Genomic DNA, 55,250 nt, shown 5'->3' on the forward strand with positions numbered 1-55,250 from the left:
CCTCACGCCGGGTGACTGGCTCGCGGTCACCCCGCCCCGGGTCCCCGAGCTGCGGTCGGTACAGGAGTACGTCGGCTCCACCCAACCGGTACTGATGGACTGGGCGGTGGGCCTGGCATTCCCGTGCCAGCAGCCGATGCTGCACGCCAACGGTGTCACCGAAGTGCCGAAGTTCCGGATCACCCCGGACTACACCGCCAAGAAGCAGGACACCGACACCTGGGAGGACGGCCGCAACGGTGGCCTGCTCGGCATTACCGACCTTTTGCTGCGCGCCCAGGTGATGTCGACGTACCTGTCCCATGACTGGGGCCGCGACTGGGGCTCGCTGCGCAGGTTCGACAGCATCGTGGAGGCCCAGCCCGCGCAAATCGACCTGGCCACGGGCACCCGGAGTGGACTGTGGAAGCCAGGCCCGATCCGAATCAAGCCGTAGATCCGCCCCTGTGACGTTTGCTGTGACAGAATCCGCTGATGGCTGACGACGCGGCGATCATCGACCCCTTGATGCACGGCCTCCGGGCAAAGGGACTCAAGAAGGGATCGGTGTCCCTCGTCGGCGCGGTCGCGATCGGTTTGGCGGCCACCGCACCGGCCTATTCGCTGACCGGCGCGCTGGGGCACGGCGCGGCCGAGTCCGGTTACCAACTGCCGATCGTCTTCGTGCTCGCCGTCATCCCGATGTACTTCGTGGCGCTGGCCTACAAGCACCTCACCGACGCCGCCCCAGATGCCGGCACCGTGTTCACCTGGGGGTCGAAAGCCATCAGCACGCACATCGGCTGGATGGGCGGCTTCGCGCTGATGCTGTCGAGCATCCTGGCCGGCGTGGGCGCCGCCGGGATCCTGACCAACGCCGCCGCGGTATTGCTCGGGATGGACGAATCGCCGGTGTGGTTCGACCTGATCGTGGCCACCGCGTTCATCCTGATGACAACCTGGCTGGTAGCCCGCGGCGCCGAGGAATCCTCGCGCACCACTCTCATCCTGACGATCGTTCAGTACGGCGGGTTGGCCCTGTTCGCGGTCATCATGCTGATCGCGGTCTTCCGCGGGCAGCAGAGCCCGACCGCGGTGTCGGTCTCCTGGGAATGGTTCAACCCGTTCGCCATCCGCGACTTCAGCGGCCTACTGGGCGGCTTCCTGGTGGCGATCTTCATCTTCTGGGGTTTCGACGCCTCGCTGGCGATGTCCGAGGAGACGTCGGGGACCTCGGCGCAGGCCGGCCGCAGTGGGGTGACCGCGATCCTGATCACCGTCGCCACCTACGTGATCTTCAGCGTGGCGGCACTGGCCTACGCGGGGATCGACGAAAGCAGCGCGACGAGCCTGACCAACCCGGACAACATCGACGACGTCTTCACCACGCTGGCCGGGCAGTCGATAGGCGAGCGGGGCGCTCTGGTCGCGGCACTGGTGGTCGGGCTGTCGGCGTTCTCGGCGACGATGTCCACCGTCATGCCGACGGCTCGCGGGTTGCTGTCGATGGCGACCTACAAGGCGCTGCCGAGCCGGTTCGCCTCGGTCGACGCCGTCAGCCAGTCCCCCAAGTACGCGACCTGGGTGATCGGGCTGACCAGCCTGGCGATCTATTGCACCCTGGACCTGATCAGCGACAGTGTCGTCGAGGATTCGGTGTACAGCGTCGGGATCGCCATCATGGCCTACTACTCCGTGGTGGCGATCTCCTCGGTGGTCTACTTCTGGCGCACCGCTTTTCGCTCCTGGCGCACCGCCATGGGACAGGTGGTACTGCCCGCCATCGGGGCGCTGATCCTGATTCCGGTGGGCATCGTCGAGGCCTACCAGATGGCTGATCCCGATACCGGGTCGGGAGGATCGATCCTGGGCATCGGCACCGCGTTCGTGGTCGGAGTGCTCGGGTTGGCCGTCGGCGCGGTGCTCATGATCGTGTGGAACCTGCGGTCCCCGGCCTTCTTCCGCGGTCAGACGCTGCCGAAAGAGCGCACCTAACGCCCTGGTCGTCAAAGGCGTTGAATGAGAACTGTTTTCACTCTGTTACCGAATGCTCAGTCCGCGCCCACTCGCCGCACAGCGCGCACAAATCAGAGCTTCATAGCGTTGCTACTGGACGAACTTCCCGCATCGCGGGATTGCCCAAGCAACGAAACGGAGATGACGATGAACCTCAAACGCCTGGTGTACGCCTCGACAGCGGCGGTCGGCGTGGGCGCTGCCGGACTGTTCGGCCTCGGTATCGGCACCGCGAGCGCCGATCCTGGCCAGCCGTGCGGTGGGCCGAATGCTCCGACGTGCCAGCAGGGTCCGAACAACGGACCCGGCAATGGTCCGAACAACGGTCCGGGCAACGGTCCCGGCGGCTGGCAGCAGCGCGGCATCGACCAGGGCCGCCAAGACCACCAGCCGTTCGACTACAACGGCCAGCAGGTCCAGCCGATGCCGGCCGGTAACGGCCAGGGCTGGGGCTTCTGGTTCCTGGGCCAGTGGATCCCGCTGTGATGAGCGCGATTAGGGATGGGCTGCCGCGGACTGCGAATCGCTGAGTAACTGCTCGGGCTGCAGTGACCATACGGTGGTCTGGGCCCCGGGGTTGGCGTGCGCGCAGTAGGCGGGCGCACCGGCCTCGCTGACCGCGGCCGCTCCCATCACCGCGCAGTTGGCGCCGATCACCACGACGGGAAGGTCCATCCGGCCGGCGACCGCCGGCGGTGGCGGCGAGGCATGCGGCACCTCGGCGGTGGCGGTGGTGCGCACGTCGCGGTGCCCGAACAGCAGCGACAGCCCGGCGGCCGCACCCGCCACGACGACAACGGCGCCCAGGATCGCCGGAATCAACAACCGTCGGCGGCGCGACGACCCGGACTCCGGCTTGGCATGACGGGCGCCTGCCGTCTTCTTCGACCGCCCCGCGGCCGGCGCGGCCGTCGTCACCCCGACCGCGCCACACTGACGTTCAGCCGATCCCAGTCCACGCTCCAAATCCCGCGCGAAGTCGACACAACGCGGGTAGCGGTCGCCGGCATCCTTGGCCAGTGCCTTAGCGAAAATCGGCGCCAGTCCGGCCAATTCGGGCCGCTTCGACCCGATAGCGGGCGGCTCGGAGCTCAGGTGCTGGCTGATCACGATCGCCGGATTGGTGTGCTGGAACGGCGGCATGCCGGTCAACAGGTGATACGCGGTCGCAGCCAGTGCGTACTGATCGGCGTGACCGTCGATGTCCTCGCCCTTGAGTTGCTCGGGCGCGGCGTACGCCACCGTGCCGACGGTCATGTTGGTTCCGGTCAGCCCGCTGGCCTGGCCCATCCACCGGGCGATCCCGAAGTCCGCCAGCATGACCCGCTCGTCTCCCGAGCCGGGAACGCCGAGCAGGATGTTGGCCGGTTTGATGTCGCGATGCAGCAGGCCGCGGCCGTGGGCGTAGTCGAGCGCCTGGGCTACCCCGGTGATGATCCGCACCACCTCGTCGGGCGGCATCCCGTACGGGTACCGCTCGGCGAGCAGATGGGAGGCGTCGGTGCCGTCGATGTACTCCATCGCGATCCACAGTTTGTCCTCGAACTCACCGCGGTCGTAGATAGTGACGATGTGCGGGTGCGACAGGGTGGCCACCATGTCGGCCTCGAGCCCGAACCGCTGGCGGTATTCGTCATCGCTGCTGACGGCGGAGCCCAGCACTTTGAGCGCGTCATACCGGGGCAGCCGGGGATGCTGAACGAGGTAGACCTCGCCCATTCCGCCCGCCCCGAGCGTCCTCAAGATGGTGTAACCAGCAACAACCTGGCCGTCGGCTAACGGCATTGGGGCATCTTAAGGCGCGAAGGTGTCGTTTATCGAACCGGAGCGCCAGGGGCCGGGCGATCGTAGACGACGCGGCTGCCCAGCACGATGTCCTGCACTGAGCGCCGCTGACGGTCCACCCCCACCCAGAGCAGACCGATCGGAAAGAGCACGCAGGCCACCGCCCGCAACAGCGCGACAGCAACCCGCAGCGGTTCGGCCCGCCGGCCCGTGACCCGGACTCCGAGCAAGACCGCGCCCACCGTGCGACCCGACAGCGTCCAGCACACCGTCAGATACAGCACGGCGACCACGAACGTCACCGCGGAGGAGAAGATCACGGTGAGGGCCGGGAACCGGAAGCCCGCCGGGTTGAGCATCAACGTGGTCAGGACCAACCCCAGATAGAGGGCGCCCATCGTGACGATGACGACCACCATGTCGACCAGCGCCGCCAGGCCCCGCGACACGATCCCCGCATTGTCCACTCAGGTCCCCGGATTCCCCGGCTGCCGACCCAGCATGCGGTCGACGAACCCGGCGACGACGTCGTCGGCGCGGGCGGTCTGGGTGCGCACGTCGGTCATCACCTCGGCGGTGACCGTGCCGGTGGACTCGCGGATGATCGCGGGCAAGTCGACTCCGTCGATCACCGTCTGCGCCAAGCCGATCAGGTCGATTCGGGCGATGATCGCGTCGATGTCGACGTCGGCGACGATCGCGTCGATGTCGACGCGATCACGCACCAGGGCGGTCAAATCGATCTGGTCGAGGACCAGCTCGGTGATCCGGGACAGCGCCGCGACGCCGGTCCGGGTGGCTTCCACCCGGGCGGACCGCAGCCATCCTCCGACCACCGGCAGCCGTTCCCAGAGCACTACGGCATCGTAGTCAGGCCCCGGGCCCTCAGTTCATGTTCCAGGGTTCGCCGTAGGTGGTGACGCTGTCGCCGGCCTTGGAGATCAGCCGGGCGAACGGGCGCAGCAGCACGCCGCCGGCCGCACCGGTCACGGTGCCGTGGGCGTTGGCCACCGCCACCGAGCCGTTGGGGCCCGAGACGTCGACGGAGAAGGTGGCGACTTCCTGGATGCCGGGGCCGTTGCCCAGGTCGGCGCTGATCGAGACACCCGGGAACAGGTTCGGGGTGATCACCGAGCCCAGCGGGTTGAAGCCCGTGGGGGAGATGTCGGCGTCGTCGAGCAGGATGTTGGGCGTGGTGTAGCTGAAGTTGATGCCCACACCCAGCGACCACGGGAAGCCGACCTGGTAGCCCAGCTCCAACGTGCCCGCGAACTCATCGGCACCCGGGCCGACGACGCTGTAGACGGCCTTGCCGGAGTGGAACCACTCCCGGGTCAGCCGGTTGCGGTCCAGGGGGAACACGCCGTTGAGGAAGGTGTCCCACTGCTGAATCGTCATCGTGCGGCCACCGCCGTCAACCAGACTCAGCTCATTGTCCAAACCCGCGTGCGAAGTACCCGATCCGACGAACAACGCCGCGACCGCAGCGATCATCGTCACCAGCACTCGACCGATTAGCTTCATGTTCTCCCTAGGTGCGTCATTCCTGACAATTGCCTGTGAGCATTAGTACCCGGCAGGGTGCCACATCGGCAATCGCGTCGGTAGACCTCCCGCGCCACGGTGCCACGGCACACGGCGTCGGCGACTCTCGACGAAAAGCGGTGTCAGCTGGCCGTTTACCGCGCGCCAGCGGCCACCCACGCAGCTGTGAGAACACTCACGGTTCGCCGTTGACCCCAAGAATCGCCGCGATCCGATCCGGCGGACCGCTACCCGGCCTTCTTGAGAAGGGCCAGCGCGGCGACGCTGAGCCGAGCGAGTTCATCGGTCTCCGCCGGGGTCAGCGCCGTCGCGATGATCTCCCGCATCCGCCGGTTGGTCTGCTCCTCAACGTCGACGTAGCGCCCCTTCTTATCAGCGTCGACCTCGACGTAGGGCGGCTGCCAGCCCATGAAGGCCGCATACTCGGGCCCCTTGCTGATCAGATGCGCCTCGACCGGGCTGAGACCGGAAATCGTCAGGGCATTGAAGTGCACGGCGGCCCGTAGCTCGCGCAGCACGAACATCACCTGGAATGCACGGGCGGCGGCGTCCCCGGCCAGCGGCATGGCCCGCCAGCCCGCGTAGAGCGGCAGGCCAGGTTCCGGGGCGGCGGCGATGATCTTCTCACCGATCTCGGCGATGCGGTCGAGGCCGTCGGCGTCGGCCAGGAATCTGCGACCGAAGTCGGCGACCTGCTCCCAGTAGAGCTGTGCGCTGTTCGGCGCGTCACGCACGGCGACGCCGGCTTCCCAGCAGGCCCGCACCACGTTCGGCTCGAACACGGCGAACACCGCGTTGATCGTGGTGCTGGTGGCCTGGCCCAGCACCCCACCGCGGCCGGCGAAGTACGCGGCGAACGGATCCGGATAGCCAGCCTCGAGACTCTTGGCCACGGTGTCCGGGCTGAGCATGAAAATCGAGACCGCTTCGCCCATCGCGGCTCCAGCGGTGCGGACCGCGTCGGTATCGGTATCTCTCATCGTCTACTCCTCAGGTGCGCCGGGCTGAGTTTACGGACACGCCGTCCACCGGCGAGCCGAATTGGGGCGACCGCTCGCACACCGCGAATTCGTAGCGCTGCCATAGCGGCCACTTACCTCCGCGACGTTGACTGATGTCATGACATCACCGGCGGCACTACCCACCAGCAACAGTCTCGTCGTTCTCGTCCTCGATGCCGGCACCGAGAGCGGGTTCCGGCTCGCTCGGGCCTTGCTCGCTGCCGGCTGCCGGGTGGCGGCCACTGATCTGCACGCGGGTCATCTGGTGCGAATCGGCCACGGCTACACGAGCGACCGTTTGCTTCTGCTGGCCGCCGACACCACCGACGCCGATCAGCTCGAACGCGTCGTCAGCCGTGCACACGAGCACTTCGGTCAGCTCGACTGCGCCGTACAGTCCGGCCTCGCCGCTGGCGGAGCCGGGCCCCTACCCTTGCCGTACATGTCCGCAGCATGAGCCAAGGAGACGACACCGGTGCGCCGATTCTGGTCGATACTCGGCTGTCTCGTTGTCCTGGTCCCGTTGGCAACGGGCTGCGGATCCCACCGCGGCGCGCCCGTTTCCCAAGTGCCGCAGGCACTGACACCGCCGATGGGGTGGAACTCGTGGAATTCCGGCATCCCGCTGTCCGAGCGGACCGTCGAGGACACGATCGATGCGATGGTGCGCTCCGGGATGCGCGACGCCGGGTACCGGTATGTCGATCTCGACGCGGGCTGGGCCGCCACCGGCCGCGACGCCGACGGCGATCTGCGGGCAGACCCTGCCCGGTTCCCCGCCGGTATCCCGGCGGTGGCCCGCTACGCGCACGACCGCGGGATGTTGCTCGGTCTGTATGCCAGCCCGAGCTACCAGCTATGTGGGCTGGGGCCGGCGAACGCCAGCGAGGGCCACGAATCCGCCGACGCCGCGACGTTCGCCCGGTGGGGCGTCGACTACCTCAAGTACGACTGGTGTAGCACCGATTCCGACCGGGCGCACGAAGTCCGGAGCTTCACAGCGATGCGGAATGCGTTGCGCGCCACGGGCAGGCCGATCTTCTACAGCATCAACCCCAACACCTCGGGTGATCCCGGCGCCGGATCGGACTACGACTGGTCCTCGATCGCCGACATGTCACGCAACACCATCGACCTGGTTCCGCTGTGGCACAACACTTTCAGTGCGAATCAGGCCGTCCTCGGCGTTCGGGAGCAGGTCGGCGCGGCAGTCCCGCTGGCGGGCCGCAGCCGGCCCGGGTACTTCAACGACCCCGACATGCTGGTCGCCGGCATCTCCTGGCCCGCCTTTGTGGCCAGCCACCCGGGGATGGTCGAGATGCTGGCGGGTCAGGACAGACCCAGCATGACCGGCGACGAACAACGATCCCACATCTCACTGTGGGCGATGATGTCGGCACCCTTGTTGGCCGGCAACGACATTCGTTCGATGTCGCAGGACACCCGCGAGATCCTCACCAATCGCGACATCATCGCCATCGACCAGGATCGGCTCGTCCGCCAAGCTCGTCCGTTGGCCCAGGATCCACGGGTCATGGCCAAGCCGCTCGCCGATGGGGCGGTCGCGGTAGCAATGGTCAATCCGGATCCGCAGCCGGTGGCGATCGCCACCACCACCGCGTCGGTCGGCCTGCCCGCCGCGGCCTGTTACCGCGTGCGGGATCTGTGGGCCCACACCGCGAGCACCACCTCCGGCGATCTGCGGGCCGGGCAGGTCGCCCCGCACGCGACCGTGGTGCTGCGGGTCGAACCGAACTGCTAGCCGGTTGACACCGGGCCGACGGTCACCGGAATGCCATTCAGCGCACCGTTTCCGGACGGTTCGTCGAGGAACGTCGGCGGAGACAGGATGTTGGTGTTGACCCCGGGTGAGCCGTTGGCCACCGACATCCTGGTGCCGGGCTTGCCATGTCCCCAGCCGTGCGGCATCGACACCACCCCGGGTTTGATGGCGTCGGTCACCTCCACCGGCACCTCGATGCGTCCGGCCGATGACCGGACGGTGACGGTGTCCCCGTTGCCGACCCCGCGGCTGGCCGCGTCGTCGGGGTGCATGAGCAGTGTGCACCGGTCACGGCCCTTCATCAGGGCCGAAACATTGTGCAGCCACGAGTTATTCGACCGCAGATGCCGCCGGCTCACCAGCACCAGATCGTCGGGCTCACGGTCCAGGCGGCGGGCCAACCGGGGGATGTCGTCGAGCAGGTACGGCGGGGCGAGCCGGATCTTCTTGTCCGGGGTGTTCAGGATCTCCGGGACCTGCGCCACCATCGGCCCGAAATTGACGCCGTTAGGCCGCCGTTTCAATTTATCCAGGGTCAGCCCGTCGGGGTTCTCGCCGTAGCGGTCGCCGAACGGACCGGTGCGCAACGTCAGATCCAGGATGCGTTCGGGACCGCCGTCCTCGTAGTGGCTGCGGATCTGGGCACCGTCGAGTCCCTGGGTGAAACACAGGTAGTCGAAAAAGCCGTCGTCGATCGCGGCGACGTCGACGTCCTGCGCCGGAGTACCCGCACACAGCCCGGTGAGCCGGATCAGGATCTCCCACTCCTGCGGCCGGTCCGGGTCTTCCGGGGCGAACACCGGGGCCGAGTAGTTGGCGACGCTGTTGATCGCGAACGCCAGGATCAGGTCGTCGTGATGGGGCTGCTCCAACGGCGACAACCCGGGCAGGATGACGTCGGCGTGCCGGGTGGTCTCGTTGAGCCACAGGTCCACCGAGATCATCGCGTCGAGCTGGGGCAGCAGCCGGTCGAGGCGGTCACCGCCCGGCGTGGACAACACCGGGTTGCCGGCCACCGTGATGAGGGCCCGGATCTGACCCTCGCCCGGGGTCTCGATCTCCTCGGCCAGGCATGACACCGGGACCTGACCCAGGACCTCCTTGGCACCGCGAACCCGGGTCTGCCAGCGGCCGAATTCGGGCAGCCCGCCCTCCAGGCCCGGCTGCGGCTGGGCGGTGACCGTCCACACCGCCGGGCGCGGGAACATCGCCCCGCCCGGGTTGTCGAAGTGGCCGGTGAGGATGTTGACGACGTCGACCAGCCAGCTGGCCAGGCTGCCGAACTCCTGGTTGCACAAGCCGATTCGGCCGTAGACCACGGCGTTCTCGGTCTCGGCGAGCTGACGGGCCAACGTCTTGATCCGCTCGGCGTCGATGCCGGTGACCGGGGCGACACGCTCGGGGGTCCATTCGGCAGCAGCCTCGCGCAAGGTGTCGACACCGTCGACGTGGTCGGCCAACCGGCCCAGCCGCACCAGGCCTTCGTCGAACAGGGTGTGGACGACCGCCAGCAGCAGCGCCGCGTCGGTGCCCGGGGTGATCGGTAGCCATTCGTCGGCCTTGGCGGCGGTCGCGGTGCGCACCGGGTCGATGACGATGACGGTGTCGATGCGTCCGATGATGCCCATGACGTCGGGCGCGGCCAGCAGTGAGCCCTGCGAGGCCGCCGGGTTGGCCCCCATCACCACCAGCAGGTCGGTGCGCTCGATGTCGGGCACCGGAAAGCCCCACCAGTTGCCGTACATCAGGTGTGAGGACAGGTTCTTGGGCCACTGGTCGACGGTGCCTGGCGAGTAGCTGACCGGGATGCCGGACATGCCCAGCAGCACGCCGGTGTAGCGACCCAGGGAGAACGAGTGCGCCAGCGGGTTGCCGGTGTAGCAGGTCAGCGCCCCGATGCCGTGCTCGGCGAGGACCGGGGCCAGCAGCTCGGTGCAGCGCCGGAACGCCGCCTCCCAGCTGACCTCCTGCCACTGGCCGTCGACCTTGATCATCGGGGTGCGGATGCGATCCGGGTCGTGGTGGATGCCGCCCAGCGACGCCCCCTTGGGGCACAGGTGCCCGCGACTCCAGACGTCGTGGGGATTGCCGCGGATGCCGGTGACGCGGCCACCGGACACGTCGATCTCCAAGCCGCACATGGCTTCACACAGCGGGCAGGTGTAGACGTGGCGGCCATCCTGTCCGGTGGCGGCCAGGGCGACGGGCTCGGTGGTCACCGGCCCACGGTATGTCGGCGACGCATCGAGCTACCGATGTTTCGTCAACTTTGACACACCCGGTGAACGCGGCGGCGAATTACACAGGTGTGAGTAACCCTGGGGATAACCAGGAAGCCCCGGGTCAGCGATCCCTAGATCGGGATCAGGCCGTGCTTACGCTGCACACGCAGGATCTGCTTGTTCCGCAACAGCCGCATGGCACTGCGCAACTGCAGCCGGGTCTGGTGCGGCTCGATCACCGCGTCGACGTAGCCGCGTTCGGCGGCCACGTACGGGGTCGCCATGTCGCGGTTGTAGCCCTCGATGAACTGCCGCCGGATCTCTTGCACCTCGGGGGCGTTCGGGTCGGGGAAGCGCTTGACGATCAGCTGCGCGGCACCTTCGGCGCCGATGACGGCGATGCGGGCCGTCGGCCACAGGAAGTTGAAGTCCGCGGTCAGCTGCTTGGAGCCCATCACGGCGTAGGCGCCGCCGTAGGACTTGCGGATCGTGATGGTCACCTTCGGCACGTCGGCCTCGACGACGGCATACAGGAAGCGGCCGCCGCGCTTGATGATGCCGTTCTTCTCCTGCTCGACACCGGGCAGGAAGCCGGGGGTGTCGACGACGAACACCAGTGGCACGTTGAACGAGTCGCAGAACCGCACGAACCGGGCCGCCTTGTCGGAGGCCTCGTTGTCGATGGCGCCGGACATGTGCATCGGCTGGTTGGCAATCACCCCGACCGGACGGCCGTCGACCCGGGCGAATCCGGTGATGATCGCCTGACCGGCCTGCGCGGCGACCTCGAGGAAGTCGCCGTCGTCGAAGATCCGCAGCAGGATCTCGTGCATGTCGTAAGCGACGTTGTCGGCGTCGGGAACCAGGCTGTCGAGCTCCAGGTCATGCGGAGTGATCTCGGGCTCCAGGCCCGGGTTCACCACCGGCGCGTCGTCGAAGGAGTTGGCCGGCAGGAAATCCAGGTAATCGCGAACGTATTGAAAAGCGTCCTTCTCGCTGTCCACGACCTGGTGGATGTTGCCGTACTTGGCCTGCGCGTCGGCGCCGCCGAGTTCGTCGAGGCTGACCTCTTCGCCGGTGACGTCCTTGATGACGTCGGGGCCGGTGACGAACATGTAGCCCTGGTCGCGCACGGCGACGATGAGGTCGGTCTGGATCGGCGAGTACACCGCACCGCCGGCGCACTTACCCAGGATGATCGAGATTTGCGGGACCAGCCCGCTCAGCAGCTCGTGCCGGCGACCCAGCTCGGCGTACCAGGCCAGCGACGTGGCCAGGTCTTGGATGCGGGCGCCGCCGGAGTCGTTGATCCCAATGATCGGGCAGCCAACCATGGCCACCCACTCCATCAGGCGAGAAACCTTGCGGCCGAACATCTCTCCGACCGAACCGCCGAACACGGTCTGGTCATGGCTGAACACGCCGACCGGGCGGCCGTTGATGGTGCCGTGGCCGGTGACCACACCGTCGCCGAACAGCGCGTTCGGGTCGCCCGGGGTCCGGGCCAGCGCGCCAATCTCCAGGAAGCTGCCGGGATCGAGCAGCGCCTGGATGCGCGCCCGCGGACTGGGGATACCGCGCTTGTCGCGCTTGGCTGCGGCCTTCTCGCCACCCGGCTCCTTGGCCAACTCCAGCTTCTCGCGGAGTTCGGCGAGCTTTTCGGCTGTCGTACTGGCGGTCACTTGGCCTGCTCCTCGGCTGTCTGGTTAATCGCTTCGCTCTGGATACGGCCGATGGCCTGACTCATGTGGGCACCGACCTTCGCGATGTAGGGCTCGTCGATCGCCTGGATGTGCTCGCCCCCGATCGGCACGACCTCCAGGTCGGCGACGAACTCGCCCCAGCCGCCGTCGGGCTGACGGACGGCGTAGCGCGGCTCGAACATGATGGCGTCGTCGTGGTAGCGGTCGGCCATGTACAGCGTGACGTGCCCGTCGTAGTTCTCGATGTTGGCGGTGTCGAGGGCCCGGTTGTCCAGGTAGGAGGTCCGCTGGTGCTCGATGATCCCACCCGGAATATCGACACCCGCATCCTTGACCGCGTCAAGGACGAACCGCACCTGGCCCTCGTCGTCGAGTTCTTCGAGCTGCTCATACGGGATCTCGGGGATCTCGACGTTGAAGGTGCGCTGGGCGAACAAGGCGTAGCGGTCCCAGCGGGCGCGGATCTCCTCCTTGGTCTGCGGCACCTCCTCGCCGGCGCGCACGGTGTCGATGAGCCCGACGAAGCGGACGTCGCAGCCGTTGCGCTTGAGCCCGACCGCGCAGGCGTAGGCCAGCGCTCCGCCCAGTGACCAGCCCGCCAGGATGTAGGGGCCCTTGCCGTTGATCTCCATGAGCTTGGGCACGTATTCGGCGGCCCGCTCCTCGATGGAGCCCTCGACCCGCTCCAGGCCGTACACCGGGGTGTCCTGGGGAAGGCGCTTGAGCAGCGGCTCATAGACCACCGTTGACCCGCCGGCCGGGTGGAACACAAACACCGGCACCTGGGTGGAGCCCGCTTTGGGGGCCCGCAGCGTGCGGACGAAGCCTTCCAGCTCGCCGGCCTCGAGGAACTCCCGAACCGTGGTGGCCAGTTCTTCGATCGTCGTTGCTGCGGTGACCTTCTCGACGGTGATCGTGGCTTCGGCGCGTTCGGAGAGCCGCTCGGCGATCTTGGTCGCCGTCGCCTCGTCGACGGCCGGCAGCGGGTTGAAGATGCCGCCCGGCGACTTGCCGGTGACGATCGCCCAGGTCGCGAACGTGACCCGCTCGGCCGCGTCGCGCGGGGGCACATCGGCGCCCAGCGCCTCGGTGACGGCCTCCTGGGTGAGGACCTTGGCAGCCGCTGCGGCAGCAGCAGATTTGGCCGGGGCGGCAGCAGATTTGGCCGGGCCCGACGGATCGGTCGGCGGCGGTGGGATGTTCGCCTCCGGCTCCGTCGCGAGCGGATGGCCGGCCTCGGCCAGCCTGGCCTCGAGTTCGGCGACAGTGCTCGCCCCGCCCATCAACTCGGCCTGCTCGGCGGCGATCTCCTCGGCGGTCTTGCCCTTCTGCGCCTCGGCCAGATCCTCGACCTCGTCGCGGTGCTCGATCGCGTACTCGATGAGTTTCTCGACGGCGTAGAGGTTGGCGTCGCGCACCGCGGTCAGCTGGATCGGCGGCAGGTCGAAGTCGTACTCGACGCGGTTCTTGATCCGCACCGCCATCAGCGAGTCCAGGCCGAGTTCGATCAGCGGCACCTCCCACGGGAGGTCTTCGGGCTCGTAACCCATTGCGCCGCCGACGATCGCGGCGAGCCGGTCGTGCACCGTCTCGCCCGAGTCGGGTGACCACTTGGCGAACCCGGCGGCCAGGCCGGCGCCCGCGGTCAGGTTGTCGGACAGGATCTGTGCGTCGTCAGCGGGTTCCTCGGCGGCGGCTTGCACCGCCGGCGCGGTCACCGCCACACCGGTGGCCACCGCGGCAGGCAGGGCCGACACCGCACCCGAGCGGGTGACGATGGCGTCATAGACGAGGGTGAACGACTCGTCGATGCGGGCGTGCACCTGAACCGAAGCGCCGCCGGGGTGACGGGTCAGCGTGGTCACCAGCCGCGCCCCGTCGCCGGGCACCGCACGCTGTTCGGATGCGGTCAGCGCCGCATCCGGAAGCACCTGCACCGCAGCCGCTTTCACCAGGGCGGCCAGATCGGTTTGACCCTGGCCGGCATACTCCCAGACGTGCTTGCCGTCCGGGGTGGCCACATGGGTGCCGGGGATCATCGTGGAGCCGTCGGCGGAGAACTGCGCGTTGAGCCAGTGCTCCTTGCGCTTGAACCGGGTCGGCGGGATGTCGGCATAGTCGCCGGCCGCAAACAGCGTCCGGAAGTCCAGGTTGTGGCCGTGGACGTAGAGCTGGGCCATCGCCGCGACCATCGACTCGACCTCGTCCTGCTTGCGGGCCAAGGTGGCGATCAACTGCGCGTCGTGCAGCCCGGCCGAGGCCGTCGTCAACCCAACCTGCATGAGCGCCACCGGGTTCGGCGCCAGCTCTAGGAAGGTGGTGTGCCCGTTGTCGACGGCATTGCGGATGCCCTGGGTGAAGTAGACGCTGTGGCGCAGCCCCTTCTTCCAGTAGTCGACATTGTGGATCGGCTCGCCGCCCGGGCGGATGTGGCTACCCTCGTGCACCGTCGAGAAGTACCCGGTGTGCAGCGGAAGCGCCTCGATGCCTTGCAGTTCCGCGGCCAGCTCACCCAGCAGCGGATCCATCTGGGTGGTGTGGCTGGCACCCTTGGTCTGGAACTTGCGAGCGAACTTGCCTTCGGCCTCGGCGCGTTCGATGATCGCGTCGACCTGTGCGGGCGGTCCACCGATCACCGTCTGGGTCGGCGCCGCGTAGACGCACACCTCCAGGTCCGGGTAGTCGGAGAACACCGTCTTGATCTCCTCGGCGGAGTACTCCACCAACGCCATCAGCCGGATGTAGTCCCCGAACAGCATGGCCTCGCCCTCGCCCATCAGCCGCGAACGCGAGCAGATGGTGCGGGTGGCGTCGGCCAGCGACAGGCCGCCGGAGAAGTAGGCCGCCGCCGCCTCGCCCAGCGATTGGCCGATCAGCGCAGCGGGTTTGGCGCCGTGGTGCTTGAGCAGCTCGCCGAGGGCGACCTGGATCGCGAAGATCGTGACCTGCGTGGTCTCGATGCCGTAGTCCTGCGAGTCGTCGAGGATCAGCTCGACGATCGAATAGCCGAGTTCGTCCTGGATCAGCGAGTCGACCTTGTTGATCCACTCGGCGAACACCTCGTTGCGCAGATACAGGCTCTTGCCCATCTTGCGGTGCTGGGCACCGAATCCGGCCAGCACCCACACCGGGCCGTTGGTCACCGGTCCGTCGGCGCTGTACACCAGCGGGCTCTGCTTGCCGTCGGCGATCGCACGCAGGCCCTTGACCGCCTCGTCGTGGTCGTGGGCCATCACGACCGCGCGTGAGCGGCCGTGATTGCGCCGCGACAGCGAACGCCCGATGGACTCCAGCGACGTCGCCCGCCCCTCGGGGCTGTCGATCCAGTCCGCCAGTTCGGCCGCAGTGGCTCGCTTGCGTGAGGTCAGGAACCCCGAAACTGCCAGCGGCACAACCGGAACCGGCTGCTCGGCCGCTTCGAGTTCGGCGCGGGCGGCCGCCAGCAGCTCCAGCGCCTCGTCGGTCAGACCGGGCAGCTCCGGTTCCCGTTCGTCGCTGTCGTAGCGATGCTGGCCCAGTTCCTCGGCCTCGTCATCGTCGACGAATTCGCCGTACTCGTCCATCCGCACTCCGCCGACGTACACGGCGTCGGCCTCGGATGTCGCCGGCTCGTCGGCGGGCGTCCCGGCCGCGGGTTCGGGCTCGACCAGGTCCGAGGGCAGCACCTCACGCAGCACCAGGTGCGCGTTGGCGCCACCGAAGCCGAAGCCCGACACCCCGGCGATCGCGTGGCCGCTGTAGCGCGGCCAGTCGGCGCCGGTGTCGACCACCTTCAGGTGGATCCCGTCGAAGTCGATGTAGGGGTTGGGGCCGGCGTAGTTGATCGACGCCGGAATCTTGTTGCGGCTCAACGACAGTGCCACCTTGGCCAGGCTCGCCGCACCGGCGGCCGACTCGAGGTGGCCGACATTGGACTTGACCGCGCCCAGCAGCGCGGGCCGGTCAGCCGAACGGCCCCGGCCGATCACGCGACCCAGCGCGTCGGCCTCGATCGGGTCACCGAGGATGGTGCCGGTGCCGTGCGCCTCGATGTAGTCGACATCACGCGGGTTGACACCGGCATCCTTGTACGCCTTGCGCAGCACGTCGGCCTGCGCATCCGGGTTCGGTGCCAGCAGGCCGTTGGACCGGCCGTCGTGATTGACCGCGCCACCGGCGATGACGGCCAGGATCTCGTCGCCGTCACGGCGCGCGTCCTCGAGCCGCTTGAGCACCAGCATGCCGCCACCCTCGGAGCGGGCGTAGCCGTCCGCATCGGAGGAGAACGACTTGATCCGGCCGTCGGCGGCCAGCACGCCGCCGACCTCGTCAAAGCCCAGCGTGACCGCCGGGGTCACCAGCGCGTTAACACCACCGGCGACGACGACGTCGGCCTCGCCGGTGCGCAGCGCCTGCATGCCCTGGTGCACCGCGACCAGCGAGCTGGAGCAGGCGGTGTCGATGGCCATCGACGGGCCGCGGAAGTCGTAGAAGTACGACACCCGGTTGGCGATGATCGAGCTCGCCGTTCCGGTGATGGCGTAGGGATGCGCGGTGCGCGGGTCCATCATCGCCATGAAGCTGTAGTCGTTGGTCGACGTGCCGACGAAGACGCCGACATTGTCGCCGCGCAGGCTCGAGGCCGGGATGCGGGCGTTCTCCAATGCCTCCCAGGTCAATTCGAGCGCCATCCGCTGCTGCGGGTCGATGTTGTCGGCTTCCATCTTGGACAGCGCGAAGAATTCGGCGTCGAAGCCCTTGATGTCCTTGAGGTACCCGCCGCGGGTGCGCGCCTGCGCGATCCGCTCGGCCAGCCGCGGCTCGGCCATGAACTCCGCCCACCGACCCTCGGGCAGGTCGGTGATCGCGTCGCGCCCTTCGAGCAGGGCCTGCCACATCTCGTCGGGGGTGTTCATATCGCCCGGGAAGCGGGTCGACACACCCACGATGGCAATGTTGGCCACCCCCTCGTCGACCTGGCGCGACCAGTCGTCGTCGCCGAGGTCCTCGAGTTCGGGCTCACCCTCGATGATCACCGTCGCCAGCGATTCGATGGTCGGGTTGCGGAACACCACCGTCGCCGTCAACGTCACACCGGTCAGGTCCTCGATGTCACTGGCCATCGCCACCGCGTCGCGCGAGGACAGGCCCAGCTCCACCATCGGGGTGGACTCCGAGATCGAATCGGGCGCCTGCCCGGTCGCGTTGGCGACCCAGTTGCGCAGCCACTCCCGCATGTCGGGCACGGTCATGTCGGTGCGGGGGGCAATCGGTTCCGCCGATTCGGGCGTTTCGGGCGTTTGTTCAGACATGCGGCCTCACCTCGTGTGACGGGGCCACCAGCACACGCGAGTCACGTACCCAGCCACCCCTTCGTCCACTAAGAACTTTCTTCGGTCGTCATTCCGAGTCGTCGGGGAAGGCATTGGCCACCTTCCCGCTGCGCAGAGTTCCATCCAGATACGCCGAACGGCAGGCCCGGCGGCCGATCTTGCCGCTGGAGGTACGCGGGATAGCGCCGGCGGGGGTCAGCAACACATCGCGGACCGTCACGCCGTGGCGCACTGCGATCGCGGCGCGGATGTCGTCGGCGATCGGCGCCAGGTCGAGCTTGTGGGAACCCGGCGCCCGCTCGGCAACGATGATCAGCTGCTCGGAGCTGTCGTTGGGATCGCGCTTGAGCCCGGCGTGGGCGTTGTCGAACACATCGTCGGGCAACTGGTTGGCCGGGGCCGAGAAGGCGGCGACGAATCCGGTCCGCACGGCCTTGGTGGCCTCCTGGGCGGAGTACTCCAGGTCCTGCGGGTAGTGGTTGCGGCCGTCGATGATCACCAGATCCTTGACGCGGCCCGTGATGTAGAGGTCGCCGTCGTAGAAGGCGCCCAGGTCGCCGGTGCGCACCCAGGTCGCGTCGTCGGCGGCGCCCTCGGCGTGCGACGGGCTGGTCCGCGACTTCAGGATGTTCTGGAACGTCTCCCGCGTTGCTTCGGGCTTGTTCCAGTACCCGGTGCCCATGTTCTGGCCGCTGATCCAGATCTCACCGATCTGACCGTCGGGCAGCTCGGTGGCGGCGTCGTTGTCGACAATGACCGCCCACTCGGCAACGCCGATCTTGCCCGCGGAGGCCTGTGCCACTGCCTTGGGCGAGTCGTCGGGCACGACAACGAACTGGCCGCTGTTGAGCTCGTCACGGTCGACCGAGACGATCTTCGGCTCTTCGGACGCCGGCGTGGTCGAGACGAACAGGGTGGCCTCGGCCAGGCCGTAGGACGGTTTGATGGCCTTGGGCTGGAAGCCGTACGGGCGGAACGCCTCGTTGAACCGCTGCACGGTGGCCGCCGAGATGGGCTCACTACCGTTGAGGATCGCCTTGACGTTGGACAGATCCAGCGGCTCTTCGTCGTCCTTGGGCAGACCGCGCGCGGCGGCGTGGTCGAAGGCGAAGTTCGGCGCCACCGAGATGGTGCCGCCGGTGTCGCCCTCCCGATGAGCCAGCTCACGGATCCAGCGACCGGGCCGGCGGACGAACGCCGCGGGCGTCATGAAGGTGAAGTAGTGGCCGATCATCGCCGGCAGCAGCGCGGTGACCAGGCCCATGTCGTGGAAGAACGGCAGCCAGGAAACACCCCGGTCGCCTTCCTCACCCTCGAGTGCCTCGATCACCTGCACCACGTTGGTGGCCAGGTTCAGGTGGGTGATCTGCACGCCACTGGGGATCCGGGTGGACCCCGAGGTGTACTGCAGGTAGGCGACGGTGTCGGTGTCCACCGAGTCGAAGGGCTCCCAGGTCGCGCCGACCTCGTCGGGGATCGCGTCCACGGCGATGACGCGGGGCCGTTCCTTGGCCGGGCGGCTACGGAAGAACTTACGAACGCCCTCGGCCGCCTCGGTGGTGGTCAGGATCGCCGACGCGCCGCAGTCGTCCAGCACGGCGTGCAACCGGCCGACGTGGCCCGGCTCGGACGGGTCGAACAATGGCACGGCGACGCGACCGGCATACATGGTGCCGAAGAAGGCAATCAAGTATTCGAGGTTCTGCGGGCACAGGATGGCCACCCGGTCACCGGGCTGGGTCACCTGCTGCAACCGTGCGGCAACAGCCCGGTTGCGGGTCCCGAAGTCGGCCCAGCGCAGCTCGCGCACGACGCCGTCGCGTTCGGTCGAGAAGTCCAGGAATCGGTAGGCGATCTTGTCGCCCCGGACCTTGGCCCACCGCTCGACGTGTTTGACCACACTGGCGCCTTCGGGGAAGGTGATCCGACCGTTCTTGATGAACGGGTTATGGAACGGCATGCCACTCTCCTGTCAGAACACATCTGTGTCGGGCCTTGCGGCGGCCGCGCGTGACTGTCGCGCCACCGGTCGCCCTGCGTCGCGGACCCCAAACCTCACAGATGGTACAGAGCCATCCGTCGTCCCGTCGGGACTGAGAAGGTCGCGGTCCCCCGCCGGTTCGGATGTCTGGACACCTCCGCAGCCGACGGCTGACGCGTGCAGTCTTATTTTCTTCTTAATGTTAGGCGCAGTAGCCCCGGCGGCCAAATCGCCGACCGGGAAGCCACCACATCATCCGTGGTCATCCGTGTTGTGGATGGGGTGCGTTCTCGATCAGGTCGCGCGCCCAATTCAGTGTCCACTGCGTGGACGTCTGCCCGTCGAGGTTCCAGAACTGCGGCGTGTTGTACAACGCGTGAACGGGCTGCCCTGCGCCGCCGGCCAGCACGTCCAGCGTGCTGGGCAGGGTGGTGATGTTGAACGCCTCCTGCGGCGCGGCGCAGATCAGGTCGCCGGCCCCGCAGATCTCGTTGGTCCGGTTGTTGAGCGCACCGAACCCGCCAGGGCGCTCCCCGGTCATGGTCAGACCCATCGCCGAGAGCGTGGGAATCTCATGCAGGGTGATCTCGGCGCCCTCACCCGGCGGGTTCGGGCCGATGTCCTGCCCGACACCCTGCTGACGGCGACCGTCGGCGATCAACGTCACCCCCAGCACCAGATCCTCGTCGACCGGCCCGCGTCCGTTGCCGATGTCACTGGCGATGTCGCCGGCGATCACCGCGCCCTGCGAGAAGCCGGCCAGCACGTAGGAGGTCAGCGGGCAGCGTTCGTTCATGTCGGTCATCGCCTTGACCGCGGCCCGGGTGCCCTCGGCGCGGCTGTCGTTATAGGACATCTGCTTGTCCGCCGACAGCGGATTGTGGAACTGCGCGGTGTAGGGAACGGTGTAGATCTCCACCCGGTCCCGACCGAACTGCTCGGCCAGCGGCCTCGTCACGTTGCCCATCAGCGACAGCGGGAACTGTGTCGGGTTGAACGGGTCGTCGGTCGGTGAGGATTCCCAGGTACCGGGGATGGAGATCATCTGGACGTCCGGGCAGCTGGCGTCCTGAAACTCCGGACGAGGCTTCTTCGGCCCCGGCTGGCTGGTCGGCGGCAGTGCGGTCGGGGGTACGGCCGTCGGCGGCGATTCCGGCCTGCGCACGACGATCACGATGATGGCGACGACCAGCGCGACGGCGACAGCCATCGCCCCCGCGGCGACGAGGCCGAGGATGCGATGACGCCGACGCTGGGCATTCGTCCGGGATTTTCGAGCCAAAGGGGTGTGGTCTTCCTGCTAGCAGAGCCGCTGAGTCGCAATCCGGATGTAGTCCGCGGTCGCCTCCGTGACCTGCGGGTCGGCAGTCCGCTTCGGGGCCGACTGCGCGTCGGTGACATCGCTACGCACCATCGGGGCGATGTAGTCCCACACCGCCTGATCACTTTGACCAGCGGCATGGGCCTGGCAGACGTGCGATCCGATGCTCAACGCTTCCAATTCACTGGACGCGTGCACCCCGGCGGCCGACAGGGCGTCGAGGAAGCCGCGCTGCGCCGGTGTGACGTCCAGCGTGGTGGCCTGCAGGTCGGTGTCCGACGGCAGCGGGGCACCCTGGCCGTGCACGGTACCCAGCGCCTGCTCGGCGGGCGGCGCGGCGGTGGTCACCAGGTCTTCGCCCGCGGAGCACCCGATCAGCAGCCAGGCCATCGGGCCCAGGACGCCGACGGCGACCATCGCATGCCGGGCAGCGCCGCTGACCCGTCTCGCGTCACCGGCAGCTTCACCGAGGACACGGCCATCCGAGCACTGCACGCCTCCACGGTACCGGCTGCCCTGAGGTCCTCCAGAGACCTCAAAGATTGCGGATGGCTAACAGTTCGCCCCCGCGTCGTGACCTATTTGATAGCTGCCGCAATGTCGTTCGACATCACGGTCAGCTGAGCGGCCCAGTTGCCCCAGTCGTGGTTGCCGCCGGTCGGGAAGTCGAAGTGACCGTTGCGGCCGCCCAGTGCGCGGTAGTGGGAGTAGAAGGTGCGGTTACTGCCCTGGGCCTGGTCGCAGTAGCCGATCATGGCGGGCACGTCGCTACAGGTCAGCGTCTGGGGGCTGAAGATCCACAGCCGGGTGTTGTTGTCGACCAGCAGCTGGGCGTGCACGTCGGGGTCGTGCCACTTCCACCGCCCCAGCTGGGCTGCGCCCCACATGGCCTGGGTGTTGACCCCGCCGAACTCGTTCATGCCGGCGGTGATCGCACCGTTGAGGAAGGTGTTCGACGGAGTCAGGAAGCCCGACATCGACCCGGCGTAGCGGTAGCGGTCGGGGTGGAACGTCGCTTCCATCAGGGCGCCGGTGCCGCCTTGGGCGGCGCCGACGATGGCATGCCCGCCGGGAGCCAGGCCCTTGTTGGCGGCCAGCCAGTTGGGCAGTTCGTCGGACAGGAAGGTCTCCCACTGCCGGGTGCCGTCGGCCTCCCAGTTGGTGTACAGGGTGAAGGCGCCGCTGGCCGGTGCGACCACCGAGACGCCCTTACCGGCCAGGGCGCTCATCGCGTTGCCCGCGGTGACCCAGTTGCTTACATCGGGGGCGGCGTTGAACGCGTCGAGCAGCACCACCGCGTGCGGACCGCCTGCCTGGAAGGCGACCGGGATGTCTCGGCCCATCGCCGGGGACGGGACCATCAGGTACTCGACGTTGGCGGCCTGTGCCGTCGGCGCGGCCACACCCCACAGACCGAGCGCCAGGACCGCGGCGCACACTCCCCGGAACAGACCCGACAAACTCCTCATGGTCACCTCACGTCGACTCGTCGCGATAAATCGCCGAAACACGCCCCGCCCATCCGAAGCGTAGTGAACCACATGCGGCGCCGACGCTGTTTGGGCCAGTCAACGCCAACGGCGATGACCCGAAGGTCATCGCCGTTGGTCAGTTATCGACTGCGCCTGATCAGGCGGTCGGCGTGGCGCCGAGCACGCGCTGGATGTCGGGCTTCATCTGCTGGAGCTGCTGGCCCCAGTAGTTCCACTGGTGGGTGCCGTTGGCCGGGAAGTTGAACACCCCGTTGGTGCCGCCGTCGGCCAGGTAGGTGTCGCGGAACGTCTTGTTGGTCCGCAGCGTGAACCCTTCCAGGAACTTCGCGTTGAACAGGTTGCCGCTGCTGGTGCCGGCATCCAGGTCCGACGGCTTGCCGTCGCCGCAGTAGATCCAGATGCGGGTGTTGTTGTCGATCAGCTTCTGGATGTTGACCAGCGGGTCGTTGCGCTTCCAGGCGTTGTTCGGATCGCCGGTGGAGCCCCACATGTCATCGGCCTTGAAACCGCCGGCGTCACCCATCGAGATGTTCACCAGGAACGGCCACCAGCCCTCGGAGAGGTTGAGGAAGCCCGACAGTGCTGCGGCGTACGGGAACTGCTCGGGGTGCCAGATCGCCAGGGTCAGCGCGGCCGAGCCGGCCATCGACAGACCGACGGCGGCACTGCCGGTCGGCTTGACCTCACGGTTGGCCGCCAGCCATGCGGGCAGCTCCTGGGTCAGGAAGGTCTCCCACTTGTAGGTCTGGCACCCGGCCTTGCCGCATGCCGGCTTGTACCAGTCGGAGTAGAAGCTGGACTGGCCACCGACGGGCATGATCACCGACAGGCCAGAGCCGTAGTACCACTCGAATGCCGGGGTGTTGATGTCCCAGCCGTTGAAGTCGTCCTGGGCGCGCAAACCATCGAGCAGGTAGACCGCCGGAGAGTTCGGCCCACCGCTTTGGAACTGGATCTTGATGTCGCGTCCCATGCCCGCGGACGGCACTTCGAGGTACTCGACCGGCAGTCCCGGCTTGGAGAAAGCTCCCGCCGTTGCGGAGCCGCCGACGACGCCGATCAGGCCAGGCAGCACGGCGGCAGCCGCAGCCGCGACCGTCAGCCGGCGCAGCCAAACGCCGCGCAACTTCTCAACGAACTTCATTTATTTCCATCCTTTTTTCCGGTGCCGCACCGCATGCGTTCCAAGCAGCCGTGCCCTGGTAGTCAACCACATGTGCTGTGATCGTTCCTCTTCTGAGACTTCGCCGTGACCCCCTCATCAATGGCCGATTGTGGCGATGAGGTCGGGTTTCAGTGCCGTCAACTGGGCTCCCCAATAGGGCCACGAATGGTTGCCCGACGGGGGAAAATTGAAGGTCGCGTTGGTGCCCCCGGCGGCGCTATAGGCCGCCTGGAAATCCTTGTTGCTCTTGATCGCCATCGACTCCAGGCTGTTGGCCGACAGCGTCGCGCCAGGGTCGGCGCCCTGGTCGATATCGGTCTGGCCGCCGGGCGCGCAGTAGATCCAGAGCCGGGTTCCGTTGCGGGCAATCGTGGCCGCCTGCACGACGGGATCGTTGCGCTTCCAGGCGGAGTCCCAGGGGGTGCCCCACATGTTGTCGACGTTGTAGCCGCCGGCGTCGAGCATGGCCACCCGGATGGCCTGCTGCATCAGCAGCGCCGAGGGATTGAGGAAGCCGGACAACGACGCCGCGTAGACGAACTGCTGCGGGTGGTAGGCGGACAGGATCAGGGCGGCACCGCCGGACATCGACAGCCCGACGACACCGTTACCGGTGGTCGAAACCTGCTTGTTGACGGCCAACCACTGAGGTAGTTCGCTGGTGAGAAATGTCTCCCATTTATAGGTATAGGTCTGCTTGTTGAAGTTCGACGGTGAGTACCAGTCGGTGTAGAAGCTGGATTGGCCGCCGACGGGCATCACCACCGAGACCCCCGAGCCGTAGAACCACTCGAATGCCGGGGTGTTGATGTCCCACCCGTTGTAGTCGTCCTGGGCGCGCAGCCCGTCGAGCAGGTAGACGGCTTTCGTCGGCACCGCCGGCGCGGGTGCGCCGGGATCGGCGGCGGTTGCCCCGGACTGGAACTCCACCCGGATGTTGCGGCCCATCGACGGCGAGTACACATCGAGGTACTCCACCGGAAGGCCTTCCCGCGAGAAGGCTCGCGCGCTCGGGGTGGCGCCGGTCACCACGGCCAGCGCCGCCAGCATCAGGACGGCGAGAACCGGTGCGACGAGGCGGGGGCCGACAGGGCGGCGCACAACCGGCCTAGTCACTGCACAAACCATGGATTGCTCAACTCATCCGTTCCGCGGCACGGCTCAACCGTCAGCCGACATTTGTGCTTGCCAAGCGTTCGCACACCTGACCTGTGTATCGCCGCGAACTGACCGCAGCGTTACCGATCGGAGCCCAGCCAGCTAACGCTGCCCCCACGGCAACTCCACCCCGTGGGTCGAGCGGCTAGGGCCCCGTTGCCGGTAACCCAGTGTACGGGGTGCCCTTCAAATCGGGCTCATCGAGACCGCACCGGGCCAGCTCAAACTGCGGCACGCGATCGATGCGATAGCGCGTGAATTCCAAGGAATGCAGCACGTTTGACAGGAACCGGCGAATACCCAGCGGCTTGCGGATCGAGTTGAGCATCGCCTCGGTCTCGGGGCACCCCAGCGCCACCCCGGCCTCCTTGATCCACCCCTCGTCCAGGTACGGCGGGACCCAGGGATGTTCCTTCAGCCACGGACCCTCAGCAACGGCCCAATCCGGGAAGAGGTTCTTGTCGTGGCCGATGCGGCCGTCATCGAGCCGGGCGGTGTGGGCCGCCAGTGGATTCGCGAGACCGATTTGGTCGATCACCCTGGTGTTCAGCCCAACGTTCATACCCAGCATGCCCAGGTTGGTGAAAAACACTGTGTGAGGCGCGATTTGGCGGCGCCAGCTGTCCATCGACACACCCGGCGGTGGCGGCGGTGGCGGGTAGGCCGGGACGACGTCCCACTGGTCGTAGTTGCCGGCCGGGAGCAGCAGAGCGCCGTCGGGAGTGTTGTTGATGGCGGTCAGCACCGCGCGCATCCGCGGGTAGTCCAGATAATCGGCTGCGGTCAGGGGGTGGGCGTGACCGGTGGCCTGCGAATAGAACCGGCGCTCGTCGACGATGCCGGAGTAGGTGACACGGGTGGCGTCGGCCCCCATGCCCGGCGAGTTGGCCGCCCAGAGCGACCAGCCGGCAACGGCCAGCCACAGCGCCACCGCAGCGCCGCTGAGCAGCACGCCCTTCTCGCGGGACAACGTAGTGCGGTCGGGCAGCACGAGCGGGATCACCGCCACCGGGGCCAGCAGGCAGAACACCGGGGTGAGCAAGACCCGGCCGTGCATGAAATCGCCGCCCTGCCGGATCCAGTACAGGGCCTGCAGTAGCCCGCTGAACAGCATGAAAACGACGACGGCGGCCGGGCTTTGCAGACGGCGCGCCAGCCGGCCTGAGGTGACGGGTGTCTCGGTCCGGTGAATCCACCACGGCGTGCTGCGCCCGGCCAGCAGCACCGCGCCGAGCGCAATCAGCAGCAGCGCGGGCACCCACAGCAGATAGGGCCCGTTGAAGTTCGCCAGATAGATCAGGCCCTGGCCCCACTTGTCCCCGGTCGCGTCCTTGGCCAGCGCGGTCTGCGGGAACAGCAGCCCGTAGTAGCCCATCCGGAAGATCTGGTAGCCCACCGGAAGTAGCCCACCGGCAACCAGGATGAGCACCCGGCTGCGCCAGCCCCGTGCCGCCACCAGCATCATCACCAGCGCCAGCCCGCCGATCAGGGCCAGTTCGGGACGGACCAGCACGCTCAGGCCGGCGACGAAGGCCAGCGCGGCGATCAACCCCGGCCCACCGCGGCCGGACCGGGGTGCTTGCGACCAGACCACCAGCAGCCACCACAGCAGGCCGATCCAGGCGGTGACCAGGCCGTTCTCCAGCCCGGATGTGGCGAAGTCACGGGCGGGCGGGATGGCGATGTAGACCAGGGCCCCGGCCGGCAGCAACACCGCCCGCCTGCCCTGCAGGCCCGGAGCGAACAACCGGCCCGTGCCCAGCATCACCATCGCCACACCGGCAACCGACAACGACAACGCCAGCGTCAGCGCCACGTACTCCAGCCGCACCGGTCCGCCGACCAGGCCGCCGAAATACACCAGGTAGCTCCACAGCGTGGAGGTGTTGGACTCCACCCGCTCCCCAGCGTTGAAGACCGGGCCATTGCCGGCCAGCAGGTTGCGCACCGTGCGCAACACGATCAGGCCGTCGTCGGCGATCCACCGGCGCTGCCAGGCACCCCACCCGAACAGGGCCGCGACCACCACGACGCTGACCCACAGGCTGACCCGGGCGAGCGGCGAATAGGGAAACGCCGGCGGCGTCGGCCAGTCCAGCCGCACCGAACGCGTTGCGGATGAGGGCGTTTCGGTGTCGCCAGGTTGAGAGGCCGGCGACCTAACCGATGGCGACGGCAGCAATGACAGTTCCGATCCAGGCCAGTGCCAGCAGCTGCAGCACCCGGTCGCGCAAGGCGATCTCCTCGGGCTCACCGGCCATGCCGCCGTCGACGTCCACGGCATAGCGCAGGATGGCGATGGTGAACGGGATCATCGACACCACGAACCACGAGCCGGTGTCACCGTCACGTTCGAAGGCCCACAGTCCGTAGCAAAGCACCACGGCCGTGGCCGACAACGTCCAGACGAACCGCAGGTAGGTGCTGGTGTAGCTCTCCAGGGACTTGCGGATCTTGGCCCCGGTGCGCTCGGCCAGCTGCAGCTCGGCGTACCGCTTGCCGGCCGCCATGAACAGCGAGCCGAAGGCCATCACCAGCAGGAACCACTGCGACAACGGGATACCGGCGGCCACACCGCCGGCGATGGCGCGGATCAGGAAGCCCGAGGACACGATGCAGATGTCCAGCACCGCTTGGTGTTTCAGGCCGAAGCAGTAGGCCAGCTGGATGGCGATGTAGATCGCCATCACCAGTGCCAGCTGCGGGGTGACGAACCATGCGATGGCCAGCGAGGCCACACCGAGCCCGACGGCCAAGCCGTAGGCCAGACCCACCGGCAGCACTCCGGCCGCGATCGGGCGGAACCGCTTGGTCGGATGCGCCCGGTCGGCTTCCACGTCGCGGGCGTCGTTGACCAGGTAGATCGACGAGGCACCCAGACTGAAGACGACGAAGGCGATGGACACCTTCACCAGGACGTCGCGGTAGTCGTAGGTGATGTTGCCGCCCAACGCCGCCAGCGGCGCGGCCAGCACCAGCAGGTTCTTGACCCACTGGCGCGGGCGTATCGCCTTGACGATCCCGCTGAACAGGTTGCTGGGCGGGCCGGTCACCGGGGCCGCTTCCTCACTCATCGGCGCTCACTGACGCGTCTCCTTCTGCGGTGAGACGAAACGCGCAGCCGTCGTGGCGACGGCAGCGCCCACAGCTGCCCCGGCAAGCACGTCGGTCGGATAGTGCACACCGAGTACCAGCCGCGACAGGGCCATCGCCGGCACCACCGCCAACGGCAGCGGCGAGCGGGTGGCCCGGCTCAGCAGCATAGCCGCGGCAGTCGTGGACGTGGCGTGCGCCGAGGGAAAGCTCAGCGCGCTGGGCGTGCCGACGTTGACCGCGATCGCCGGGTGGTGGGGCCGTTTGCGGCGCACCACCAGCTTGATCGCGATCGCGGCCGCGTGCGCCGCCACCGCGCCGACGCCGACCAGCAGCCAGTCGCGGCGACGCTTCGGGTTGACCAGCGCACCCAGCGCCGACAGCGCAACCCAGCCCTGGGCGTGCTCGCCGAAGTGCGACATCGCCCTGGCGACCGCGATCACCTCGGGCGTCCCCAGCCTGGACTGGATGGCGACCAGTGCGGCGACCTCGCCGCCGGCCGGCGGCGAGACCGGCTCCAGCGCCCCCGGCGCAGAGTCGTCAGGCATGGGTGGAGGAGTTCTCTAACAACACCGTTTCCCACTTCTCCTTGCTGGACAGCACCGGCAGTGCCTTGCGGTAGACCTTGCGCATCCGGTTGTACTTGCGGGCCAGCCGAATGTGCTGGCGCAACGAGGCGCGCAACAGCGCGAACATCTTGGCGCGGTCGCGCTGGCGGTAGACCACCCCGCCGCCGTCGGCGGTGGTCACCGTGACCCCGTCGACCTTGCACAGCAGGAACCAGCGCGCGTCCTGGGTGGGCACGTTGAGCTGCGGGCGCTGGTGGTGGGCCGAGTTCTCCTTGCGCAGCTGATGGAGAACGCCGCGGGCGAGTCGAAAACCAATGGCGGGCAACGCAACCGGCGGGCTGTGCACCTTCGTGCGGCCGCTGGGCTTGGGCAGCGAAGTGGCACCCGGCAGCACCACGGCGTCGGGGTACTGCTCGCGCATCTTGCGCACCTCGGGCAGCGCCGACTCCAGGATGGAGAAGATGTGTTCCGGGCCGGCCAGGAAGTCGGCGATCGCCCGGTTCTGGATGGCGACCGTCGAATACTCAAGGCAGAGAAGGTGTTTGAACATCGCCTTTAGCGAGCTGGCCAGCAGACCATTCACCGGGCCGTCCCAGTGCAGCGCCGAGACCACCAGGCGGTTGCGCAGGTGGAAATAGGCCTGCCAGTCGATGGCGTCGTCTTTATCGCTCCAGGCCATGTGCCAGATGGCGGTGCCCGGCATGGTGACGGTGGCGTAGCCGTGTTCCCCGGCGCGCAGGCCGTAGTCGGCGTCGTCCCACTTGATGAACAGCGGCAGCGGCTGACCGAGTTCCTCGGCGACCCGCCGCGGGATCATGCACATCCACCAGCCGTTGTAGTCAACGTCGATTCGGCGGTGCAGTTTCAGGCTGCGCTCGTCGTCGTCGGCCAGCGGGTATTTGGCGAAATCGTGGTCGTATTCGGTGTGCGGTGCATTCGTCCACATGAAGTTGGACTGGTCTACCACCTCGCCCATCACGTGCAGGTGTGACGGCTCCTGCAGGTTGAGCATCTGCCCGCCGATCAGCGTGGGCGACTTGGCGAATCGGTTGAGCGCCAACGCCCGCAGCACCGAATCCGGTTCGATGCGGATGTCGTCGTCCATGAACAGGATCTGCTCGCAATTGGTGTGCTTGAGCGCCTCGTACATGACGCGGCTGTAACCACCCGACCCGCCGAGGTTGGGTTGGTTGTGGATGGTCAGCCGATCACCGAGGCGGGCAGCGGCAGCCGGGAAGTCGGGATGCGCGCTGGCCTTGTTGTTGCCCTGGTCGGCGACGATGACCGCGCCGACGACCTCGTCCACCAGCGGGTCGGCGGTGAGCGCCTTGAGCGCGTTGACGCAGTCGGCCGGGCGGTTGAACGTGGGGATGCCGACGGTGATGTCGGCCCGCCCGGGAGCGGGCACCGGGGCATACCAGGCCGCCTTGTGCAGGATGACCTTGGTGTCGGTGGTGATGTCGAACCAGATCCAGCCGCCGTCTTCGAAGGGACCGAGTCCGACCTCGAACTCCGCGGCCGTCGGCGTCGTCGCGTCCGGGCTGCTGATCTCGGCGCCGCCGACGGTGATCCGCGCCCCCGTCGCCTTGGACCGGTAAACGTCAACGCGGGCCGAGCCGGTCAGCTCGACCCTCAGCACCACCGAATCCAGCACCGACCAGCGCCGCCAGTAGCTGGCCGGGAACGCGTTGAAATAGGTCGCGAACGAGACCTCAGACTCGGCGCCGATCTCCAAGGTGGTCCGGGTAGGCGCATGAGCCCGGCGCGCGTTGGTGTCGGACTCCTCGATGTAGAGCTTGCGGACGTCTAGTGGTTCACCGGGGCGCGGGAGGATGACCCGGGCCAGTAGGCTGACGGCCTTGGTTTCACCGGCCGCGATCGGGCCGGACGGGATTTCGCTCATGCGGTGCTGCTTTCGGTGTTGTCGCCGGCCAGCGGCGCGCCCTCGCCAAGATGCGGAGCCAGAACGTTGTCGTACATGCTCAGTGCGCTGGCGATGGCCATGTGCATGTCGAGGTATTGATACGTGCCCAGCCTGCCACCGAAGAGCACCTTCGCCGCGGAGGTCTCCTGGCGGGCCCGGGACCGGTAGGCGGCGAGCACCGCACGGTCGGCCTCAGTGTTGATCGGGTAGTAGGGCTCGTCGTCGGCGTCGGCGAACCGGGAGTACTCCCGCATGATGACCGTCTTGTCGGTCGGATAGTCGCGCTCGGGGTGGAAGTGCCGGAACTCGTGGATGCGGGTGTAGGACACGTCGAGGTCGTTGTAGTTCATGACGGGTGTGCCTTGAAAATCACCGCAGTCGCTCAACACCTCGAGCTCGAAGTCCAGCGTGCGCCAGCCCAGCCGGCCCTCGGCGTAGTCGAAATAACGGTCCAGCGGCCCGGTGTACACCACCGGCGCGTCGGGGCTGTCGGCCCGCAACGCGTCGCGCACGTCGAACCAGTCGGTGTCCAACCGCACCTCGATGCGGTCGTCGGCGGCCATGTTCTCCAGCCACCTGGTGTAGCCGTCGACCGGCAGACCCTCGTAGGTGTCGTTGAAGTAGCGGTTGTCGAACGTGTAGCGCACCGGCAGCCGGGTGATGTTGGCCGCAGGCAGGTCCTTCGGGTCGGTCTGCCACTGCTTGGCGGTATAGCCCTTGACGAAGGCCTCGTAGAGCGGCCGGCCGATCAGCGAGATGGCCTTCTCTTCGAGGTTCTGCGCGTCGGCGGTGGAGATCTCGGCGCTCTGCTCGGCGATCAGGGCGCGCGCCTCGTCGGGGCTGTAATAGCGTCCGAAGAACTGCGCCACCAGCCCCAGGCCCATCGGGAACTGGTAGGCCTGGCCGTTGTGCATCGCGAACACCCGGTGCTGATACCCGGTGAACTCGGTGAACTGGCGGACGTAGTCCCACACCCTCTTGTTGGAGGTGTGGAACAGGTGCGCGCCGTACTTGTGGATCTCGATGCCGGTCTGCGGCTCCGGCTCGGAGTAGGCGTTGCCGCCGATGTGCGGGCGCCGCTCGACGACGAGCACACGCTTGCCGAGCTGGGTGGCCACCCGCTCGGCAATTGTGAGGCCGAAGAAGCCGGAGCCGACGACGAAGAGATCGAAGGATCGAGAAGCGGTCATCGGCGCCTAGGCTATCCGACGCCGGGGCTGTGACCCGCATCGCAAGCCGGGGCGGCAGCGGGAAATCGCGTGCGCTCGTTAACGAATCAAGGTCGCAATTAGCTCACGATTCAGCATCGTCACTCTAGACACACTATTCACAGCCGTACCATCGATCACGTTGGCTTTGACCACGGCGCACGGCCGTTGCCGAAGCCCACGACGTATTCCAGACACGAACGTTGTCTAGATATTGAGGAGACTTCCGTGCCGAACCGACGTCGACGCAAGCTCTCGACAGCCATGAGCGCAGTCGCCGCCCTGGCCGTCGCAAGTCCAATCGCCGCTATTGGTGTCATCGAGCTCAGCGCTGCCCCGCAGAAGACGCCCGAGCACCGCGAATTCGTCCGCGCTGCGGTCGTGACCGACCTGCCCAACGAGCTCATGTCCGCGCTTCAGCAGGGCCTGTCGCAGTTTGGGATCAACCTGCCGCCGCTGCCGACGGGTCTCAGCCCGGCCGGTGCGCAGCCGGTGCAGGCCGGCCCGACGCTGACCACGCCGTCGCTGACCACCCCTGGCCTCACCACGCCGTCCCTGACGGCGCCCGGTCTGACCACGCCGGGGCTCACGACGCCGGGGCTGACCACACCGTCGCTGACGACGCCGGGGCTCACCACGCCCTCGCTGACCACGCCGGGGCTCACCACACCGAGCCTCACCACACCGGGCCTCACCACGCCGTCCCTGACGGCGCCCGGTCTGACCACACCGTCGCTGACCACGCCCGGCCTCACCACCCCGGGCCTGACCACGCCGTCGGCATCGGCGCTGACCGACCCGGGCCTGACCAGCCCGGGCCTGACCAGCCCGCAGACCGGCTTGGGCACCCCGTCGCTGACCAATCCCGCGCTGACCAGCCCGTCGGCCACCGGCCTCGGGCTGCCCAACGAACTGCCGATCAGCACACCCGCCGCTGGCACGTACCCGATCCTGGGCGACCCCAGCCTCGGCGTGCCGAGCACCACGTCGAGTTCAGGCGGGATCATCAGCGACCTGAGCAGCGCCGCCAACCAGCTCGGCGTCGGACAGGCGATCGACCTGCTCAAGGGCGTCGTCATGCCGTCGATCACTCAAGCCATGCAAGGCGCGTCGGCAGCTGCTGCCGCGGCACCCGCAGCAGCAGCTCCGGCCGGATAACGAAAGCCTGCATCGGAACGGCACCGCAGGGTGGGTCCGGCCGTCTGGTCAGAGAACCCGGAGAGGCCCCTGCGGTGCCGTTGCAGGCTCAATTATCACTTTATTCACACTGGCCCGTGTCGAACCACAGGTATCAGTAGGCACATACGTAACATCGCGGTGTGCTGTCCCGTCGTCCCGCACCGACGATCTGGTTCACCGCGATCGCGGCGACCGTCGTCATCCTGCCGTGGGCGATCACCGGCGTTCCCGGCTCGGAGCCCAAGGACAAGCCCAGCGCCGCCGACACCGTGCTGTCCCAGCAGCCGCTGCCCGGACTCGCCGGCGGCGTGACGGTCCGCGAGATCAGCCAGTCCACCCCGTTCTCACTGGTGGCGCTCACCGGTACCGACCTCACCGGAACCTCGGCCCGGGTGCGGGCCAAGCGGGCGGACGGGTCGTGGGGTCCCTGGTACAAGGCCGAGACGCTGGAGTCCAACGCCGAAGACACCCAGTCCGGCGGGCCCCGCGGCACCGACCCGGTGTTCGTGGGCACCACCACCACCGTGCAGATCGCGGTGACCCGGCCGCCCGGCGCCCCGGTGACGACCGCGCCCCCGGAGACCGGCCTGGACGCGGGCAAGGAACTCGGCTATGTGCCCGCGACCGCCGAACAGCCGTTTGCACAGAACATCTCGGCCGTCCTGATCACCCCGCCCAAAGCCCCCGTCGACGCCCAGTGGACCCCACCGACGGCCGTCCTAGGACCGGGCCAGCCGCCGAACATCGTCAGCCGCGCCCAGTGGGGTGCCGACGACCGCATCCGATGCGGAAATACCGAATACGGCAACGGAATCCGAGCGGCGGTGGTCCATCACACCGCGGGAAGCAACGACTACGCGCCCGAGGACTCCGCCGAAATCGTGCGGTCGATCTACGCCTACCACACCCGCACCCTGGGCTGGTGCGACATCGCCTACAACGCCCTGGTGGACAAGTACGGGCAGGTCTTCGAAGGGCGGGCCGGCGGCATCACCAAAGACGTACTCGGTTCGCACACCGGCGGATTCAACCGCGATGTCTGGGGTGTATCGATGATCGGCGACTTCGAGGATGTCCCGCCCACCGACATCCAGATCCGCACTGTCGGAAGACTACTCGGCTGGCGGATGGGGCTGGACCACGTCAACCCGCTCGGCACCGCGACCCTGACCTCGGCCGGCGGCAACTACACCTTCTTCCCCGCCGGCGCGACGCCGACCCTGCCCACGATCTTCGCCCACCGCGACGTCGGCAACACCTTGTGCCCGGGCAATGCCGGATACGCCGCGCTCAACCAAATCCGCGACATCGCAGCACGATTCAACCGCCCACCCGACCTCGTCGATTCACTGCGGGGCGGAGCGATCTTCGCCAAGTGGGAAACCATGGGCGGCAAGGACGGACCGCTCGGCGCGCCGACATCACCGGAGGCCGCCGCCGACGGTGACGCCCGCTACGTCACCTTCGAGCACGGCGCCATCTACTGGTCCCCGACCAGCGACGCGCAGCCGCTGACCGGGGCGATCTACGAGGCCTGGGCGTCGCTGGGGTACGAACGCGGCGCGCTCGGGTTGCCGACCAGTGGCGAAATCCAGGAACCTGAATGGATCGTGCAGAACTTCCAGCACGGCACACTGAACTTCGACCGGCAGACCCACAACGTCCTGCGGGTGGTCGACGGGCTGACCCTGGTGATGCCGCCGCCACCGGCCGACGGGCCACCGGTGCAGCTCGAACGGTTCACCCGGATCGAGAATCCGGTCCCGGAACCGGCGAGCTAACGGCGCGCCGCCAGAGCCCTCACAGCCACCAGCGTTCGAGCACCCGCGCCAACCCATCGTCGGTATTGGGCGCGGTGACCTCGTTGGCGGCGGCGATCGCGTCCGGATGAGCGTTGCCCATCGCCACGCCGTGCCCGGCCCACAGCAGCATCGGTACGTCGTTGGGCATGTCACCGAAGGTGATCACGTCCTCGGCGGTGATCTCCAGCGGCCGGGCCACCTCTTCGATGCCGGTGGCCTTGCTGGTCCCGATCGGGTTGATCTCGATCAGCCCGTTGTTAGTGGAGTAGGTGATGTCGCCCTCCACCCCGATATGTTTGGCCAGCAGCGCGGCCATATCGGAGCTGCGCGCACCGGCCTTGCGGATCAACAGTTTCACCGCGGGCGCACTGAGCAGGTCCTCGATGGACACCTCGGTGTTGTCCGGGTTGAGCCAGGCGTGCTCGTAACCCGGTGAGCTGACGAACTGCGGCGTCGCCGAATCGTGCGCGGTGCGACCGACGCGCTCCACCGCCAGACCGGCGCCGGGAATCACCCGGGTGGCGATCTCGGCAAGTTCGGTGAGCACGTCGACCGCCAGGGTGCGCGCGGAGATGATGCGGTCCTGATTGGGGTCGTAGATCACCGCGCCGTTGGCACACACCGCCATCGGCGCGAAGCCCAGCGCCTCGACCACGGGCGGAATCCAGCGCGGCGGCCGCCCGGTCGCCAACACGAAATGCACGCCCGAGGCCACCGCAGCGCGCACCGCTTGGCGGGTGCGGGGCGTGACGTTCTCGTCCTCGTCGAGCAGCGTGCCATCGACATCGGTGGCGATCAGCGCGGGCAACATCAGCGGTGCTCCGAGGCCCGGCGCGCCCGTTCGGCCAACTCGGCCTCGTCGAGCTTGCGGGCTTCATCCAGCGACGGCGCTGCGCCGCCGAGTGACTGCGGCACCCAGAACTGTCCCGGCGGATGCGGATAGGCCAGCTGGACCTCGCGCAGCTCGGCCTCCATCCGGTTGCGCAGCGCCGCGTCGAGCTCGGGCGCGGTACCGCCCGGCTGCAGCGGCCGGCCGAACCGGACAGTGAACGGAATCTTGTTGCGGCCCAATCGTTTCGGATAGTCTTTGGTCCACACCCGGTGGGCTCCCCACACGATGCACGGGATGATCGGTACCTGCGCTTCGAGTGCCATCCGCGCAGCTCCGCTCTTGAATTCCTTCAGCACGAACGCCCGACTGATTGTGGCTTCAGGGTAGACGCCGACGAGTTCACCGGCACGCAACTGGCACACCGCCTCGGCGTACGCCCCGGCACCGGCCCGCCGGTCGACCGGGATGGTTCCGGTGTGGGCGATCAGAAAACGCACGATCCGCACGTCCAGCATCTCGGCCTTGATCATGAACCGGATGCGACGCCGACGCCGGCGGGTGCCCAGCGCGGCCGGCAGGAAGTCGATGTAGCTGGTGTGGTTGATCGCGATAACGGCACCACCGTTCGCGGGGACGTTCTCCAGGCCTTCGTAGCTGATCTTCGTCCCCGCCGCCCGCACCGCGGCCGTAGCGGCGATCTCCAATGTGCGGAAAACGGGTTCCATGACTGCTTACCCCGGCGACCCTGTCGCATCCGGGCGCTGCGCCCGCTTCGCCGCCCGCTCGGCCGCCTCGGCAGCCTCCAGCGCCGCAGCCTCCGCGAGCGTCGGCGCACCACCCCCCAGGCGATGCGGCACCCAGAACTCCCCCGCCGGGTACGGGCCGTAGCTGTCCTGCACCTGCTCGAGCAGATGCTGCATCCGGGAGCGGAGCAGCGCGGTCAGCTCGGTGGCCGGCAAGGTGGGGGCGATGGGCTCGCCGACCGCGATCGAGATCGGCACCTTGGGCCGCCACATCTTGCGCGGGTGCCCCTTGGTCCAGATGCGCTGGGCACCCCACACGATGTGCGGGATGATCGGCACGTCGGCGGCGATCGCCATGCGCGCCGCGCCGGACTTGAACTCCTTGAGTTCGAAGCTGCGGCTGATCGTCGCCTCCGGATACACCCCCACCAGCTCGCCGGTCTTGAGCGCCAGGCACGCGGCGTCGAACGAGGCCGCACCGCTCTCCCGGTCCACCGGGATGTGCCGCAGGCTGCGCATGATCGGACCGGTGACCTTGTGGTCGAAGACCTCCTGCTTGGCCATGAAGCGCACCTTGCGGCCCCGGCCCTGCAGGTAGGTGGGCAGCCCGGCGAAGGTGAAGTCGAAGTAGCTGGTGTGGTTGATCGCGATGACCGCTCCACCGGTGACGGGGAGGTGCTCGACACCGGTCACGGTGAATTTCAATCCCTGGGCCCGCCAGAGAAGGCGGGCGATCTGGATGACTGTCCCGTATACCGGTTCCACAGCGGTCCAGCCTAGTGCCGCGCCAGCACACCGCGCACCCACCCGTCGGCGCGATGATCAGCATCGACGTTGCGCGATGCGGCGCAGGCCGCCCCGGCGGTTAAGCTCGTAACGGGTGCGTCGACCAGTGGAGAGGGGATTCGTGCAGGTCACCAGCATTGGCCACGCCGGCTTTCGGATCGACACCCAGGCCGGGAGCATCCTGTGCGATCCGTGGCTGAACCCCGCCTACTTCGGCTCGTGGTTCGTCTTCCCGGACAACAGCGCCCTGGACTGGGCCGCCCTCGGCGACTGCGACTACCTCTACGTCTCGCATTTACACAAGGATCACTTCGATCCCCGGCTGCTGACCGAGCACGTCAACAAGGACGCGGTGGTGCTGCTGCCCGACTTCCCGGTCCCTGATCTGAAGCGCGAACTCGAGAAGCTGGGATTCCACCGCTTCTACGAGACCAGCGACTCCGTCAAGCACCGCATCAGCGGGCCCAAGGGCGAGCTCGACGTGATGATCATCGCGTTGCGGGCGCCCGCCGACGGACCGATCGGCGACTCCGGGCTCGTCGTCTCCGACGGCACCACCACGGTGTTCAACATGAACGACTCGCGGCCGCTGGCCCTGGACATGCTGACCGAGGAATTCGGCCACATCGACGTGCACATGCTGCAGTACTCGGGCGCGATCTGGTACCCGATGGTCTACGACATGCCCGAGCGCGCCAAACAGTCCTTCGGCACCCAGAAGCGCCAGCGCGGGATGGACCGCTGTCGGCAGTACATCTCCGACGTCGGGGCCACCTGGGTCATACCGTCGGCCGGACCGCCGTGCTTCCTGGATCCGGCGCTGCGCGACCTCAACGACGACCACGGGGATCCGGCCAACATCTTCCCCGACCAGATGGTCTTCCTGGAGCAGATGCGGATACACGGCAACGACGGCGGGCTGCTGATGATCCCCGGCTCGGTGGCTGATGTCGCTGGCACCCAATTAAATTCGCTTACTCACCCGCTTCCCGTCGCCGAGGTGGAGGCGATCTTCACCACCGGCAAGGCCGACTACATCGCCGCCTATGCGGAGCGGATGGCCCCGGTGCTGGCCGCCGAGAAGGCCAGCTGGGCGCCGGCGACCGGAGAGTCGCTGCTGGAGCCGCTGCGCGCCAGGTTCGAGCCGATCATGCTGCAGAGCGATCAGATCTGTGACGGCATCGGCTACCCGGTCGAGTTGCGACTGGGCGCTGAGACGATCGTTCTGGATTTCCCAAAACGAGCTGTGCGGGAACCGATTCCGGACGAGAAGTTCCGCTACGGCTTCGAGATCGCGCCGGAGCTGGTGCGCACAGTGCTGCGCGACGACGAACCGGACTGGGTCAACACCATCTTCTTGTCCACCCGGTTCAGGGCGTGGCGAGTCGGTGGGTACAACGAGTACCTGTACACGTTCTTCAAGTGCCTGACCGACGAGCGAATCGCCTATGCCGACGGCTGGTTCGCCGAGGCCCACGACGACACCACCGACGTCACGCTGGACGGTTGGCGGATTCAGCGGCGCTGCCCGCACCTGAAGGCCGACCTGTCGAAGTTCGGTGTCGTGGAGGGATCGACGCTGACGTGCAACCTGCACGGCTGGCAGTGGAATCTGGAGAACGGCCGTTGCCTGACCACCAAGGGCCACGAACTGCGGTGTTCACGGCAATGACCGCCCCGCCGCAGCAGTACTACGACGACGGTCTGGTGCAACTGGACCGGCACGCACTGACGTTGCGGCGCTATCACTTTCCGTCGGGGACATCGAAGATCATTCCGCTGCAATCGATCCGGGGCTACAAGGCCGAACCACTCGGCCTGTGGATGCAGCGGTTCCGGCTGTGGGGTAGTTCGGATCTGCGCCGCTGGTTGCCGCTGGACATCTACCGGCCGATCAAGTCGACGCTGGTCACGCTGGACGTGCCCGGTACTCATCCGAGTCCGGCGTTCACGCCGGTAAAGCCGCGGGAGTTCGTAGCGGTGTTGGACGAGTTGTTGGGCTAGGGCTCAACGCCAATTCCAACCCACGCACCGACCGATTTCGTGCAGGTCGTCCGACATCGGTAGCCAGAAATGGCGCGATCTTCTCGCACTTTCGCGCCCAAATGTCGTTTGGGCGTAGGGGGCTACGGGGCCCAGACCAGTTGGCGCAGTTCGGATGCCGCGTCGCTGGCGGTGTCGTAGACGCGCACGATCGCCTCGTCGCCGGGCTGCAGATAGGTCGACTCCCCCAGCTTGGTGTAGCGCGTGGCACCGATGCCGATGAGTACCTTCTGCGGTCGCCCGCACGCCACCATCAGCGCACCGACATCCTCCAACGGCGTGTCCGGCGAGCCCTTCTGGTTGGCCAGGCGCTCGACGATCCAGTCCAGCAGCACCTCGCCGTAGTAGGAGTAACCCAGCAGCGGGCTGTCCACCCCATACTCGTGGTGCACGCCGTCGGCGGTGCGCAGATGGCACAGCAGCCGCAGCGTGGCGGTCGGGCCGTCCGGCGTCAGGTCGCTGATGTCAAAGAACTCGTGCGCGACGCCCTTGGACGCCGGGCCCCAGTTCTTCTTGTAACTGATCTTGGGCGCGTTGGGCCGGCGGATCGAGCAGTCGTTGAACGCCCCCAGCGCAAACGGCCGCAGCGTGACGACGGTGTCGCCCTCCCAGACCACGTCGCAGGCCAACCCGACTTCGGGCTCGATCTGCAGGTTCAATGGTCCCCCGTCGTCGGAGTCCTCGGTGGGCACCATCAGCGCGTCGTGCGACAGCGGGAACTCCCCCAGGAAACTGTCGTAACCCGGTGCGTACCAAGGGAAAATTCCCTTAGGGGCCACACCGACGCTGCTGACGTTGACGAAATCGACTGCCTCCCCGGCTTGTTCGAGGTGGCCGGCGAAATTGCCGGCGACGCCGAAGCCGAACCAGCCGCGCACCTCATCGAGGTCGAGTTCGATCACGGTTGAAGGACCTCCGTCCCCACAAAGGGCACCAGGGCAGCGGGCACACGCACACTGCCGTCGGGCTGTTGATGGTTTTCCAGGATTGCGACCAGCCACCGGGTGGTGGCCAACGTGCCATTGAGCGTCGCCGCGGTCTGCGGCTTGCCGTTCTCGTCCCGGTAGCGAGTGGCCAGCCGGCGCGCCTGGAACGTCGTGCAATTCGACGTCGAGGTCAGCTCCCGGTAGGCCCGCTGGGTGGGCACCCACGCTTCACAGTCGAACTTTCGGGCCGCCGAGGAGCCGAGATCACCCGCAGCGACATCGATCACACGGTATGGCACCTCGATGAGCTCGAGCATTTGACGCTGCCAGCCCAGCAGTCGCTGGTGTTCGGCCTCGGTTTCCTCGGGCCGGCAATAGACGAAGGCCTCCACCTTGTCGAACTGGTGCACCCGGATGATGCCGCGGGTGTCCTTGCCGTAGCTGCCGGCCTCGCGACGGAAGCACGACGACCAGCCGGCGTAGCGCAGCGGGCCGTCCGACAGGTCGAGAATCTCGTCGGAGTGATAGCCGGCCAGCGGCACCTCCGAGGTGCCCACCAGGTACAGGTCGTCGCCTTCGAGGTGATAGATCTCGTCGGCATGGGCACCGAGGAACCCGGTTCCTGCCATCACCTCGGGGCGCACCAGCACCGGCGGAATCATCAGGGTGAAGCCGTTGTCGGTCGCCAACCGCACCGCCAATTGCAGCAAGCCGAGCTGCAGCAGCGCTCCGCGTCCGGTCAGGAAGTAAAACCGGGAGCCCGACACCTTCGCGCCGCGCTCCATGTCGATCAGCCGCAGGCCCTCACCGAGTTCGAGATGGTCCCTGGGGTTCTCGATCTCGGGCGGCTCCCCGACCACATCGAGGACCACGAAGTCGTCTTCACCACCGGACGGGACGCCGTCGATGATGACGTTGGAAATGCTCATGTGCGCGGCGGTGAAGGCTGCCTCGGCCTGGGACTGATCGGTTTCGGCGGCCTTGACCTCAGCGGCAAGCTCTTTGGCCCGTTCGAGCAGGGCCGGCCGCTCCTCCGGGGACGCTGAGCCGACCTTCTTGCTGGCGGCCTTCTGCTCGGCCCGCAGCGAATCGGCGGTCGATATCGCGGCCCGGCGCGCGGTGTCGGCGGCCAGCAGGGCATCGACGAGGCCCGGGTCCTCCCCACGGCTGAGCTGGGACCGCCGTACGGCCTCGGGGTCGTCACGCAGCAGTTTCAGGTCGATCACGCCCTGAACCCTAACTTTTCCCCTCGGCCGCCGCGCCGGCCCCTCCGGCCGACCGCACAGCACAACCCCATAACTTTACAACTGCATCACTTGTCACACTCCTCGGCGCGCCTGCCACAATGGACGCGATGTTGCAGTTATCTGAGCGTGAGGACGTGACGCCCGAGCGGTCCGCCCCGGGCGCGTCGAAGCGCACGTTCCTGGGCACCCTGCAGGCCACGTCGACCCGCCGTGCACTGCTGCTGACCGCGCTCGGTGGCCTGCTCATCGCCGGCGTGATCACCGCGCTGCCGATCGGGTTCGACAACCGCCTCACCGGATACGCCGGCTCCGACCCGCTGTCGGGAGCCAGAGGCACTGCGGCGTTCGCCAAGGCCACATCGGGTAGCTGCCTGAACTGGCCCGACAAGAACCCCGACGCCGCCAGCATCGTCGACTGTAAGGACGACCACCGCTTCGAGGTCGCCGAGTCCGTCGACATGCGGACCTACCCCGGAAGTGAGTACGGCCCGAACGCGGCACCGCCGTCGGCGGCACGCATCCAGCAGATCAGCCTCGAGCAGTGCCAGCCCGCGGTGGAGCGCTACCTCGGCGACAAGTTCGACCCGAACAGCAAGTTCACCATCAGCATGCTGTGGTCGGGCGACAAGGCGTGGAGACAGGACGGGGAGCGGCGCATGCTGTGCGGCCTGCAGCTGCCCGGGCCCGATCGCCAGCAGATCGCGTTCAAGGGCAGGGTCGCCGAGATCGACCAGTCGAAGGTGTGGCCCGCGGGCACCTGTTTGGGCATCGACCCGTCGACCAACCAGCCCAACGACATTCCCGTCGATTGCGGAGCTCCGCATGCCATGGAGGTCACCGGCACGGTGAACCTCGCCGAGAAATTCACCGGCGCATTGCCCTCCGACGTCGACCAGGATGCGTTCATCAAGGACAACTGCACCCGGATGACCGACGCCTACCTGGCCCCGCTGCAACTGCGGACCACGACGTTGACCCTCATCTACAGCACGATCTCGCTGCCGAGCTGGACGGCGGGCAGCCATCAGGTGGCCTGCAGCATCGGCGCTACGCTGGGCAACGGCGGCTGGGCGACGTTGATCAACCCCGCCAAGGGCGCCTTGCTGATCAACGGGATGCCGCCGGTTCCGCCGCCGGACATCCCCGAGGAACGGATGAATCTGCCGCAGATCCCGCTGCTGCCCGACGTTCCCACGACCACCTACGCGCCGTCGACCTCCGACAGCACCCAGTACACCCAGTCCGACCAGCCCACCCAGCACCTGCCGCAACAGTCGACCGCTCCGGCCACCCAGACACCGACCGCGACCTCCACGGCACCACCGTCGAGCACCGCGGCACTGCCGCCGCAGCTGGGCAATGTCGTCAATGGCGAACCGGTACCGGCTCAGGCGCCTCCGCCGCCCGCCGACGCACCGCCGATGGACGGTCCCGCCGCCCCGGCAGGTCCCCCGCCCGGTCCAGCTGACGTCGTGCCCCCGCCGGCTTGATGCCCGTCGGAATGAATCCCCAGCGGTTCGAGGAGCTGGTCGGCGACGCCCTGGACCTCATTCCGCCCGGATTGGCCGCCGCGATCGACAACGTCGTTGTGCTGGTTGAGGACCGCCACCCCGAGGACCCGGATCTGCTGGGCCTCTACGAGGGCATCGCGCTGACCGAGCGTGACTCCAGCTATGCCGGCGCACTGCCGGACACCGTCACGATCTACCGTGAGCCGCTGCTCGACATGTGCGATACCGAGGCCGAGGTGGTCGAGGAAGTCGCCATCACCGTAATCCACGAGATTGCCCACCATTTCGGCATCGACGACGATCGATTGCACGAATTGGGTTGGGGATGAACGGGTCTCAGCGGGGCGGATCGCCCTGCCAGGTGAAGCTGTTGACGTACTTGCCCATATCCTGAGCAATCTGGAGATTTACTCCTGACGGAAGGCCGGGACCGAAATCAGGGCCAAAGGCGTGATATGGCCCTATTGCGCCCGCCACCAGCGCCAAGTCGTTCTTGACCGACACCAGCAGCACCGTCCGGATGCGGATGTAGCTGCTGCTGCCGCCCTGCGGCCAGACATCGGCGACCTCGCCGTAGCCGGGCTGATAGCCGACCATCGCGTTGGGGATCTCGTAGGCGATCTTGGCGTCGGGGAACTTCTTCTTCAACAGCGCGGTGGCGATGTCGCGGGGATTGCGGCCGGCGGCCGGTACGGAGAACAGTTCCAGGACACCGGTGTCACCGCCGGTGAACTTGGCCGTGACGCCGTCGCTTCCGCTGGAGATCTCATAGGCCGAGCCCGGTGCCGGGTACGACACCGAGAACGACCCGTTGGCTGCGGTGAAGCGCGGCAGCGAGGTGACCGGTTTGCCCATCGGCGGATTGCCGCACTCCGGCGGGCACATGTAGCGAGGGATCTTCTCGGTGACCATCAGCGAGACGCCAACCAGTACCGAGGCGACGACCACAATGCCCGCCGTCCACAGCCCGACCGTCCGACTAAACCGGATGCGACGGATCTCGCGGGTGACGTAAGTACCCGGAGGCAGCGCGTATCCCGGAAACCGCTCCTCGTTGGGAGCAGCAGAAGCTGTGGTCACGAACCCTCCGTGGCGACCTGACGCACCGGGCGTGCCTCGCGACGCTCGTGGCGCGACGCCCGCGACGACGCCCGAGTGGCCACGCCGCAGGCGGGGCAGAATGCCATATCCGGCACCACGTGCTCACAGTGGACGCACAGCAGCGGTTCGTCCGGTTCGATCAGATCGGGCGCTTCGTGCAGCAGGGCGAGCTGCAGGGCAATCCGCAACAGCACCAGCGCAACCAACGTCATCACGATGTGGATCACCAACATCCGCAGCTGTTCCATGCCGACGATGTCGATGACCGCAACGCCTACGTGGATCAACACCGCCATGGTTGCCAGTGCGTAGAGCGCCGCCCGGACCCGACCGGGATGCTCGTGCGGATTGGACGTCTGGCCCTTGAACCACAGGGCGACACCCATCATGCCGCCGGCAGCCGCGGCGGTCAGCGGGATCGTCAGGCCGCTCAGGATGGCCTCTACCACAAGCCCCTTGAGGGGCCGGTTCTGCGCCAGCAGACCGGTCGCGAACTGGGGGGCCAACCGCGTCAGCGTGGCCGCCGCGGAGAACATCAGCGCGGCCAGAGCGCCGATGACGAAGCCGTCCAACGACTCTCGCGATTTCGGCCGCAGCAACCGGACCACGACCGTCGGCACCAGCATGAGGATCATCCCGCCGGTCGGGATCAGCACCCCTTCGCGCACGACATGGTGGATAGCCAGGCCAGCGGCCATCGGGACGCCGTAGGCCCGGGCCACCATCTCCCCGGTCAGCAACACCCAGCCCACGCCGAGTGCCGCGCCCAGCACCCCGGCCAGCACCATGAACCCCACCGACATGTCGCGGTAGACGGCGGACTCACTGACGTAGAGCAGGAACAGCAGCGGCAGCCCCAGCGCGGCGACCGTGATCAGCGCCGGGGGGATCTTGAGGCAGGCAAAGCCCACCAGCCCGACGAGTACCAACGCCAGGCCGACCCGGAACGGCACGCGTGAACGCTGAGGAAGATGCGGAAACAGCGAGCTGGCGATGGCCGGCAGGAGCACGCTCTCCCCGGGGGACGCGCCGAAGGTGTCGCCACGCAACCAACGCGGTCCCCGTTTGGGTTCGGAGGCCAGATGGCCGCCGCAATAGCCGCAGAAGGCGCCGGCCGGAACGTCCATCTCGCAGACCTGGCACTCTAATGTCGGTACTTCGTCGCCTGGTTCGGTCCCGGCACTCATCCGATCACCTTCTGGGTCACGAGAATATTCTGCGCGAGGTTCTCGATGTTGGGTGTACCCAGTCCGGTCACCAGGTCATAGCCCGGGCCCGCATTGGCGACGGCGTTGCCGCCGAGCGTCACGTCCCGAAACGCCGGCAGCGGCGTGCCCTCGGCGATGTGGTAGAGCAGCGGGTTGATATCGCCGATGAGGGAACCGCCGTGATCGAGCACGTACTGGTTCATCAGCGCGGTCAGGCCCGCCCACACCGGCGCGGCCAGCGAGGTGCCCCCACCGATGATCAACTGCTGGTTGAACACGATCTGCACCCCGGTGAACGGGTCGGCGACCGCCGCGATGTCCGGGGTGAGCCGCTTGCCGTCGCCGCCGGGGATGTTCAAGGGCTGTTGCCACTCGGGGCGCTCGAACAGCGCCGAGATTCCCCCGCCGGTGCCCTGCGACAGCGGCGGGTCGAACCAGGCCTGCTCGGCGAGCCAGCCGCCGTTGTTGTCCGTCGACAGGGTGGTGCCGCCGACGTCGGTCATCTCCGGCATCGAGGCCACCGCGTCCAAGCCGACGTCGTTGGTGCTGGGCGGTGACGACCACTCGTCGCCGCCCTTGCAATCGATACCAGCGAGATCACCGCTGGCGTCGAACGCCGTCGTCCCGGAGCGGTGAGCACCGGCCAGCGCTGCGCGCACCGGGACCAGGTCGGCGGCAGTGATGAGCTTGTCGCAGCCCCACCCGATGGAGAAGCTCCAGACCGCGCCCGGGTAGCGGCGCTCGGTGTCCTCCATCAGCTTCGCGATCTTCTCGTACGACCCGTCGCCTTCGACGGTGGGCCGGGCGTTGACGAGCACCTTCTTAGCTTCGGGGGCGACGGCGTGGATCGCCTCCAGGTCCATCGTCGCCTCGCCCCGACGGGCTTCGGGCACGCCGCCGACCACGTCCGGGGTGAATTTCGGCAGGCTGAAACTGGTGGCGAAGGTATCGAGGTCGGCTTGGTCGAAGCCGTCGAAGGCGAAGACGACGACGGTGATGCCCTTGCCCTTGTAACCCTTGTCATGCAGCGGGGTGGCGTTGTACGTACGGAGCAGGGCGCTGGGGTTAAGGCCCTGGTCGGGCACTTCCCGCGGCAGCATCCAGACCTTGGACTCGCGATGCGGCGTGTAGCCGAGGATGCGGCCCAGTTCGGCGACCTCGATGCGCAGCGGCTGCGGGACGGATGGTTGCTGCGGCGAAGCGTAAAAAACCTGGCCGCGCTTACCGCGATAGTCGTGGACGTCGACGTCGAAGGCGCCAGAGACCGCGGCGGGTGCTCCCTCGACGATGGCCCAGGTGTCCCCAGGACGCCAGCGGACCTCAAGGTTCTGACCGGCAGCCCAGCCCATCAAGAGCTCGGGACGGGATGCATCACGCAACGCGGCCGTGATCTGAACATGGTCGGTCCGCGCGGGACCGAGATCTATCGAACTTGCCAGCAAAGACGCGTACGGGCCGCTGATCACAGCGGGCTCGGCGGGTGCCGAGGTCCGATGTCGATCAACGACCAGTACGGCGGCGGCGGTCAGCACCGTTAGCAGCGCCGCCGCCGACAGCGCGCGTAGGCGATGTGCCCGGATCACTGTCAGCGGAGGCAGGCTGCGAACGGATGCCGACCGAGCGGCTTAGTTGCCGCCGGTGATGACGTTGCCGGGCAGCGCGGTCGGAGCCGGCGGGGCCTTGACGGTGGGCGTGAAGGAGTTGGGGCCACCAGGCGAGACAGCCTTCTCCGTGGGCGACGGCGCGGGAGCACTGGTGCTCGTGGGCGACGTGGTCTCCGGAGCCTTTTCCTTCTCCTTGCCGCAAGCGGTCAGCGTGCCCATACCGACGATCGCGAGGCCGCCAGCAAAAAGTGCAATCTGCCGAGTCAGACGACTTGACATGTGATCAGTCCTTACCTTGGTTGCCGGGATTCGTCGAATGAGTCGCTGGCTGGCCCGGCAGTTAACCAGCCCACCCCCGAAGGGCCGAGGACACCCAACATATCTCACTCCACCAGCTATTGCATAGCTACTTTCGCGACGGGCGAAAACGTTGCCCTTCACCCAGCGTGGCAACGACGGTTTGCCGGGCCCCGGTGCTAAGAACAAAACATGGGGTTGAGCTGCCGAGAATGCGCTGCTGGTCTGGCACATTGCCACGGTACTCTGATCCGCCATTCCCGGCATGGTGCGGAATGTACCGAGGAGGGCTGCGAGAGCCCCGAAGTGGTGGTTCACACCCTGGTGATCGATTGCGACATGGTCGGGTGCGACTGTTTTCAGCAAACCGAAGACCGGGTCGCGGTCTGATTCGTCCTCAGCCCATCGGGTCGACGGATTCCAGCGCGTCTTCGACCGGGTGCACATCGGGTTCGGGGTAGAACGGCGGGGTCAGCGAGCCCCACTGCACGCAGCTCCAGCGGCCGTCGGTGATGGGCGCCAGGACCACCGACTCCGCGTTCGCCAGATGATGGTCCAGCACAAAGCTGCTCTCCACCCCGGCCAGGGTGGCCGCGGTCAGCCGGATCGCCGCCCCGTGGCTGACCACGACGATGTCCTCGGTCCAGGCGTGGTCGTCCAGATAGCGCAGCCGCAGGTCGGTGATCACCGGAAGGTAGCGGTCCAGCACGTCGCGGGCGCTTTCCCCACCGGGCATGGGAACGTCCAGTTCGCCCTGGTGCCAGCGCTGGTAGATGGCGTTGAACTCGGCAATCGCCTCATCGTCGTTGCGGTTCTCCAGATCGCCGGCCTGCACCTCGTGGATGCCCTCGAACTCCGCGGGCATCAGCCGCAGGTGCGCACCGATCTCGGTCGCCGTTTGGGCGGCGCGCCGGGCGATCGAGTGCACCAGCAGCCCCGGCGGAGTACCGCGCGACAGCGCGAAATCGCGCGCCTGCTCACGGCCAAGTTCGGTGAGATCGGCGCCGGGCGGACGGGTGTCGAGGCGACGTTCGACATTGCCGTGGGACTGGCCATGTCGCACCAGGATCAGCCGCCCGCTCACTGGTGCACCATCCTCGTGTCGGTAGTCTTCGTCGAGGGTTTTCTGGTGCACCATCCGGTGTGTCGGTGATCTTGGATGGATTGCCGATGCACCCGAGGTGGCTGCTGGTTCATCGCCCTGCTTGCTCGACGCATCTGACGTCCAGCATGAGTTCTGCGGGGGCCAGCGGTTACCCGGGGCACGCCGACCGTCGACAGGGCTAAGCGCCTCCGAGCGCCGCACAGTGAGCGAACGAGCAGTCGTGCCCCGGTACCACACGAGGGTGCCTCCCCACTGGGCTTAGCAGCGAGGAGGCTGTCATGAAGTCTGCCCGAAACACCCTGCCGACGGAACCCGTCAACGGCATCACCTGCGGCATCGACTGGGCGCGTGACGATCACGCTCTGTCGATCGTCGACGCCAAGGGCCGCGAAGTCACCCGCAAGACGATCACTCACAACGCGGCCGGACTGCGCGAGCTGCTCGCCGTGCTCGAGCGCGCCGGCGTGCGGGAGGTTGCGATCGAACGCCCGGACGGGCCGGTCGTGGACACCCTGCTCGACGCCGGTGTCACGGTCGTGGTGATCAGCCCCAACCAGGTCAAGAACCTGCGCGGCCGCTACGGTTCGGCCGGCAACAAGGACGACCGCTTCGACGCGTTCGTGCTGGCCGACACTCTGCGCACCGACCGAGCACGGCTGGCCCCGCTGCTGCCCGACACCCCGGCCACCGTCTCCCTGCGCCAGACCTGTCGTGCCCGCAAAGACCTTGTCGCCCACCGGGTCGCGGTGGCCAACCAGCTGCGCGCACATCTGAAGATCGTGTTTCCCGGTGCCGTGGGCCTGTTCGCCGCGATCGACAGCCCGATCAGCCTGGCGTTCCTGGCCCGCTTCGACTGCCAGCAACGGGCCGACTGGCTCTCGGTCACCCGCCTGAGCGCCTGGCTGGCCGGCGTCGGCTACAGCGGCCGCACTGATCCCCGCGAGCTGCACCGCCGATTGACCGCTGCTCCCCGCGCCACCAACGAGGTCACCGGCGCCGCGATCACCGGTGCGTTCGTCGCGACCCTGACCGCGCTCAACGCCCAGATCGCCGTCCTCGACGACAGCATCGCCGACCAACTCGCCGCCCACGCCGACGCGCACATCTTCACGTCCCTGCCCCGCTCGGGCACCGTGCGTGCCGCCAGACTGCTCAGCGAGATCGGGGACTGCCGCGCCCGCTTCCCCACCCCCGAATCGTTGGCCTGCCTGGCCGGTGTCGCGCCCTCCACCCGCCAGTCCGGCAAAGTCAAACACGTCGGATTCCGTTGGGCTGCAGACAAACAACTCCGGGACGCTGTCACCGACTTCGCCGGCGACAGCAGACGCGCCAACCCCTGGGCCGCCGACGTCTACACCCGCGCTATCGCCCGAGGACACGACCACCCCCACGCCGTCCGCATCCTCGCTCGCGCCTGGCTCTACATCATCTGGCACTGCTGGCAAGACGAAATCGCCTACGACCCCGCCAAACATCGCGCCCTCCAAATACTGCTCAACCAAGAACAACACCGGGCGGCTTGACACAGGGCAACTCATGCCGGGTTGCCTTCCCGCAGTCGTGCCAGCCACCGGTCGGCTTCGTCGAGTTGCGGGGGCACCGCGCCGGTCGCCGACTCGGTCGGCCACGACCCCAGGTAGCGGACGTCGGCGCAGCGCCGGTGCAGCGCCTTGAGCGCCTCGGCGACCGCAGTGTCGTCGATGTGGCCGACGCAGTCCAGGAAGAACACGTAGGTGCCCAGCTCGGTCCGGGTCGGCCGCGACTCGATCCGAGTCAGGTCGATATCGCGGATACCGAACTCGGTCATCGCCGAGACCAGCGCACCGGGAGCGTTGGCGACCCGCAGCACGACCGAGGTGCGGTCGGCGCCGGTGCGTGGCGGCGGCGGCCCCGGACGGCCGACGAGCACGAAGCGTGTTCTGGCGTTGGGCTCATCGACGACGCCGTCGGCCAGGGTGGGCAACCCGTAGCGTTGCGCCGCCAGTGCGGTGCTCACACCGGCGTCGGCACGGCCTGCGGCGACGTCCTGCGCGGCGGCGGCGTTGGAGTGGGCCGGCACGAGGTCGGCGTGCGGGAGACGTTCGGCCAGCCAACGCCGGACCTGGGCCGCGGCGATCGGGAACGCCGCGACGGTGCGCACCGCATCACCGGCCAGGCCGGGCCGGACGACGATGCTGAAGGCGACGTCGAGGGTCAGTTCGGCGTAGATCTGCAGCGGCGCCCCGGTGGCCAGGTTGTCCAGGGTGGGCAACACGCTGCCCTCGATGGAGTTCTCGATCGGCACGCACGCGAAATCCGCGGCGGCATCACGCACGGCGGCCAGCGCTGCCGGCGTGCTGTCGGTGGGGTGCGGCTGCACCTCGACCCCGCCGGGGACCACACCGGCCGCGCACATCTTGAGTAGCGCCGCTTCGGTGAAGGTGCCCTCGGGACCGAGGTAGGCGATGCGTGCCACGGTTCAACCCTATCGGGTCTGCGGGGAGGAAACCCTTGCGTCGCCAACTCCGCGAAGTTAACTTAGGCTTACCTCACTAATGGAAGGTTCGCGATGACCTCAGCGACGCTCTCTACGCCGACGACCGCCGAACGTGTCCGCAGCGCCTGCGTGTACGCCGCCGAGGCGATGGTGGTCGCCGACGGCGTCGCACCGGCCACCACGCCGGTCCATCACCTGCTGCCGGGCGGCTCCTTCGCGCTGACCGTCCCCGACGATTCCGCGCTGGCCGCAGCCACCGTCATAGCCGCAGCCAGCGGCGTGGCCGGCATGCTCGAACTCACCGACTACGCACCGCTTCCGCTGCGCGAGCCGGTCCGCTCGCTGGTGTGGATCCGCGGCCGGATCCACACCCTGGGAGAGCACACGGTGCGTTCCCTGCTCGACCTGATCGCGGCCGAGGACCCCAATCCCGCACTGCTGGAGGTCGGTTCCGGTCGAGCGCTGTTGCTTCTGGACGTGGAATCCGTCGTGGTTGCCGACGCCGCAGGCGCAGAGGCGGTCAGCGTCAACGAGCTCCTCGCCGCCCAGCCCGACCCGTTCTGCGAGTTCGAGTCGGCATGGCTGCGCCACCTGGACAGCGACCACCCCGAGGTGCTCGCTCGGCTGGCCGCAAAGCTGCCCGCCGCGCTGCGCCGCGGACGGGTCCGTCCGCTGGGCCTCGACCGGTACGGAGTGCGACTGCGCGTCGAGGGCGACGACGGCGATCACGATGTGCGGTTGCCGTTCGGCGCTCCGGTCCGCGACGTCCACGGTCTGAGCCGGGCGATCCGGTTGCTGATGGGCTGTCCGTTCGTCAACGGGCTGCGCGCGCGCCCCAGGTAGGGCCGTTACCGTGGCGGGGTGAGCGCGACCCCCGAGGAAGCCGTCGGCACCGACCGGCGCGCGCTGCGTATCGAGGTCGGCGTCATGCTCGCCGTCACCTTCGGGGTCAGCGCGGTCATCGCGATCCTGCAGCTGTTCGACGCGGTGCTCTCCGGGCTGGCGGGACACCGGGTCCGGCTCAACCCCAATCTGTCCCGGTACGACCTGATCAACCTCGGACTGAATCTGGCGTCGGTGGCCCAGTTGATGGCCTGGGGCGCATTGGGTTTGTACCTGTTGTGGCGCAGCGGAATCACTCCGGCCAGGATTGGACTCGGCAGGCTGCAGTGGCGCACCGACGCACTGGGCGGGCTGGGCTTGGCCGCGCTGATCGGCCTTCCAGGACTGCTGCTGTATCTCGCCGGTCGCTGGGTGGGACTGACCGCCGAGGTCGAACCCAGCACGCTGCACAACAGCTGGTGGCGGATCCCGGTGCTGGTCCTAGCCGCGTTCGCCAACGGGTTCGCCGAGGAGGTCGTCGTCGTCGGCTTCCTGATCACCCGGCTGCGACAGCTGGGCCTGAGTCAGAACCGGGCGATTCTGGCCTCGAGCGTGTTGCGCGGGATGTACCACCTCTACCAAGGATTCGGCGCGGGGCTGGGCAACCTGGTGATGGGGGTGGTCTTCGGCTACGCGTGGTGTCGAACCGGTCGGCTGTGGCCGCTGGTGATCGCGCACGGGCTCATCGACACCGTCGCGTTCGTGGGATACGTGGCGCTCGCGGGTCACGTTGGCTGGCTGAAATGAGCTGGGCACGTAAATTGACCTGGTGAGCGACGACTGGCCACCCCGGCCCGCGCCGGATCCGCCCACCGAGCGGATCCCCCGCTTCGTGCCGCCACCGCCACCCCCTCGTCGCGAACCCTCACAGGTGATCCGCCGCGACCCCGCCTACCGTCCACCGCCACCCCCACGTCCGGCCCCACCACGGCAGCCACCACCACGGCAGCCACCACCACCGCAGCCACCACCACCGCAGCCACCACCACGGCAGGCGGTTCCACCCCGGCGGCCTGCCCCGCCAGCCCCCGTCGCGGCGCCCCCGGCGCCGGTCAGCCCGGCCCGGGTGAAGCGGAAACGCCGCTGGGGCCGAAGGATTTTCGCGAGCCTGGTCGCCCTCGCGCTGGTGGCGGTCGCCGCGCTGGCGGGAACCGCCGCATGGATCGACTCCACCCTGCGGCGGGTCGCCGTGTTCGATTACACCGACCGCCCGCCGGCGGGGTCGGGTACCACCTGGCTGCTCGTCGGCTCGGACAGCAGGGCGGACCTGAGCCCGGAACAGCAGGCCGAGCTGGCCACCGGCGGCGACCTGGGCAACGGGCGGACCGACACCATCCTGGTGGTCCACATCCCCGCGCTCGGCTCGGACGCCCCCACCACGTTGGTGTCCATCCCCCGCGACTCCTACGTCGAGGTCCCCGGCTACGGCAAGGACAAGATCAACGCGGCCTTCGCGCAAGGCGGTGCCCCGCTCCTGGCCCAGACCGTCGAACAGGCCACCGGCCTGCATCTGGACCATTACGCCGAGGTCGGCTTCGACGGCTTCGCGGTGTTGGTGGATGCGCTCGGCGGTGTCGAGGTGTGCCCGGCCGACCCGATCAGCGATCCGCTGGCCGGTATCGACCTGCCCGCCGGCTGCCAAACGCTGGACGGGCGCAACGCGCTGGGGTTTGTCCGCACCCGCGCGACCCCGCGCGCCGACCTGGACCGGATGGTCCACCAGCGCGCCTTCATGTCGGCGGTGATGCACCGGGCGAGCAGCCCCGCGGTGTGGCTCAATCCGTGGCGCTGGTACGCGGCGCCGCACGCCGCAGTGGGCGCATTGACCGTCGACAACGGCGACCACGTGTGGGACCTGGCCAGGCTGGGCTGGGCACTGCACGGCTCCACCACCGCACTCACCGTGCCGATCGGCGAATTCACCGGCAGCGACTCCGGCTCGGTGGTGGTGTGGGACTCCGCCGCCGCCGACCAGCTGTTCCAGGCGCTGCGCACCGACGGGGCGATCCCGCAGCAGGTGCTCGACGCCCAGCCCTAGTCGGAGGTGGCGTCGCCCGGGACGGTCAGCGGGTTCTGCAGCCAGGCCTTGGTGCGGCCCGGGTGGTTGGTGGCGATCCAACCGACGCCCAGGTCGCGGCAGAAGCCGACGTCCTCGTAGTGGTCGACGGTCCAGCAGTACATGGCGCGTCCCTGCGCGGCGGCCCGGTCAACGAGTTCGGGGTGCTCACGAAGCGTGCCGATCGACGGCCCGACCGCGGTGGCGCCGACCGTCGTGGCCGCGCTGCCGCCCAGATAGCGTGAGGTGTCGCCGAGCAGCACGGTCGGCAGCAGCGGGGCGGCACGGCGAATCCGCCAGACCGCCGCGGCCGAGAACGACATGACCACGGCGCGGGACAGGTCAGCCGACGCCGGCGCGGCGATGCCGTAGCGATGCAGCAGGGCCAGCAGCTTGCTCTCCACCAGGCCGCCGTACCGCACCGGGTGCTTGGTCTCGATGAACATCTTGACCGGCCGGTTCCAGTCGAGCACCAGGCGCACCAGGTCGTCGAGGGTCAGCAGGCCGGTCGTACCCGACTCGGTGTCGGAACGGCTGCCGTGCCAGGCGCCCCAGTCCAGCCGTTTGAGCTCGGCCAGCGTCATCTCGCTGACCAGACCGGTGCCCGTCGAGGTCCGATCCACCTTCCGGTCATGCACACAGACCAGGTGGCCGTCGCGGGTCAGGCGGACATCGCACTCGACTCCGTCGGCCCCCTCCTGCAGGGCGAGCTCGTAGGCGGCCAGCGTGTGCTCGGGGCGATCGGCCGACGCACCCCGGTGGGCAACCACGAAGGGGTGCCCGCCGTCCAGTCCGCCGACCGAATCCATAGGCCTATGCTGCCGGTTCCTGCTGCTCGGACTCAACCGCTAGGACCGATTCGGGCTCGGCGGGGCGATCTTGCGCGACTACAACCCATCGGTGCAGCGGCCGCTCGACCGGTTTTCGGACGAAACCGTCGAACACCTGCCACAACAACACCAGGACCGCGGCGCCCAGCAGGTAGGCGATGATCACCGTCACGGTGTTGTCGGCAATGCCCTGCGGTTGAGTGGTGAAACTCGTGGCGATGCCGAAGATCGAAACCCCGGTCGAGAGCACCCACGCCACCCACCAGGCGGTGATCGGTCCGCGCAGCCGGGACTGGGACGCCTCGGCGTGGGCGAGTTCGATGAGGTACACCGGCGCCCACACCAGGTTGACGACAGGTACCAGGCAACCCGCCCACAGCGCCCACGCTGGGCGCGGGTCCTCCTGCCCCAGGTGGCGGTAGACCGCCGAGCGCCTCGCGATCATCCATGAGGTCGTGACCACGGCGGTCAGGACCACCGCCACGATGGCGGCGAGGCTGGCCAACACGCCGAGCCACAGCGCCGCGCCGGCGACCAGTGGGGGCAGCAGCGACGTGCGATTGATCAGCAGCAGCACATAGCGAACGATGTGGACGGCGGCGGCCAAGCCGAAGATCGTGATCGCCGACAGCAGCGCCGCGCGGACGGTGACCGGCTCGGGCCCCTTCTTGGCGGCGGCATCGTCGGCTAGCGCCGGGGGCGCGACCTGATCCACCAGGCCCCAACGCGGTATGTAGGCATAGCGCGGGGTCGGGCCGAGTTGACGACGACGCCGCCGGGGCGGGGGTGGCGGGCCCGGCCGAACCGCGATCCACCGGAATCCCGCCGGCAGACGGGGTGGGCCGCCTTGCGGGGTGGGCGGACGGGTTGGCGGGTGGCTGGTCGCGCCGGGGCCCCAACGCGGATCCGGTGGGTTGGCCGCCGGCGCCAGCAGAGCGCCGTGGCAGCGCGGGCACCAGGCACGCTGCCGGTCGCGCACATTCCACCGCGTCCCGCACTGGGAACACACCTGAATCACGCGGACCAGCCTAGCGAGCACAGCGCCGCACCGGGGCATGCCCGAGCGCCCTCGCCGAGGATGGATTGTGGCACGCAGTGCATCTTGGGTCATCGCGGTGATGCAGCAATGACTGGACTATCCACAGTTTCCACAGGTTTATCCACAGCCTTTCGCGGTGGTCGATGGCCACTGAGCGCATCTTCTCCGCGCAGAGGACGGCCGGTCCCTGTGGATAACCGAGGTGCGTGTCGGCGGCCTGATCAACAACCTGGCCGCAGCCGAGCGAAATCGATTGGCCCACTAACCGACGCGACGACCGCCTCGACGCGCCGAGCGACACGCCGATCGTGTGCCGGCCGAGTGT

At 67.9% G+C, this 55,250-nt stretch carries 48 protein-coding genes (1 of these 48 only partly in view); 15 read left to right on the plus strand and 33 right to left on the minus strand.

Translation table 11 applies throughout. The features are described from left to right. The 3 genes from ADBZ9K_RS21845 to ADBZ9K_RS21855 form a co-directional block, all read left to right on the plus strand. Positions 1-436 carry the end of an arabinosyltransferase domain-containing protein gene (locus ADBZ9K_RS21845; protein ID WP_526624097.1) on the plus strand. The gene continues 2,804 nt to the left of window position 1, outside the view, so the window shows 436 of its 3,240 coding nt (coding positions 2,805-3,240); the start codon falls outside the window, past its left edge; its stop codon occupies positions 434-436. A gap of 38 nt (positions 437-474) precedes the next feature. Beyond that, complete coding sequence (locus ADBZ9K_RS21850; RefSeq protein ID WP_526624098.1) at positions 475-1,974, plus strand: amino acid permease; 1,500 nt, start codon at positions 475-477, stop codon at positions 1,972-1,974. Positions 1,975-2,142: 168 nt separating this feature from the next. Next, the gene (locus ADBZ9K_RS21855; RefSeq protein WP_526624100.1) at positions 2,143-2,481 is read left to right on the plus strand and encodes a hypothetical protein; all 339 of its coding nucleotides are present in this window, start codon (positions 2,143-2,145) and stop codon (positions 2,479-2,481) included. A gap of 9 nt (positions 2,482-2,490) precedes the next feature. On the opposite strand, the gene ADBZ9K_RS21860 is transcribed toward ADBZ9K_RS21855, so the two are convergent. From ADBZ9K_RS21860 to ADBZ9K_RS21880, 5 genes are all read right to left on the minus strand, one after another. Continuing rightward, complete coding sequence (locus ADBZ9K_RS21860) at positions 2,491-3,780, minus strand: serine/threonine-protein kinase (protein WP_526624102.1); 1,290 nt, start codon at positions 3,778-3,780, stop codon at positions 2,491-2,493. Positions 3,781-3,809: 29 nt separating this feature from the next. Continuing rightward, a complete protein-coding gene (locus ADBZ9K_RS21865; RefSeq protein WP_526624103.1) occupies positions 3,810-4,229 on the minus strand; it encodes an RDD family protein in 420 nt (139 codons plus the stop codon). Between the two features lie 18 nt (positions 4,230-4,247). Next, positions 4,248-4,637 (minus strand): hypothetical protein, encoded by a 390-nt coding sequence (locus tag ADBZ9K_RS21870; protein WP_526624104.1) that lies wholly within the window; start codon positions 4,635-4,637, stop codon positions 4,248-4,250. Positions 4,638-4,665: 28 nt separating this feature from the next. Further along, the gene (gene mspA, locus ADBZ9K_RS21875; protein WP_526624105.1) at positions 4,666-5,304 is read right to left on the minus strand and encodes a porin MspA; all 639 of its coding nucleotides are present in this window, start codon (positions 5,302-5,304) and stop codon (positions 4,666-4,668) included. A gap of 248 nt (positions 5,305-5,552) precedes the next feature. Then, a complete protein-coding gene (locus ADBZ9K_RS21880; RefSeq protein WP_526624107.1) occupies positions 5,553-6,305 on the minus strand; it encodes an SCO6745 family protein in 753 nt (250 codons plus the stop codon). 139 nt (positions 6,306-6,444) lie between these two features. Here ADBZ9K_RS21880 and ADBZ9K_RS21885 point away from each other — a divergent pair, with 139 nt between their 5' ends. After that, positions 6,445-6,783 (plus strand): SDR family oxidoreductase, encoded by a 339-nt coding sequence (locus ADBZ9K_RS21885; protein ID WP_526624109.1) that lies wholly within the window; start codon positions 6,445-6,447, stop codon positions 6,781-6,783. 111 nt (positions 6,784-6,894) lie between these two features. Continuing rightward, the gene (locus ADBZ9K_RS21890) at positions 6,895-8,088 is read left to right on the plus strand and encodes a glycoside hydrolase family 27 protein (RefSeq protein WP_526624110.1); all 1,194 of its coding nucleotides are present in this window, start codon (positions 6,895-6,897) and stop codon (positions 8,086-8,088) included. Here ADBZ9K_RS21890 and ADBZ9K_RS21895 read toward each other — a convergent pair. From ADBZ9K_RS21895 to glf, 14 genes are all read right to left on the minus strand, one after another. Continuing rightward, a complete protein-coding gene (locus ADBZ9K_RS21895) occupies positions 8,085-10,328 on the minus strand; it encodes a molybdopterin-dependent oxidoreductase (protein WP_526624112.1) in 2,244 nt (747 codons plus the stop codon). The two genes, ADBZ9K_RS21890 and ADBZ9K_RS21895, sit on opposite strands and share 4 nt — an antisense overlap. Before the next feature lie 134 nt (positions 10,329-10,462). Continuing rightward, positions 10,463-12,013: an acyl-CoA carboxylase subunit beta gene (locus ADBZ9K_RS21900; RefSeq protein ID WP_526624113.1), complete on the minus strand. Its 1,551-nt coding sequence runs from the start codon at positions 12,011-12,013 to the stop codon at positions 10,463-10,465. Continuing rightward, the gene (pks13, locus tag ADBZ9K_RS21905) at positions 12,010-17,325 is read right to left on the minus strand and encodes a polyketide synthase Pks13 (RefSeq protein WP_526624115.1); all 5,316 of its coding nucleotides are present in this window, start codon (positions 17,323-17,325) and stop codon (positions 12,010-12,012) included. The genes ADBZ9K_RS21900 and pks13 overlap by 4 nt, the downstream gene beginning before the upstream one ends. An 88-nt stretch (positions 17,326-17,413) precedes the next feature. After that, a complete protein-coding gene (gene fadD32 / locus ADBZ9K_RS21910; protein ID WP_526624117.1) occupies positions 17,414-19,306 on the minus strand; it encodes a long-chain-fatty-acid--AMP ligase FadD32 in 1,893 nt (630 codons plus the stop codon). A 283-nt stretch (positions 19,307-19,589) separates the two neighbouring features. Further along, positions 19,590-20,537, minus strand: coding sequence for a carboxylesterase Culp6 (gene culp6 / locus ADBZ9K_RS21915; RefSeq protein ID WP_526624119.1), 948 nt, complete (start codon positions 20,535-20,537; stop codon positions 19,590-19,592). A gap of 90 nt (positions 20,538-20,627) precedes the next feature. Then, positions 20,628-21,143 (minus strand): DUF732 domain-containing protein, encoded by a 516-nt coding sequence (locus tag ADBZ9K_RS21920; protein ID WP_526624121.1) that lies wholly within the window; start codon positions 21,141-21,143, stop codon positions 20,628-20,630. Positions 21,144-21,226: 83 nt separating this feature from the next. Then, positions 21,227-22,117: an alpha/beta hydrolase gene (locus ADBZ9K_RS21925; RefSeq protein ID WP_526624123.1), complete on the minus strand. Its 891-nt coding sequence runs from the start codon at positions 22,115-22,117 to the stop codon at positions 21,227-21,229. 160 nt (positions 22,118-22,277) lie between these two features. Continuing rightward, positions 22,278-23,285 carry an alpha/beta hydrolase gene (locus ADBZ9K_RS21930; RefSeq protein ID WP_526624125.1) on the minus strand — a complete coding sequence of 336 codons (1,008 nt, stop codon included), beginning with the start codon at positions 23,283-23,285 and terminating at the stop codon, positions 22,278-22,280. 117 nt (positions 23,286-23,402) lie between these two features. Further along, on the minus strand, positions 23,403-24,356 hold the full coding sequence (locus tag ADBZ9K_RS21935) for an alpha/beta hydrolase (RefSeq protein WP_526624316.1): 954 nt from the start codon (positions 24,354-24,356) through the stop codon (positions 23,403-23,405). A gap of 253 nt (positions 24,357-24,609) precedes the next feature. Further along, entirely contained in the window at positions 24,610-26,646 is a 2,037-nt protein-coding gene (aftB, locus tag ADBZ9K_RS21940) for a terminal beta-(1->2)-arabinofuranosyltransferase (RefSeq protein ID WP_526624127.1), read from the minus strand. Further along, positions 26,624-27,538 (minus strand): decaprenyl-phosphate phosphoribosyltransferase, encoded by a 915-nt coding sequence (locus tag ADBZ9K_RS21945; protein WP_526624129.1) that lies wholly within the window; start codon positions 27,536-27,538, stop codon positions 26,624-26,626. Before ADBZ9K_RS21945 ends, aftB begins: the two co-directional genes overlap by 23 nt. A 6-nt stretch (positions 27,539-27,544) precedes the next feature. Further along, positions 27,545-28,105 (minus strand): phosphatase PAP2 family protein, encoded by a 561-nt coding sequence (locus tag ADBZ9K_RS21950; protein WP_526624131.1) that lies wholly within the window; start codon positions 28,103-28,105, stop codon positions 27,545-27,547. Next, positions 28,098-30,029 (minus strand): glycosyltransferase family 2 protein, encoded by a 1,932-nt coding sequence (locus ADBZ9K_RS21955; protein ID WP_526624133.1) that lies wholly within the window; start codon positions 30,027-30,029, stop codon positions 28,098-28,100. The genes ADBZ9K_RS21950 and ADBZ9K_RS21955 overlap by 8 nt, the downstream gene beginning before the upstream one ends. Further along, positions 30,026-31,240 carry a UDP-galactopyranose mutase gene (gene glf / locus ADBZ9K_RS21960; RefSeq protein WP_526624135.1) on the minus strand — a complete coding sequence of 405 codons (1,215 nt, stop codon included), beginning with the start codon at positions 31,238-31,240 and terminating at the stop codon, positions 30,026-30,028. The genes ADBZ9K_RS21955 and glf overlap by 4 nt, the downstream gene beginning before the upstream one ends. Positions 31,241-31,486: 246 nt before the next feature. Between glf and ADBZ9K_RS21965 the strand changes: the two genes are divergently transcribed. Together ADBZ9K_RS21965 and ADBZ9K_RS21970 are read left to right on the plus strand one after the other, a co-directional pair. Then, entirely contained in the window at positions 31,487-32,416 is a 930-nt protein-coding gene (locus tag ADBZ9K_RS21965; RefSeq protein WP_526624137.1) for a hypothetical protein, read from the plus strand. A 161-nt stretch (positions 32,417-32,577) separates the two neighbouring features. Continuing rightward, positions 32,578-34,218, plus strand: a complete 1,641-nt coding sequence (locus ADBZ9K_RS21970) for an N-acetylmuramoyl-L-alanine amidase (protein WP_526624139.1) — start codon at positions 32,578-32,580, stop codon at positions 34,216-34,218. 19 nt (positions 34,219-34,237) lie between these two features. Here ADBZ9K_RS21970 and ADBZ9K_RS21975 read toward each other — a convergent pair whose 3' ends face one another. Genes ADBZ9K_RS21975 through ADBZ9K_RS21985 form a run of 3 tightly spaced genes read right to left on the minus strand, consistent with a single transcriptional unit; the run spans position 34,238 to position 36,579 of the window. Then, positions 34,238-35,050, minus strand: coding sequence for a Cof-type HAD-IIB family hydrolase (locus tag ADBZ9K_RS21975; RefSeq protein ID WP_526624141.1), 813 nt, complete (start codon positions 35,048-35,050; stop codon positions 34,238-34,240). Then, a complete protein-coding gene (locus tag ADBZ9K_RS21980) occupies positions 35,050-35,796 on the minus strand; it encodes a lysophospholipid acyltransferase family protein (RefSeq protein ID WP_526624143.1) in 747 nt (248 codons plus the stop codon). The genes ADBZ9K_RS21975 and ADBZ9K_RS21980 overlap by 1 nt, the downstream gene beginning before the upstream one ends. A 6-nt stretch (positions 35,797-35,802) precedes the next feature. Further along, the gene (locus ADBZ9K_RS21985) at positions 35,803-36,579 is read right to left on the minus strand and encodes a lysophospholipid acyltransferase family protein (RefSeq protein ID WP_526624145.1); all 777 of its coding nucleotides are present in this window, start codon (positions 36,577-36,579) and stop codon (positions 35,803-35,805) included. A 142-nt stretch (positions 36,580-36,721) separates the two neighbouring features. Here ADBZ9K_RS21985 and ADBZ9K_RS21990 point away from each other — a divergent pair, with 142 nt between their 5' ends. Both ADBZ9K_RS21990 and ADBZ9K_RS21995 read left to right on the plus strand, forming a co-directional pair. Beyond that, positions 36,722-38,272 carry a Rieske 2Fe-2S domain-containing protein gene (locus ADBZ9K_RS21990; protein ID WP_526624318.1) on the plus strand — a complete coding sequence of 517 codons (1,551 nt, stop codon included), beginning with the start codon at positions 36,722-36,724 and terminating at the stop codon, positions 38,270-38,272. Next, positions 38,269-38,604 (plus strand): hypothetical protein, encoded by a 336-nt coding sequence (locus ADBZ9K_RS21995; protein ID WP_526624147.1) that lies wholly within the window; start codon positions 38,269-38,271, stop codon positions 38,602-38,604. The genes ADBZ9K_RS21990 and ADBZ9K_RS21995 overlap by 4 nt, the downstream gene beginning before the upstream one ends. Before the next feature lie 122 nt (positions 38,605-38,726). On the opposite strand, the gene ADBZ9K_RS22000 is transcribed toward ADBZ9K_RS21995, so the two are convergent. Further along, entirely contained in the window at positions 38,727-39,545 is an 819-nt protein-coding gene (locus ADBZ9K_RS22000; protein ID WP_526624149.1) for a DUF5718 family protein, read from the minus strand. Then, positions 39,542-40,795, minus strand: coding sequence for a serine--tRNA ligase (gene serS, locus ADBZ9K_RS22005; protein ID WP_526624151.1), 1,254 nt, complete (start codon positions 40,793-40,795; stop codon positions 39,542-39,544). The genes ADBZ9K_RS22000 and serS overlap by 4 nt, the downstream gene beginning before the upstream one ends. 119 nt (positions 40,796-40,914) lie before the next feature. On the opposite strand from serS, the gene ADBZ9K_RS22010 reads away from it, so the two are divergent. Both ADBZ9K_RS22010 and ADBZ9K_RS22015 read left to right on the plus strand, forming a co-directional pair. Continuing rightward, on the plus strand, positions 40,915-42,306 hold the full coding sequence (locus tag ADBZ9K_RS22010) for a septum formation family protein (protein ID WP_526624153.1): 1,392 nt from the start codon (positions 40,915-40,917) through the stop codon (positions 42,304-42,306). Beyond that, on the plus strand, positions 42,306-42,656 hold the full coding sequence (locus ADBZ9K_RS22015) for a metallopeptidase family protein (RefSeq protein WP_526624155.1): 351 nt from the start codon (positions 42,306-42,308) through the stop codon (positions 42,654-42,656). Before ADBZ9K_RS22010 ends, ADBZ9K_RS22015 begins: the two co-directional genes overlap by 1 nt. A gap of 7 nt (positions 42,657-42,663) precedes the next feature. Here ADBZ9K_RS22015 and ADBZ9K_RS22020 read toward each other — a convergent pair whose 3' ends face one another. The 5 genes from ADBZ9K_RS22020 to ADBZ9K_RS22040 form a co-directional block, all read right to left on the minus strand. Continuing rightward, entirely contained in the window at positions 42,664-43,407 is a 744-nt protein-coding gene (locus tag ADBZ9K_RS22020; protein ID WP_526624157.1) for a hypothetical protein, read from the minus strand. Then, complete coding sequence (locus ADBZ9K_RS22025) at positions 43,404-44,555, minus strand: GumC domain-containing protein (protein ID WP_526624159.1); 1,152 nt, start codon at positions 44,553-44,555, stop codon at positions 43,404-43,406. The genes ADBZ9K_RS22020 and ADBZ9K_RS22025 overlap by 4 nt, the downstream gene beginning before the upstream one ends. A gap of 56 nt (positions 44,556-44,611) precedes the next feature. Further along, on the minus strand, positions 44,612-46,219 hold the full coding sequence (locus ADBZ9K_RS22030) for a S53 family peptidase (protein ID WP_526624161.1): 1,608 nt from the start codon (positions 46,217-46,219) through the stop codon (positions 44,612-44,614). A gap of 42 nt (positions 46,220-46,261) precedes the next feature. Further along, positions 46,262-46,519, minus strand: coding sequence for a hypothetical protein (locus tag ADBZ9K_RS22035; protein WP_526624163.1), 258 nt, complete (start codon positions 46,517-46,519; stop codon positions 46,262-46,264). A gap of 415 nt (positions 46,520-46,934) precedes the next feature. Continuing rightward, positions 46,935-47,621 (minus strand): histidine phosphatase family protein, encoded by a 687-nt coding sequence (locus ADBZ9K_RS22040; RefSeq protein ID WP_526624165.1) that lies wholly within the window; start codon positions 47,619-47,621, stop codon positions 46,935-46,937. A gap of 299 nt (positions 47,622-47,920) precedes the next feature. Here ADBZ9K_RS22040 and ADBZ9K_RS22045 point away from each other — a divergent pair, with 299 nt between their 5' ends. Next, positions 47,921-49,165: an IS110 family RNA-guided transposase gene (locus ADBZ9K_RS22045; protein WP_526617886.1), complete on the plus strand. Its 1,245-nt coding sequence runs from the start codon at positions 47,921-47,923 to the stop codon at positions 49,163-49,165. A gap of 11 nt (positions 49,166-49,176) precedes the next feature. Here the strand turns inward: ADBZ9K_RS22045 and pheA are convergent, their stop codons facing one another. Continuing rightward, complete coding sequence (gene pheA, locus ADBZ9K_RS22050) at positions 49,177-50,097, minus strand: prephenate dehydratase (RefSeq protein WP_526624167.1); 921 nt, start codon at positions 50,095-50,097, stop codon at positions 49,177-49,179. A 93-nt stretch (positions 50,098-50,190) separates the two neighbouring features. On the opposite strand from pheA, the gene ADBZ9K_RS22055 reads away from it, so the two are divergent. The 3 genes from ADBZ9K_RS22055 (at position 50,191) to ADBZ9K_RS22065 (ending at position 53,038) form a co-directional block, all read left to right on the plus strand. Further along, entirely contained in the window at positions 50,191-50,961 is a 771-nt protein-coding gene (locus ADBZ9K_RS22055) for a DUF2470 domain-containing protein (RefSeq protein WP_526624169.1), read from the plus strand. Positions 50,962-50,979: 18 nt separating this feature from the next. Next, positions 50,980-51,747: a CPBP family intramembrane glutamic endopeptidase gene (locus ADBZ9K_RS22060; protein ID WP_526624171.1), complete on the plus strand. Its 768-nt coding sequence runs from the start codon at positions 50,980-50,982 to the stop codon at positions 51,745-51,747. Between the two features lie 127 nt (positions 51,748-51,874). Then, a complete protein-coding gene (locus ADBZ9K_RS22065; RefSeq protein ID WP_526624320.1) occupies positions 51,875-53,038 on the plus strand; it encodes an LCP family protein in 1,164 nt (387 codons plus the stop codon). Here ADBZ9K_RS22065 and ADBZ9K_RS22070 read toward each other — a convergent pair. From ADBZ9K_RS22070 to ADBZ9K_RS22080, 3 genes are all read right to left on the minus strand, one after another. Next, on the minus strand, positions 53,035-53,865 hold the full coding sequence (locus ADBZ9K_RS22070; RefSeq protein ID WP_526624173.1) for a glycerophosphodiester phosphodiesterase: 831 nt from the start codon (positions 53,863-53,865) through the stop codon (positions 53,035-53,037). The genes ADBZ9K_RS22065 and ADBZ9K_RS22070 overlap by 4 nt on opposite strands. Positions 53,866-53,869: 4 nt before the next feature. After that, entirely contained in the window at positions 53,870-54,904 is a 1,035-nt protein-coding gene (locus tag ADBZ9K_RS22075) for a DUF4328 domain-containing protein (protein WP_526624175.1), read from the minus strand. Between the two features lie 10 nt (positions 54,905-54,914). Beyond that, positions 54,915-55,250: hypothetical protein (locus ADBZ9K_RS22080; RefSeq protein WP_526624177.1), on the minus strand; the 336-nt coding region annotated here is incomplete at its 5' end.

This window comes from Mycobacterium sp. (assembly GCF_965229265.1).
In the GTDB taxonomy this organism is placed as follows: domain Bacteria; phylum Actinomycetota; class Actinomycetes; order Mycobacteriales; family Mycobacteriaceae; genus Mycobacterium.

What these genes read in the sequence shown, in the direction of transcription:
- ADBZ9K_RS21850 (WP_526624098.1), top strand. Translation starts at nt 475, where the DNA reads ATGGCTGACGACGCGGCGATCATCGACCCCTTGATGCACGGCCTCCGG.
- ADBZ9K_RS21855 (WP_526624100.1), top strand. Translation starts at nt 2,143, where the DNA reads ATGAACCTCAAACGCCTGGTGTACGCCTCGACAGCGGCGGTCGGCGTG.
- ADBZ9K_RS21860 (WP_526624102.1), bottom strand. Translation starts at nt 3,780, where the DNA reads ATGCCGTTAGCCGACGGCCAGGTTGTTGCTGGTTACACCATCTTGAGG.
- mspA (WP_526624105.1), bottom strand. Translation starts at nt 5,304, where the DNA reads ATGAAGCTAATCGGTCGAGTGCTGGTGACGATGATCGCTGCGGTCGCG.
- ADBZ9K_RS21880 (WP_526624107.1), bottom strand. Translation starts at nt 6,305, where the DNA reads ATGAGAGATACCGATACCGACGCGGTCCGCACCGCTGGAGCCGCGATG.
- ADBZ9K_RS21885 (WP_526624109.1), top strand. Translation starts at nt 6,445, where the DNA reads ATGACATCACCGGCGGCACTACCCACCAGCAACAGTCTCGTCGTTCTC.
- pks13 (WP_526624115.1), bottom strand. Translation starts at nt 17,325, where the DNA reads ATGTCTGAACAAACGCCCGAAACGCCCGAATCGGCGGAACCGATTGCC.
- fadD32 (WP_526624117.1), bottom strand. Translation starts at nt 19,306, where the DNA reads ATGCCGTTCCATAACCCGTTCATCAAGAACGGTCGGATCACCTTCCCC.
- culp6 (WP_526624119.1), bottom strand. Translation starts at nt 20,537, where the DNA reads ATGGCTGTCGCCGTCGCGCTGGTCGTCGCCATCATCGTGATCGTCGTG.
- ADBZ9K_RS21925 (WP_526624123.1), bottom strand. Translation starts at nt 22,117, where the DNA reads ATGAGGAGTTTGTCGGGTCTGTTCCGGGGAGTGTGCGCCGCGGTCCTG.
- ADBZ9K_RS21930 (WP_526624125.1), bottom strand. Translation starts at nt 23,285, where the DNA reads ATGAAGTTCGTTGAGAAGTTGCGCGGCGTTTGGCTGCGCCGGCTGACG.
- ADBZ9K_RS21935 (WP_526624316.1), bottom strand. Translation starts at nt 24,356, where the DNA reads ATGCTGGCGGCGCTGGCCGTGGTGACCGGCGCCACCCCGAGCGCGCGA.
- ADBZ9K_RS21945 (WP_526624129.1), bottom strand. Translation starts at nt 27,538, where the DNA reads ATGAGTGAGGAAGCGGCCCCGGTGACCGGCCCGCCCAGCAACCTGTTC.
- ADBZ9K_RS21950 (WP_526624131.1), bottom strand. Translation starts at nt 28,105, where the DNA reads ATGCCTGACGACTCTGCGCCGGGGGCGCTGGAGCCGGTCTCGCCGCCG.
- ADBZ9K_RS21955 (WP_526624133.1), bottom strand. Translation starts at nt 30,029, where the DNA reads ATGAGCGAAATCCCGTCCGGCCCGATCGCGGCCGGTGAAACCAAGGCC.
- glf (WP_526624135.1), bottom strand. Translation starts at nt 31,240, where the DNA reads ATGACCGCTTCTCGATCCTTCGATCTCTTCGTCGTCGGCTCCGGCTTC.
- ADBZ9K_RS21975 (WP_526624141.1), bottom strand. Translation starts at nt 35,050, where the DNA reads ATGTTGCCCGCGCTGATCGCCACCGATGTCGATGGCACGCTGCTCGAC.
- ADBZ9K_RS21980 (WP_526624143.1), bottom strand. Translation starts at nt 35,796, where the DNA reads ATGGAACCCGTTTTCCGCACATTGGAGATCGCCGCTACGGCCGCGGTG.
- ADBZ9K_RS21995 (WP_526624147.1), top strand. Translation starts at nt 38,269, where the DNA reads ATGACCGCCCCGCCGCAGCAGTACTACGACGACGGTCTGGTGCAACTG.
- ADBZ9K_RS22010 (WP_526624153.1), top strand. Translation starts at nt 40,915, where the DNA reads ATGGACGCGATGTTGCAGTTATCTGAGCGTGAGGACGTGACGCCCGAG.
- ADBZ9K_RS22015 (WP_526624155.1), top strand. Translation starts at nt 42,306, where the DNA reads ATGCCCGTCGGAATGAATCCCCAGCGGTTCGAGGAGCTGGTCGGCGAC.
- ADBZ9K_RS22025 (WP_526624159.1), bottom strand. Translation starts at nt 44,555, where the DNA reads ATGGACGTTCCGGCCGGCGCCTTCTGCGGCTATTGCGGCGGCCATCTG.
- ADBZ9K_RS22035 (WP_526624163.1), bottom strand. Translation starts at nt 46,519, where the DNA reads ATGTCAAGTCGTCTGACTCGGCAGATTGCACTTTTTGCTGGCGGCCTC.
- ADBZ9K_RS22045 (WP_526617886.1), top strand. Translation starts at nt 47,921, where the DNA reads ATGAAGTCTGCCCGAAACACCCTGCCGACGGAACCCGTCAACGGCATC.
- ADBZ9K_RS22055 (WP_526624169.1), top strand. Translation starts at nt 50,191, where the DNA reads ATGACCTCAGCGACGCTCTCTACGCCGACGACCGCCGAACGTGTCCGC.
- ADBZ9K_RS22070 (WP_526624173.1), bottom strand. Translation starts at nt 53,865, where the DNA reads ATGGATTCGGTCGGCGGACTGGACGGCGGGCACCCCTTCGTGGTTGCC.